The following is a 41667-nucleotide window of genomic DNA, read 5'->3' on the forward strand; positions in this document are numbered from 1 at the left end:
CCGAAATCCTCGCTATCTGGGACACCGTACTGCCAACTTTAAAACCAATTAAGTAAATTTGATAAGGAAGGCCGTCTGAAAATACCATGTTTTTTCAGACGGCCTTTTTATAATTTTGATGCTATCTAGAAAATATTTTTGGTGGCATTCAATGTTATGATGATGCATTATTGAATATGTCAGCGGCGATAAGGCCGTCTGAAATATAAGGACAACTGATGATAAAAATTGAAAATCTGTATTTTCATTACGATGAACGGCAAGTGCTGCATGATATTTCGGTACAGCTTCCTCAAGGCAGTATTACAGGGCTGATTGGACCGAATGGCGCGGGCAAATCGACGCTGATGCGATGTATGGCTGGTTTGGAGAATCCGAGTAGTGGGAAGGTTCTTTTAGATGGGCAACCTGTTTTAGAAAACCCTCGAGAGAGTTATGCCAAATTAGGCTATTTGCCTGATATTTTTGGATTACCTCAGGATCTTACTGTTTTGGAATGTTTGACTTATGCTGCCAGCTCGCGCGGGGTTTCAGAGAAAAATTTGCCTGAAATTCTGAGTGAAACTGTTCAACTTTTGGGTTTGGAAGATAAGCTCGGTAGTTTTATCAGTGAACTTTCGCGAGGGCAAAAGCAACGCGTAGGTATTGGGCAGGTCATTATTCACAAGCCGAAATTTTTATTGTTGGATGAACCCGCTAGCGGTCTGGATCCTGAAGCACGGCATGAGTTGTCGTTATTGCTGCTTAAATTGCAGAAGGAAGGTATGACGATATTGGTATCCAGCCACATTTTGTCTGAATTGGACGAATATTGCAGCCATATGCTTGTTATTAAGCAAGGGAAAATTCAGGTGTTCCAGGCACTGCAGGATGAAAATACTGATCGTCAAACTGTACGCCTGTGTTTTGCAACTGAGGAAATCAGTGTTGCGGCAGATGTATTGCAAGGATTGGATTACGTTTATGATGTAAAAGTAGATGATTCTGCATTGTTGGTATTAATTGATTCAGGCGATGAGGCACGTGTACGACTTATCCGTGATGTTGTGTTGAGGGATTTGGCATTGAGTGGGGCAGATATTGTGAAAACTACTTTGCTGCAAAGTTATCAAAACAGTTTGCAGGTCAAAAAACAGGGAGAGGCTGCATGAATCGTATCAAACCGCCAAAAATCATGGTAAATGCAGAGTTTCAAAGGTTGCTATGGTTGAATTTAAACTGGGGTATGGCTGCTGGTATATTTATTTTGTATGGACTGTTTGCTATAACCAAACGTGAAGGTACTGAATGGTCAGAGTATTTAATTATGACGAGTATGTTTGGTTTGGCTCTGTCAGCTTTGGCCGGTTATATTTTGATAGAAAGGAGTTTTAAACAAGATATATCTTCCAATACATTTGACCAGTTACGAATGTCTTCTTTATCGGCATGGCAAATGGCTTATTCACGAGTTTTGGCTGCTCCCATTTTGGCATGGGTGGGGTTTGCGATAGGATGGTTGGTATTGGGTTTGGGAGTACTACTCGATAATGGAGAAACTCCTCAATTACTGTATTCCTTTGCAACTATCCCATTTACTGCATGGACAGTTGCCTGTTTGATTGTTGTCAACGCGTTACAGTTTGGGCGTGGTCCACGGCAATATACAGGCTCAATACTGCAGTTAATCCTACTGTATATTGTCTGCATGGTTTTCTTCATTGATTTTTCAAGCGCAGTATCAGAGGCATTTTACTCTGAGGGGAGTCGTAGCGAATTTTACAGTGCTCGTATTAATTATGATATTACAAACATGCCTTTGGAACTTTTAATTTCAGCAGGCATAGGTGCAGTTTTCTCAGCGATAGCAGTATATGCTGCTATGGCATGGAAACTTTACTTGCAATCTCCAAGGCGCGTGTTCTTGATTTTGACAGTCTTATCGCCTATTTTATATTGGTGGGCTTTAGCAGATAAAAATGTATTTTGGTGGATGGCATCCGTCAATTATTCAGGTTTGGCTTTAGTTTCTTTGGTTGTACAGGATTTTCGGTTTCAATCGCTAAGCAAGAAAGCCCGATGGTATGATATCCCTGCCTGGTGGGTATTGTTGCCATTGGCGATCATATCCGCGTTTATGTTAGCAGGCAGTGTACTGTTGATACCGTTTATACAAATCGGTTGTTTGGTTTGTATACTATTAATTTGCTGCAATATGAGAGCAACTCGCTTTAATAATATTACACTGGGCTTATCTGTGTTTTTGTTAGCCCGTTCTCTGTGGGAACTTGCATTTTAGAAATACCGACAAGAGCTCTAAATATCTTGGTAGAAGTTTAGGGGATTTTAGAAAGATCTTAGGCCGTCCGAAAACCTGATTCAGGTTTTCAGACGGCCTTTTTACTTCCTTAGTATTTTATCTGCCTGACTGTTCCCATACATTTTGCAAGTAGGCATAGGTCAGCTCGGCGGTGCCGAACACCAGCGCGATGTCGCTGCCCAAGTCTTCGGCTTTGCCCACGCCGATAGGCAAGGCGCCGGCGGCTTTGATGGCGGCGACACCTGCGGCGGCGTCTTCAATGCCGATGCATTGGCGGATGTCTGCGCCCACACCCTCGGCTGCGGCGAGGAAGATGTCGGGGGCGGGTTTGGAATGCGCGACGGCGGCAGGGTCGGCAATGGCGTCGAAAAAGTGGGTCAGCTCCATGCGTTCCAGCAGGAACGGGCCGTTTTTACTGGCGGACGCGAGGGCGATTTTTTTGCCGTTTGCTTTCAATGCTTCCAGTAGCGGCAAAATACCGGGGTACACGTCTTCGGGTTTGACTGCCTGAATCATCTCGACGTAGTTGTCGTTTTTGCGGCGGGTCAGTTCGGCGAACTCGGCTTCGCTGACGGTTTTGCCGCCGTGCGCGAGGATGCGTTTGAGCGAATCGTCGCGCGACACGCCTTTGAGCTGCTCGTTAAACTTACGGTCTATGCTGATGCCCAGCCCTTCGGCGAGCTTTTTCCATGCGCGGTAGTGGTATTCGGCGGTGTCGGTGATGACGCCGTCGAGGTCAAAGAGGACTGCGGTAAAAGTCATTTTGCGCCCTCCTTATTTTTCCAACGCGACGGTGTGGCTGCCGTTGAGCGTAATGTCTTTGCCGTACACCTGCAAATCGAGCGGCTCGCCTTTGAGCAGGGTGAAGACCACGTTTTCTTTGCCGACGGCGACTTTAATCAGACGGCCGCGGTAGTTGATGTGGAAGGCATAGCCTGTCCACGCACTTGGCAGGAACGGGGCGAAGCTGAGTTTGCCGCCCCAGGTTTTCATTTGGGCGAAACCTTGGACGATGGCGAGCCACGAACCTGTCATGGAGGTGATGTGCAGGCCGTCTTCGGTGTCGTTGTTGTAGTTGTCCAAGTCCAGGCGGGCGGTGCGCTGGTACATTTCCACGGCTTTTTCTTCTTTGCCCAGTTCGGCGGCGAGAATAGAGTGGATACACGGCGACAGCGAGCTTTCATGCACGGTCATCGGTTCGTAGAAGTCGAAGTTGCGGCGTTTTTCGTCCATGTTGAAACGGTCGCCGAAGAAGTAGATGCCTTGCAAGACGTCTGCCTGTTTGATGAAGGGTGAACGCAGGATTTTGTCCCACGACCATTTTTGGTTGAGTGGCAAATCGTCGGGCGAAAGCGCGGACACGGGGCGGATGTCTTTGTCGAGGAAGCCGTCGTGTTGGACGAATACGCCGAGTTCTTCGTCATGCGGACGGTACATATTGGCGCTGATGTCCGCCCATTTTTCCAGCTCGGCGGCGCTCACGTTCAAATCCGGACGCGGATATTTCGCCAAGGCTTCGCGGGTGTAGTCCAGTACCCATGCGGCGAGGGTGTTGGTGTACCAGTTGTTGTTGATGTTGTTTTCGTATTCGTTCGGGCCGGTTACGCCGTGAATCATGTATTTGCCGTTGCGTTTGGAGAAGTGGACGCGGTCCGCCCAGAAGCGTGACACTTCGACCAAGACTTCCAAGCCTTCTTTGGCAAGATAGCTTTCGTCGCCGGTGTAGTTGGTGTAGTTGTAGATGGCGTAAGGAATCGCGCCGTTGCGGTGGATTTCCTCGAAGGTGATTTCCCATTCGTTGTGGCACTCGATGCCCGTAAACGTCACCATCGGATAGAGTGCGCCAGCCAAGCCCTGTTCGCGCGCGTTGTGTTGCGCCTGCGGCAGTTGGTTGCGGCGGTATTGCAGCAGGTTGCGGGTAACTTCGGGTTCAGCCAGTGCGAGGTAGAGCGGCACGGCGTAGGCTTCGGTGTCCCAATAGGTTGCGCCGCCGTATTTTTCGCCGGTAAACCCTTTGGGGCCGATGTTCAGGCGCGCGTCTTCGCCGTAGTAGGTGGAGAACAGTTGGAACAGGTTGAAGCGGATGCCCTGCTGCGCTTCGTCGCTGCCTTCGATGACCACGTCGGCAATTTCCCAGCGGTGCAGCCAGCCGGCTTTGTGTGCGTCCAGCAAGGTTTCAAACGCAACGCCTGCGATTTTTTCCGACAAGGCGCGGCCTGCGGCTTTCACCGCTTCCAAGCCTTGATAATCGCGACTGGTGGTAACAATCACGCGTTTTTCAAAGGTTTCGGGCGTGCCGCCGACTTCGACTTCGAAGGAATTGGAGACCTGCCAGTCGGTTTGGCTGCCGCCGAGGGCTTTGAAGCTGCCGGCGAAGGTTTGCTCGGCGTTGACGATGAATTGTTCCACGCCGAAGGGATTGGCGACGGTTTGGGTGGCAATGTAGGAGCGGTCGTCTGAAACGCCTTTGTCCAATACCTGCCAGAATTTTTCTTCGTAGTTGGAGTCTTCGTTTTTCACATCGGCGTCGATGATGGAATCGATGCGGACTTGGTGGGTTTTGCCGTCAACGGATACGGCTTCCCAGCGGATAACCGCCAGCTCTTTTTGCGCGACAGACAGAAATTTGCACACATCGAAACGCACGCCGAATACGGTGAACGAGCGGCGCAACACGCCGTGCTGCATATCGAGTTCGATGGAGAAGTCGGCAACGTCGTTTTTCGCCAAGTCCACTTCCTGATTGTCGACAAAGATTTTAACTTTGCTGAAATTGAGCGCATTGATGGCTTTGCCGAAATATTTAGGATAGCCGTTTTTCCACCAACCGACGCGGGTTTTGTCGGGGAACCAAACACCGGCGATGTAGGTGCCCAAGTGGCTGTCGGCGGAGTAGGTTTCTTCAAAGTTGCCGCGCATACCCATATAGCCGTTGCCCAAACTGGTCAGGCTCTCTTGCAGCCGTTTGTATTCTTTTTCCAGTTTTGCCGAACGCAATGTCCAAGGGCTGATTTCCATGATTCTTGTGTACATTTATGAAGCTCCTGTTATTAAAATCGTAAGTTCGGCAAAGGTTTCAGACGGCCTTTGCCGATGGTATGGATGGATTATTCGCCGTGGGTCTCTTTAATCAGACATACCGAGAAGGCTCCAAGCAGCAAGACTGCGCCTGCAACCAAGAACATGGTTGCCTGATGGCTGCCCAGCATAGGGAAGAGGATAAAGCTCAGCAGGGAGGCGACGATTTGAGGCATACAGATAGAGCCGTTGAACAGGCCCAAATAAGTACCCATGTGTTTGCCTGAGAGGGCATTGGTCACAATCGTCAAAGGATAGGTAATGATACCGGCCCACGCAATACCGATTAAGGTATAAGACAACACCAGTGCGTATTGATTACTGATGAAGAAAACGGAGAAGAAACCGAGTGCACCCAAAGCCAAGCAACCGAAATAACCGGCTTTATGGTATTTATTCGGTACTTTTGCCAGAATAAACGAGCAGATAACGGCAGCAATGGATTGTACTGCCGCCAAAACGCCGTACCAGTTGCCTGCTTCCTGATAGCCTACGGAAGAAGCATCGGTTGTCTGCCAAACGTTTTCTGCAATCGCGCCTGCCGAGTAAGTCCACATATATTGGAAAGCAAACCAACAGAAGAATTGTACCAAAGTAACCGTCCAAAACGCTTTAGGCGCGGTTTTTAAAAGTTCGAACCAGTTGGCTTTTTCCTGATTCGCGGCGACATCGATGCCGTGATAGCGGGCGTAGGTTTCCGGATCGTATTCTTTGACTTTGAAGATGGTGAACGCACTGGTAATAATCAGTAAGGCAGCGCCCACATAGAATGCTACGACCACGGTCTGCGGCACGACGCCTTTTTCGGCCGTGTTCGCCAAACCGATATACGCGAACACAAACGGCAGAATCGCCGCCACAACCGCGCCCGTATTCGCTAAGAAACTTTGAATGCCGTAGGCGTAGCTTTTCTGCTCCTCGTTGACCATGTCGCCGACCATCATCTTAAACGGCTGCATCGCCATATTGGAGGATACGTCCAACAGCGCAATCATCAGCGCGCCAAACGACAAAGCCGCCAAAGAAGCGTAGCCGAAACCGAAGCTGCCCGAGTTCGGCATCAGAATCATGACGATAACCGCAATTAGCGTGCCGTAAAGCAGATAGGGCAGGCGACGGCCACCCAGGCGCGGCATCCAAGTGCGGTCTGAGTAGTAACCCACAATCGGCTGAACCAACATACCGGCCAATGGGGGCAGAATGAAAAACCAGCCCAAACTGTGCGGGTCAGCGCCTAAAGTTTGAAAAATTCGGCTCATTTGTGAGCTTTGCAGGGTAAAGGCCGTCTGAACGCCGAGATAGCCGAAGCTCAGCATCCAAATCGTACTTTTTGCCAGTGACGGCAAACCTTGTTTTGCTGTTTTTTGCGTATGTTCTGACATGAGGTAAATCCTTATTTTAAAAGTATTTGTATTGGGAAATCTGAAATTGTTTTTAGCGCGGTGTTTCTTTGTCGTTATTATTTGTTTATGTACTTTCAAGGATATAGGCGCATTTTATGGAGCGTATCGAATATTGGCAACGTTTGTTCAAAGATAAACTGGCTTAAATCAAATTTTTTACGGTTTCGTGTTGAAAATTTTGGAGAATGAAAGCATTGGTTCGGCTTTGCTGCATATTGTGATGCTGATTTCTATTTTCAGACGGCATTTGAACAAGCAAGTATTTGAGCAATCGGTTAAAATGGGCCGTCTGAAATTTGTTTGACGGAAACGAGAAAACTATGTCCCAACAATACGTCTATTCTATGCTGCGCGTGAGTAAGGTTGTGCCGCCGCAAAAAACCATTATTAAAGACATTTCCCTTTCATTTTTCCCTGGTGCAAAAATCGGTTTGCTCGGTTTGAACGGTGCGGGTAAATCTACTGTACTGCGGATTATGGCTGGTGTGGATAAGGAATTTGAGGGCGAAGCCGTGCCGATGGGCGGCATTAAAATCGGCTACCTGCCGCAAGAGCCTGAGCTTGATCCTGAAAAAACCGTGCGCGAGGAAGTGGAAAGCGGTTTGGGCGAAGTAGCTGCGGCGCAGAAACGCTTGGAAGAAGTGTATGCCGAGTACGCCAATCCTGATGCGGATTTTGACGCGTTAGCGGAAGAACAGGGCCGCTTGGAAGCGATTATCGCGGCGGGTTCATCTACCGGCGGCGGTGCGGAACATGAATTGGAAATCGCCGCCGATGCGCTGCGCCTGCCGGAATGGGATGCCAAAATCGGCAATTTGTCCGGCGGTGAAAAACGCCGCGTTGCCTTGTGCAAACTCCTGTTGAGTAAACCCGATATGCTACTGCTGGACGAGCCGACCAACCACTTGGATGCTGAATCGGTCGAATGGCTGGAGCAATTCTTAGTGCGCTTCCCTGGCACAGTCGTTGCAGTAACGCACGACCGCTACTTCTTGGATAACGCTGCCGAATGGATTTTGGAACTCGACCGCGGCCACGGTATTCCGTGGAAAGGCAATTACTCGTCTTGGCTGGAGCAGAAAGAAAAACGCTTGGAAAACGAGGCGAAATCAGAAGCCGCGCGCGTGAAAGCGATGAAGCAGGAATTAGAATGGGTGCGCCAAAATGCCAAAGGCCGCCAAGCCAAGTCTAAAGCGCGTTTGGCGCGTTTTGAAGAAATGAGTAACTACGAATACCAAAAACGCAACGAAACTCAGGAAATCTTCATTCCCGTCGCCGAGCGTTTGGGTAACGAAGTGATTGAATTTGTGAACGTTTCCAAATCGTTTGGCGATAAAGTGCTGATTGACGATTTGAGCTTCAAAGTGCCTGCGGGCGCGATTGTCGGCATCATCGGCCCGAACGGCGCGGGTAAATCGACGCTGTTTAAAATGATTGCGGGCAAAGAGCAGCCCGATTCCGGCGAAGTGAAAATCGGCCAAACCGTGAAAATGAGCCTGATTGACCAAAGCCGCGAAGGTTTGCAAAACGACAAAACCGTGTTCGACAACATCGCCGAAGGCCGCGACATTTTGCAGGTCGGACAGTTTGAAATTCCCGCTCGCCAATATTTGGGTCGTTTCAACTTCAAAGGCAGCGACCAAAGCAAAATCGCAGGTCAATTGTCGGGCGGCGAACGCGGACGTTTGCACTTGGCAAAAACTTTGTTGAGCGGCGGCAATGTGTTGCTGCTGGACGAACCGTCTAACGACCTCGACGTGGAAACCCTGCGCGCGCTGGAAGATGCATTGCTGGAATTTGCCGGCAGCGTAATGGTGATTTCGCACGACCGCTGGTTCCTCGACCGTATCGCTACGCATATTTTGGCTTGTGAAGGCGACTCTAAATGGGTGTTCTTTGACGGCAACTATCAGGAATACGAAGCCGACAAGAAACGCCGTTTGGGCGAAGAGGGCGCGAAACCGAAACGTATCCGTTATAAACCGGTAACACGTTAAGCAGGTTTGAATGGAAAGGCCGTCTGAAACTTTTAATGTTTCAGACGGCCTTTTATTTTTGATGTTTATGATTGTTTTCTTAATTGCGGATGGTTTTCCAATGTATCAATGATGATTTCACTCATACGGGAGGCGGTTTGGGCCAAATCGAAGCCTTGACCTGAAGAAAGCCAGCGCCAAATCAAGCCGTCTAATGAAGACTTGATGAAGATGACCGCCATGTCGATGTCTAAGTTATCCGCCAGGGCTTTTTGTTGTACCGCATCGGTCAGGACGGCAACGATTTTTTCACGCCATAGTGATTGGTGTTTTTTAGCGATGGCAATGACCGCCTCATTTTGCTCGGTGTGTTCGCATTTTAGAAATAAAATGCTGTGGAATTTGTAGTGAAGATCGTTGTGTTGCAGGCGCTCGAAAAAACGGGTCAGGGTCAGGCGGAAGCTTGACCAAGCCTGTTCGTTATTGTTGTTCGAGTCTTCTTTTATGCAGCTTTCGATGTCGTCGCAAATCCGTTGGAACAGGGCGTCAAACAAATCTTCTTTGTTTTTGAAATGCCAATACAGCGCGCCGCGCGTTACGCCTGCGGCTTGGGCGATTTTGTTAAGCGAGGTGCGGGCAATGCCTTTCTGATAAAACGTATCCAATGCGGCAAGCATGAGATATTCTTTGGTTTTTAAGGCTTCGGTTTTGGTTCTTCTCATAGTTGTTTTGTAGGAAATGTAAATTTATGGTTCGGATTATAAAAAATTACTTCTGAACATGCAAGAATGTATGTATAATTTAATTCAATACTTGATAGTGTTTCTCAACACTATATAATCAGCCTGTTTTTCATAAAAGGAGGCAATTTCTGTTTGTGAAATATGAGATTAAAGTAATCAATTTTTAATTAGTCAAACCCTTATTTATCATAGAGATAGGAAAATTATGGCTCTTTATGCTTCTAAAATGATGCGTGTTGCGGCAATTGCAGCAGCTACTGCGTTGGCGCTTTCCGCTTGCGGCAAAGGCGATGAAAAAGCAGCCGGCCAACAGGCGCAAGGCAGTCAGCAACAGCAAAAACAACCTGCGCCTGAAGTCCGTGTGGTCACTGTGCATCCGGAAACCGTCGCATTGACAACCGAGTTGCCGGGCCGTCTGGAATCATTGCGTACTGCCGAAGTCCGCGCCCAAGTCGGCGGTATTTTGCAAAAACGCCTGTTCCAAGAGGGCAGCTATGTGCAAGCTGGTCAGCCTTTGTATCAAATCGACAGCTCGACTTATGAAGCAAATTTAGAAAGCGCACGCGCCCAGTTGGCGAGTGCGCAAGCGACTTTGGCCAAAGCGAATGCCGACTTGGCCCGCTACAAACCGTTGGTTGCCGCCGATGCCATCAGCCAACAAGAATATGATGCGGCCGTAACGGCCAAGCGCTCAGCCGAGGCAGGCGTCAAATCTGCACAAGCAGCCATCAAATCTGCCGGTATCAGCCTGAACCGCTCCCGCATTACTGCGCCGATTTCCGGCTTTATCGGTCAATCTAAAGTTTCTGAAGGTACGCTGTTGAATGCCGGCGATACCACCGTTTTGGCCACCATCCAACAAACCAATCCGATGTATGTCAACGTTACCCAATCTGCCAGTGAGGTTATGAAACTGCGTCAACAGGTTGCCGAAGGCAAATTGTTGGCGGCAAACGGCGCGATTGCAGTGGACATCAAATTTGACGACGGTACGGTTTACCCTGAAAAAGGCCGTCTGCTGTTTGCAGATCCGACTGTTAACGAAACGACCGGTCAAATTACCTTGCGCGCTGCCATTCCTAATGACAGAAATATCTTGATGCCGGGCTTGTATGTACGCGTATTGATGGAGCAAGTGGCTGTTGATAATGCATTTGTAGTGCCGCAACAAGCAGTTACCCGCGGTACAAAAGATACTGTGATGGTGGTGAATGACAAGAGCGAAATGGAAGCGCGTGTCGTGACCGTAGCCCAACAGCAAGGTACTAATTGGGTGATTACAGACGGCCTGAAAGACGGCGACAAAGTGGTTGTCGAAGGCATCAGCATTGCCGCTATGTCGGGTGCTAAAAAGGTAACGCCGAAAGAATGGACACCACCTGCAAGCGCTGCGGCAGCAACACCGGCAGTTCCAGACGGCCAGGCTGCATCCGAGGCCAAGCCTGAAGCTAAAGCTGCATCTGAAGCCAAATAAGGAACGCATGAATGTCTAAGTTTTTTATTGACCGCCCCATTTTTGCATGGGTTATTGCGATTTTTATTATCGCAGCGGGTATTTTCGGCATTCAAAAACTGCCGATTTCCCAATATCCGTCCGTTGCTGCACCGACCATTACTTTGCGCGCTACTTATCCGGGCGCTTCTGCTCAGGTAATGGAAGACAGCGTACTGGCCGTTATCGAACGTAATATGTACGGTGTGGAAGGTTTGGACTATATGACGACTTCTGCCAATTCCAGCGGCAGCGGCAGCGTCAGTCTGACGTTTACACCGGAAACCAATGAAGATTTGGCGCAGGTAGACGTGCAGAACAAATTGTCGGAAGTGTTGTCCACATTGCCGTCTACCGTACAGCAATATGGTGTAACCGTATCTAAAGCGCGTTCCAACTTCTTGCAAGTGGTCATGCTTTCTTCTGAAAAGCAATCCATTGAGGAAATGAACGATTACGCCCAGCGCAATATCATTCCTGAACTGCAGCGTATCGACGGCGTAGGGCAGGTACAATTGTTTGGTGCGCAACGCGCCATGCGTATTTGGGTTGACCCGAAAAAACTGCAAAACTACAACCTGTCTTTTGCAACGGTAACCAACGCACTGGCTACTCAAAATATCCAAATTTCTGCAGGCTCTATCGGCTCTTTGCCGGCGGCTGCAGGTCAGACCATTTCAGCAACTGTGACGGCTCAAGGTCAGCTGAGCACTGCTGAAGAGTTTGGCAACATCATTTTGGTATCCAATACCGATGGTTCTAATGTCTATCTGAAAGACGTTGCCAAAGTCAGCTTGGGTATGCAGGACTATTCTACTTCCACACGTTTGAACGGCGTGAATACCACCGGTATGGCAGTGATGCTGTCCAACAGCGGTAACGCTTTGGCAACGGCGACTGCCGTGAAAGAAAAAATGGCAGTTTTGCAGAAGTATTTTCCAGACGGCATGAGCTGGAAAGTTCCTTACGATACTTCCAAATTTGTGGAAATTTCGATTGAGAAAGTGATCCATACGCTTTTGGAAGCCATCGTATTGGTATTCTTAGTGATGTATCTCTTCCTGCAAAACATCCGCTATACGCTGATTCCGACCATTGTTGTACCGATTTCCCTGTTGGGCGGTTTTGCCTTTATCTCATACATGGGTATGTCGATTAACGTATTGACCATGTTTGCGATGGTATTGGTGATCGGTATTGTGGTCGATGACGCGATTGTGGTCGTTGAAAACGTTGAGCGTATTATGGCGAGTGAAGGTCTGTCGCCTAAGGCTGCAACCAAAAAAGCGATGAGTCAGATTTCCGGCGCGGTGATCGGTATTACTGCCGTGTTGATGTCCGTATTTGTGCCGCTGGCAATGTTTAGCGGTGCAACCGGTAACATTTACAAACAGTTTGCCCTGACCATGGTGGCATCGATCGGCTTCTCCGCATTCCTTGCTTTGACGCTGACTCCGGCATTGTGTGCCACCATGCTCAAGCCGATTCAGAATGGTCATCACGAAGAGAAAAAAGGTTTCTTCGGTTGGTTTAACAAGAAATTCGACAACTGGACACACGGCTACGAAGGCTGGGTAGCCAAAGTCTTGCGCAAGACTTTGCGCATGATGGTTGTCTATATCGGTTTGACTGTTGTGGGCGTATTCCTGTTTATGCGTCTGCCGACTTCCTTCTTGCCGACTGAAGACCAAGGTAACTTGATGTTGAGCGTACAGCTGCCTGCCGGCGCGACCAAAGAGCGTACCGATGCAACTTTGGCTCAAATCACTCAACTGGCGAAATCTGTACCTGAGATCGAGAACATTGTTACCGTTTCCGGCTTTAGTTTTAGCGGTTCCGGCCAAAACATGGCTTTGGGCTTTGTCATTCTGAAAGACTGGAGCGAACGTACTGCTCCGGGCAGCGATGCGACTTCTATTTCCGGTAAGTTGACCGGCATGATGATGGCTACGCTGAAAGACGGTTTCGGTTTGGCGATTGTGCCTCCTGCCATTATGGAATTGGGTACAGGCTCCGGCTTGACGATTTACCTGCAAGACCGTAACAACAGCGGCCATGCTGCATTGTTGGCCAAGCGCAATGAGCTGATTGACAAAATGCGCAAAAGCGGTTTGTTTAACCCAAGTACCGTTCGTGCGAGCGGTTTGGAAGATGCGCCGCAGTTGAAAATCGACATCAATCGCTCTGCCGCAGCTGCACAAGGTATTTCGTTCTCTGACATCCGTACTGCTTTGGCTTCTTCTTTGGGTTCGTTTTATGTAAACGACTTCCCGAATCAAGGCCGTCTGCAACGCGTGATGGTACAAGCTGATGCGAGTGCCCGTATGCAGCCTGCCGATATTCTGAACTTGACCGTGCCGAATAAATCCGGTGTTGCCGTACCGCTTTCTACCATTGCTACTGTTTCTTGGGAAAACGGTATGGAACAAAGCGTCCGCTTCAATGGTTATCCTGCAATGGAGCTTTCCGGCTCGCCTGTTAATGGCGTGTCTTCCGGTCAAGCCATGGCTGCGGTACAGCAAATGGTTGATGAAATGGGCGGCGGTTACAGTTTGGAATGGGGCGGTCAGTCTCGTGAAGAGGCCAAAGGCAGCTCGCAAACAGTCATGTTGTACGCATTGGCCGCTGCCGCTGTATTCTTGGTATTGGCTGCTTTGTACGAAAGCTGGTCTATCCCGTTGGCGGTTATCCTTGTGATTCCGTTGGGCTTGATTGGCGCGGCATTGGGCGTGACCGGCCGCAACATGTTTGAAGCGCTGCTGGGCAGTATTCCGGCATACGCCAACGATATCTACTTCCAAGTCGGTTTCGTTACGGTGATGGGTTTGAGTGCGAAAAACGCGATTTTGATTATCGAATTTGCCAAAGACCTGCAAGCGCAAGGCAAGAGCGCGCTTGAAGCTGCGCTTGCCGCCGCACACCTGCGTTTCCGTCCGATTATCATGACTTCGTTTGCCTTCATCTTGGGCGTGGTACCGCTTTATGTTGCCAGCGGTGCCAGCTCCGCCAGCCAACGTGCGATTGGTACGACCGTGGTCTGGGGTATGTTGATCGGTACGATTCTGTCTGTGTTCCTTGTGCCTTTGTTCTATGTGGTTGTGCGCAAATTCTTTAAAGAAACCGCACACGAGCATGAGATGGCCGCCAAACACGCCGCTGAAGCCGGCATGATTGAAGACGGTAAACAAGATTCAGACAAGCACTAAAGCAAAGGCCGTCTGAAAAATTTTCAGACGGCCTCAAAATGCTAAAGGATTCTAAAATGAAGAAGATTACATTCAAACCTGTACTGACCGCCGTTGCCGCCGCCGTGGCTTTGTCGGCCTGTACCATGATGCCGAAATATGAGCAGCCTCAAGTTGCCGTGGCCGATACGTTTAAATACGACACTGTTGACGACGGTATCCGTGCAGCCGAATTGGGTTGGCAAGATTACTTTGCCGATCCTCGCCTTCACCGCCTGATCGACATCGCATTGGAACGCAATACCGATTTGCGTACAGCCGCGCTGAATGCGGAAATCTACCGCAAGCAATATATGATTGCGCGTAATAATTTGTTACCAACCGTCAATGCCAGCGGTACAGGTTCGCGTCAAGGCAGTTTGAGCGGCGGCAGCGTCAGCAGCCAATACAGCGTGGGTTTGGGCGCAGCCTCTTATGAACTTGACCTCTTCGGCCGTGTCCGCAGTACCAGCGAAGCCGCGTTGCAAGGTTATTTCAATGTGGCCGCCAACCGCGATGCCGCGCATCTGACCTTGATTTCTACCGTTGCCAAAGCCTACTTTAACGAACGCTACGCCGAAGAAACCATGGCATTGGCACAACGCGTATTGCAAACCCGTGAAGCGACTTACAAGCTCTCGCAATTACGCCATAAGGCCGGTGTGATTTCCGCCGTTGATTTGCGCCAACAGGAAGCGTTGATTGAATCGGCCAAAGCCGATTACGCTTCCGCGGTGAAAAACCGCGAGCAAGCGCGCAATTTCTTGGCTATGCTGATTAATCAACCTTTGCCTGAAGACTTGCCTGCCGGTCTGCCTTTGAGCAAACAGTTCAAATTGACCAAACTGCCTGCCGGTTTGAGTTCGGACGTGCTGCTCAACCGTCCGGATATCCGCGCGGCCGAACACGCGCTCAAACAAGCCAATGCCAATATCGGCGCGGCACGTGCTGCCTTCTTCCCACGCATCAGCCTGACCGGTTCGGTCGGTACGGCTTCCGGCGAGTTGAGCGGCCTGTTTAAGAGCGGTACAGGTATTTGGGCTTTTGCACCATCCATCACTCTGCCTATCTTTGACTGGGGCACAAACAAAGCCAATCTTGACGTAGCCAAACTGCGCCAACAAGCACAAATCGTTGCTTATGAAGCCGCTGTTCAATCTGCATTCAAGGACGTTTCCAATGCGTTGGTAGCACGCGAACAGCTGGATAAAAGCTATGACGCTTTGAGCAAACAAAGCCGCGCCTACAACGACAGCCTGCGCCTCATCAGCCTGCGCTACAAACATGGTGTATCCAGTGCATTGGATTTGCTGGATGCCGAGCGCAGCAATTACAGCGCAGAAACTGCTCTTTTGGCCAATCAGCTGACCCGTTTGGAAAATCTTGCCGACTTGTATAAAGCACTTGGCGGCGGTTTGAAACGCGAAACCAAAGCTGCTGAATAAGTATTTGCCTGCTAAGATTAAAAGGCCGTCTGAAACATTTGGGTTTCAGACGGCCTTTTTGTTATGCGGCAATTCTAAGCTTTTAATTTCTCGCTTAAAGTGGCGACATAGGCTGCGCGTTCGTTACGGCTGGCTTCGGGCTGGTGTGTGTTGAGCGAAGACCATTTGCGGTTGCTGCGCGCTTTGTTGAGTTCGCTTGGCAATTTGGCCGCATTCCATGGCGCTTTGCGTTCTTTTAGTTCAATATGCGATTGAGCCGCATGGCCGCGCGTTTGCAAGACGTGCAACAAATCCAGTGCGCGTGCGGCGAGTAGGGTAAGGGTTTCCGGATCGATATGCAGGGTTTGTCGGCCGTTGATTTTGTCGGTGATGTCTTGGGCATTGGGCAAAATACCGCCCAATAGTCCGCCGATGGCGGTACCCAAACCAAGCGAGCCGCCAAGCGTGGCAATATCCAAACCTAAGCCGATGAGTGCGCCTGCGGTTGCGCCGGTACCGGTACGGATGCCGTAATGTTTGAGCAACTCGCTATCAAACGGATCTTGTTTGAAGGCTTTGGGCATCCATGTGCTGTCGCTGCCGACTTCGTCGTGATAGAAGCGGTAAAGTGTGAACAGGCGTTGTTGCATTTGCCGCTCAAGTTGGCGGATTTCCGATTGCATGACTTCCAAAGTCGGGGCTGGGTCGTCGTTTTCGGCAATTTCTTGGGTGAATGCGGCGGCATCCAGCAGAAAATCGGCAATTTCACGGCGTGCTTCCGTATCCAGCCGTTGCCACTCGCGACGGCGCATATTGATGAGGCGGTCGAGGATGTCGCGCTTAGGTAACATAGTGGCAAGGTTTTCCCACAATCGGATTTCGCCTTCAAAGTCGAACGCAACGGTATCGAAACCGGCGTAAACATGCAGGGTTCGACGGGCGAGCATATTGGTCCAAGCGGTCAGGTCTTGATTTTGGGTGAAGTTGAACACGGGCATGATGGGCTTGGCGCACCAAGACAAAATGGTCAGCTCGTCTTTGTATTTGTCGAGGACGGGTTCCCGCGCATCGATGACGTACATGGCCATATCGCTTTGCATGACTTGGCGCAGCACTTTGGCCTCTTGGTTGAACTCGTGATGCGCTTCATGATTGCTGAGGAATTGCTGGATGCGCTCAATGCCGTCATCGCGTGCGGATGTATGGGTTTCCAGCCAGTCCAACACGCCGCCGGCATCTTCAAGGCCGGGGGTGTCGTAGAGGTAAACCAAGCTGTCGTTGCCGTCGTTGATAAGGGCTTCTTCGACATGGCGCGTGGTGGATGGCGCGTTTTTCACTTCGCCGAAGGTGCTGTCGCGCAAAAGCGTACGTAAGAGCGAGGTTTTGCCTGTGTTGGTATGGCCGACAACGGCAAGGGAGAGTGGGGTGGTCATGGTCTTTGGGTTGGGTTGATATGGACGATGAATGTGTGAGTATGGAGCCGTTTATCTTTAGTGGCAATATATGTTTCAGACGGCCCTAAATTCTCTTTATATATGGGCGAAAATAGCAAGAAAAAGAGGGGAATAGCGGATTTGTTGTTTTTTAGCAAAATACTTGAAAATAGGCAGGAAAACAGTTGACAGGGGGGTAGAAGGCTAGGATAATTCGCGCCGTTGAGTTGCTTGATGCAGCTTGATTTTTCTCCTCTATTTCTCCTTTGTAGACTTGGCGCATATCGAGACGGTATGCGCATTTTTTTATCTATATTGAAACATGATTACATTTAAAATTTGTAAATTGAATAATTAAGAAACTTTACAAGAAAAATACTTGCGCGGTTGAATCTCTTGTTGCATAATTCGTTTCGTTAGCTGGTTCGAGTAGTCAGTTAATAGTTTCTCCTCTATTTCTCCTTTGTAGACTTGGCACACATTCTGTCGAATGTGTGCATTTTTTTTTGCCTATTTAAAATAAAGGCCGTCTGAATGTTGTAATCTTTCAGGAGGCCTTTATTGGTTGAATAGAATTAGATGTCTAATACTACTTCTTCTTTGACTTCTTCCATGACAACATAGCTGCGGCTTTCGGACGCAGCCGGCAGTTGCAGCAGGATATTGCCGAGCATATCGCGATAGGCGGACATATTGGGCAGGCGGACTTTGATAAGGTAGTCGTATTCGCCGGAGACCAAGTGGCATTCCAAAATTTGCGGAATTTTCAGCACTTCGCGTTTGAAGTCTTCAAAAATATTGCCGGATTTGGAGCGCAGTTTCAGCTCGACAAAGACCAAGAGGCTTTGACCTAAAGCATGAGGATTCAGATGGGCGTGATAGCCGGTAATAAGGTTGTCGCGTTCCAAGCGGCGGACGCGTTCGGTTACCGGCGTGGTGGAGAGGCCGACTTTTTCAGCCAATTCGGTCATGGGGATACGTGCGTTTTGTTGTAGGAGCTTGAGAATTTTTAAGTCGGTTTTGTCGAGTTCTTTCATGGCCTTGATGTCTGTCGTTTTCATTTGGATTGAATCATAACCTTAAAACAGGCTGAGAAGAAGCATAAATGCCTAAAGGCGCGCATGAGGTCTAAATTATGAATAGATTATTCTTGTGGATTTCATGGAATCCTGTGTAGTTTTTGACCTATAATATTTACTTCAAAGTAATGGGGCAGGCCGTCTGAAACGGAATGCCGATAAGAGGAATACATTATGCGTCCGCTCAATGCGCAAATCCGTTTGGATAATTTACGTCAAAATTATCGTTTTCTCAAAGAGTTGCACGGCAATAAATTGTTGGCTGTGATTAAGGCCGATGCTTACGGGCATGGCGCGGTCAGATGTGCACACGCGTTGGCAGATATTGCCGACGGCTTTGCGGTAGCAACGGTAGATGAAGGCGTGGAACTGCGTCAAAACGGCATTAAAAATCCGATTGTTTTGTTGGAAGGCGTATTTGAGGATGCGGAGTATGCGGATGTTGACCGTTATGATTTGTGGCCGGCAATCGGTAGCCAATGGCAGTTGGAGGCGTTTGTACATCATGAGTGGCAACATCCGACAACTGTATGGCTGAAAATGGACTCGGGTATGCACCGTGCCGGTTTCTTTCCACATAACTACGCTGCGGCCTATACTGCATTGAAACAATCCGAATCGGTTGAAAATATTGTGAAATTCAGCCATTTTGCCTGCGCGGACGAGCCTGAAAACGGCATGACCGAAATGCAGCTTGAAGCGTTTGATTTGGCGTGTGAGGGTTTGGAAGGCGAAGAGAGCTTGGCGAATTCCGCCGCGATTTTGAACGTGCCTGAAGCCCGTCGCGATTGGGGACGTGCCGGTCTGGCCTTGTATGGTATTTCGCCTTTCGGCGGCGTGGATGAGCGTTTGAAACCTGTTATGCGCCTGACTTCCCGTGTTTTCGGCGAGCGCGTGTTGCAACCGCATTCTCCGATTGGTTACGGCGCAACGTTCTACACCAGCAAATCTACCCGTGTCGGTTTGATTGCCTGCGGCTATGCCGACGGTTATCCGCGTCGCGCTTCTACTAATTCCCCTGTGGCCGTGGATGGCAAACGCAGCCGTATTATCGGCAGGGTATCTATGGATATGATTACGGTTGAACTGGAAGCCTCGAAAGAGGGCTTGGGCGCGGAAGTCGAGCTTTGGGGTGATGTGATTAATATTAATGAAGTTTCCGAAGTTGCCGGTATGATTCCGTACGAAATCCTCTGCAATATCAAACGTGCGAAGTTTACTTATATCGAATAAGCAGTAATAAAAGATCAGGCCGTCTGAAATGTGTGTTCAGACGGCCTTTTTGTTATCTGCAATTAAAACGATTCGTCAGCGCGTAAATAACGCCATTTTCCCGGCGGCAGTCTGCCGAGTTTGACTTTGCCCATACGGATGCGTTTCAAACCGACGACGCGCAGGCCGACCAGTTCGCACATACGGCGGATTTGGCGTTTTTTGCCTTGTCGCAAAATAAAGCGCAACTGGTCTTCGTTTTGCCATTCAACTTTGGCGGGGCGCAATTTTTCTCCGTCCAAACTCAAGCCGTGGTTGAGCAGGGCAAGGCCTTTGTCGTCCAGCTTGCCGCGGACGCGGACGAGGTATTCTTTTTCGCTGCTGCTGTTTTCGCCAATCAGCTGTTTGGCGATGCGGCCGTCTTGAGTGAGTACCAACAATCCGACGGAGTCGATATCCAGGCGGCCGGCAGGGGCTAAACCGAATTTGTGTTTTTCGCTGAAAGGGATACGGCTGTCGTCGCCTTCCCAATGGTTTTCGGCGGTAATGAGTTCGGCGGCGGATTTATAGCCTTTTTCTGCCTGCGCGCTGACGTAGCCGACGGGTTTATTCAGCAGGATGGTTACGCGCGCGGCTTGTTTTTCATGGGCTTGTTTGTTGAGGTCGATGCGGTCGCGCTCGGTGACTTTTTGACCGAGTACGGCGGTTTGTCCGTTGACTTTGACCCAGCCTTGCTCGATGTAGCTGTCTGCCTCGCGGCGCGAGCATAAGCCTAATTGCGCCATGCGTTTGGAGAGGCGCATGGTTTCGGAATCGTTGTTTTGCATGGTATGGCAATATAGAGAAATGGGAATGTCGGATTATAGCATTGCCCGTTTGTCAGGCCGTCTGAAAACTGAAGATTTGGGTTTTCAGACGGCCTTTCATTTGCAATATGCTAAGAAATTTTTAGTTTTAAAGTAAAAACTAAAGGGTGTATTGTCTGTTTGTGTTAACCTTACGAACGAACTAATCATTTTGTTTTCAGTCGAATTTGGGTTGAAATGACATTTTACTCATAAAATCATGAAGACTATAATGATTAGTCGTTCTGAAGCGCATTAAGGCAGTTTGCCGCTAAAGCAAGCCTTGGTGCATCACGTTTTAAGGATAAATTAATGAAATCGCTCAAATCATTTTTGATCTGGGGCATTGTGGTTTTGGTGGGCTTGGCCTCCTTTACCACTTTAGCTCTCAGCCGTGACGAGCATGTCAGTGCGATTTGGATGGTTACGGCCGCCATTTCGGTATACTGCATTGCCTACCGTTTTTACAGTCTTTACATTGCCAATCGTGTGATGCAGCTTGATCCTAACCGTCTGACTCCGGCAGAACGCCACAATGACGGCTTGGACTATGTGCCGACACATAAAGGCGTACTGTTCGGCCACCACTTTGCCGCTATTGCCGGCGCAGGCCCTTTGGTTGGTCCTGTATTGGCAGCGCAAATGGGTTATCTGCCCGGTACTTTGTGGATTATCTTCGGCGTGGTGTTTGCCGGTGCCGTACAGGATATGATGGTACTGTTTGTTTCTATGCGCCGCGACGGTAAGTCTTTGGGCGATATCGTGAAACAAGAACTCGGTACCGTTCCGGGCGTGATTGCATCCATCGGTATTTTGATGATTATGGTCATCATTATGGCGGTGTTGGCGCTGATTGTTGTGAAAGCGTTGGTTCACAGCCCTTGGGGTACGTTCACCATCGCAGCAACCATGCCGATTGCCCTGTTTATGGGTATCTACACCCGTTATATCCGTCCGGGCAAAATTGGTGAGATTTCCATAGTCGGTTTTATTTTGCTGATGTTGGCCGTGATTTATGGTGAAGATGTTGCCCATAGCTCCTTCGGTCACTGGTTCGACCTTGACGGCATTCAGCTGACTTGGGCGATTATGATTTACGGTTTCGTGGCTTCCGTATTGCCGGTTTGGCTCTTGCTGACTCCGCGCGACTATCTGTCTACCTTCCTGAAAATCGGTACGATTGCAGCTTTGGCTTTGGGTATCGTTATTGTTAACCCAACCCTGCAAATGCCTGCGGTTACCCACTTTATCGATGGTTCAGGCCCGGTATTCTCAGGTGCATTGTTCCCATTCTTGTTCATTACCATTGCTTGTGGTGCGGTTTCAGGCTTCCATGCGCTGATTTCTTCAGGTACCACGCCAAAAATGGTGGAAAACGAAACCCACGTCCGCATGATCGGTTACGGCGGCATGATTATGGAAAGCTTTGTGGCCATTATGGCTCTGGCTGCCGCCGCTTCGCTTGATCCAGGCGTGTACTTCGCGATGAACAGCCCGGCCGCGCTGATTGGTACGGATGCCAACACTGCTGCCGAAGTCATCACCACTAAACTGAACTTCTCTGTTGATGCCGCAACCTTGTTACACACTGCTAAAGAAGTGGGCGAAAACACCATTCTGTCTCGTGCAGGTGGCGCACCAACCCTCGCAGTCGGTATGGCACACATCATGAGCCGTCTGATTCCGGGCGAAGCCATGATGGCGTTCTGGTATCACTTTGCCTTGCTGTTTGAAGCCTTGTTCATTTTGACTGCGGTTGACGCGGGTACACGCGTTGCCCGTTTCATGATTCAAGACTTGGGCAGTATCTTCTACAAACCATTCGGTAACACCGACTCTATCCCTGCCAACTTGGTTGCAACATTCTTGGCCGTGGCATTGTGGGGTTACTTCCTCTATACCGGCGTAACCGACCCTCTGGGTGGTATCAACTCGCTCTGGCCGTTGTTCGGTATTGCCAACCAAATGCTGGCAGGCGTAGCGTTGATTATGTGTACCGTCGTATTGGTGAAAATGAAACGCGACCGCTATGTTTGGGTAACCTTGGTTCCTGCTGTCGGCGTATTGTTTGTCACCTGCTATGCCGGTTTGCAAAAACTGTTCCACAGCGATCCGCGCGTCAGCTTCTTGGCTCACGCAGGCAAATACCGCGATGCCTTGGCTTCAGGCGAAGTTCTTGCTCCAGCTAAAGACATTGGCGAAATGTCACAAATCATCTTCAACGACCAAATCAATGCCGGTTTGACCGCTTTGTTCCTGGCAGTTGTCGTGATTGTCGCCGTGTACGGTTTCCGTACCGCCATGAAAGCCCGCAAAGTCGGCTGGCCAACTGCTAAAGAAATTCCAGCAGTGTACCGCGACGGTAAACAGCCGGAGGCTCAGAATGAAGCATAAGCTTGCATCTTGGTGGAAAACCATCAAGCTGACAGCAAACTTGATGGCCGGTGTCCCAGATTATGAAAACTACGTTGCCCGTCAACGCAGACATAATCCCAACGCGCCGGTCATGACCGAGCTGCAATTCCAAGACTACTGCCGCAAACGCCGTTGCGGCAGCAACGGCGGACGCTGTTGCTGATAGCTTAAATGGTTGGAAAAAGGTCGTCTGAAAAATTTCAGACGACCTTTTTGTATTATAATGTTGGCATTTTAAAAATCGGCATAAGCAAATATAGTCAGTTACTTCAGTTTTCGTTAAATCTCGACTCGGCATACGCCGTAGCCGTAATTTAAGTTCTACGGAAAGACACTTTTTATACTGAGCTTTGTCACACAAGCTGATTCGAATCAGCACTATTTCAATCTATCCATTATATTTTTACCATCTGCTTGAGGATAAAACATGAAAAAAAGCATCATCGCGACAGTAGTCGGCATTGCCGCATTGGGAGGAGCAACTGTCGGTGGGGGCATTTATGCCGACAATAAATTGAAACAAGAATACTATCTCCAAAATAATCCCGACGCAGATAAGCGCGTGAAAATTACTTTGGATAAATTTGACATGGGACTCACTTCTGGCAAAGTTTCATGGAAAGGCGATATCATTCCCGATCTGTGCAATCAGAGCGAAAAATTCTCGTTGCGCGGTGAAGACACCATTACCCGTGTTTTGAGCGGCTACACTATCCAAACCAAACTCTATGTGATTGGAATGGATAATAAAGAAATATTTCAGTTGGACGGCAATACCGAGCTTTCATGGGGCGGTGAATTAGCCAGTAAACTGACCGTCCCTGCAGGTTCACGAACTATCGACTCTATTGAAACCAAATGGGAAACGGCAACTTTAGCTGTCAAGGGACACAAATCGGACCATCAATACCATCTCGATAATTTCAATTTCGAATGGCCTAACATCACTATCTCGGCCTCTGATAAACCTGACAACCCAGGATTTAAATTTAATTTAAAAAACGTTAAATATCAGACTGATATGGAAAAAGGTGAAACCACTGCCATGCGCAATGGCACTTCTATCTTCAGTCTAGACTCTGTCACATTCAAAATGGACAACTCAAATTTTGATTTCTCAGTTGACAAAATCAAAGCAGAGGGCAAACAGACTGCCAAAGACAATAAATACTCCATGGGAGGGAAGAGTGCCATCGAAAATCTCCGTATAAACGACATTAACTTCGACCGCATCAATTACAACGTCAATCTCCATGATGTCAATGGTGAAAGTATCGACCGTCTCAACAGCTTCTTCAAGCGACAAGGTCAAGAATGTGTTGATATGAACAGCCCCGAAACACAAAAAGAACTGATGGAAGTCGCAAAAACCGTTTTCAAAAGCGGTATCAAATTCGACTCAAAAGGCAATCAAATTTACTTGAACAACAGTGCCGTCAAAGCTGATGTAGACGCCACACTTCCGCCTATCGAATATAAGAATGACGAACAGTTAGGACAAGATATCATCAATAAGCTGAAGTACAACGTCAATGCGGAAGTCGATAAAACCTTCATCAGTGAAGTGCTAAAACTGGCTTCTCAATACGACGCCACTATCAAAGAAAGTGATTTGGAGAGTACAGTTAAGGAAATAGCAACTGCGCTCAATGCCGAAATTACCCAAGACAAGCTGATCATCAAACGTAGTCAATAATCTGTTACGAACCTGTTGAAAATACCGATAGGTTTTGAGTTTGTCCATAATAAAAGGCCGTCTGAAAATACTTTCAGACGGCCTTTTATTATAGAATATCAATAAACATCAAAAACTTTTTCTTGTCATCAATATTTAATCGAACAACTTGTCGATATTTACTCTTCTTCGAGTAGTACCAGCGGACGCTGTATTTTTCTGAGTTCTTCCACCTCGTCTAACAGCCGCATAATCAGCCCCAATGCGGGAATGCCGGCCTCAAAATCACGGCTTAAGCGTTGTGCGCGACGGATGCGGGCAAGATGAAAACCACTGAAGGTGCTTTTTTCGGGCGCGCCATCGATGCTGATGATGTCTTCTGCTATAAGTTCCAACAGCCAATCGCGACGGCAGCGGCTGGCGGCAACGATTTCTTCAAAAGTAAGGGTAATATCGGAGGACTGAATCATAATTTATCCTTTCTCTTATGCTTGTTTTGCAGCAAAGTGTTCGGTTAATTTTTCCCATGCGGCACGGTCGGCCTCGCTCTCTACTGGCGGAACATTAATGCGGATATTAAGATAAAGGTCTCCGGCTTCTTTTGCAGGAATACCTTTGCCTTTGAGGCGGATGCTTTTACCGCTTTGGCTGTTGGCAGGCAGATTGACCTGTAAGCGGCCTGAAGCGGTAGGGACGATGATTTTGCCGCCCAATACGGCTTCCCAAGGTTTGACATCTATTGTTTGATATACGTCTTTCCTGTTTTTAACATATAAATCAGGTTGGTCGTGGAACTTGATTTTTAAGTACAAGTCACCGTTTTCCCCGCCGTTGTATCCCGGTAAACCTTGACCGGCCAAACGGATTTGTTGGCCTTCTGCAATACCTTTGGGAATTTTGACGTTGAGGGTTTTATTTTGATAAACCGCACGTCCGTGTTCGTCTAGAGTCGGCACATTCAAAGTCATGCTACGTTCTGCGCCAACATACGCTGCGTAAATATCAATACTCAATTCAGCATGTTGATCCTCGCCTTTTATTGGGCCGTAGGGTTGCTCGGAACGAGTGTGGGATTGGCGGAATGATGAAAATAGATCTTCAAAATTGAAGTCTCCCGCTCCGAACGGCTCGCCTTCATGACGTTCATAGCGGAAGCCACCACCATTGAATCCATTGCCAAAAGGATTGCTTCCTTGACCAAACGGATTGCCTCTGGTGCTGCGTCCATAAGGATTAGCCAACATTTCATCGTATTCGGCCCGCTTTTCTTTGTCGGAAAGCGTTTCGTAGGCACGGTTGATTTCTACCGTACGTTCGGCTGCGTCAGGTTCTTTGCTGACATCGGGGTGGTATTTGCGCACCAGTTTTCGGTAGGCTTTTTTGATTTCGGCCTCATCCGCATCTTTGGCAACGCCCAGTATTTCATAATAGTTTTTTTCTGCCATGTTATTCCTTTGACTGCTAATATACAAAATTCTTATGGTGTTAATAATTGAGGGTAGGTATTCTAAAATCAAGGGCGTTAGAAATAAAATTCTCTATTTCTGATAATGATTAATGGATAATTTATTTCTTTGTTTCTAGAGAAATAGAGAATATAAAGGCCGTCTGAAATACGGTTTTCAGACGGCCTTTATCAAATTGGGGTTTTATTTGTCTTGAGCGTTTTTTTGTTCGCTAACAATCCATTGGGCAATATCTGAACCTAAGACTTTAGAAGTGCGATTTAAGACTGCACAAGAGCTTTTATAAACACCGAGCATGCCACCGGAAGAATTGCGGGTGAAGGTTTTTTTATTGACTTCTTCGCCATCAACATACAAAGTGGCAACGGCTGTAATACTTTTGGCATGGCCGACAAAGGCTACGCCTGCGCTCATGGCGGAAGTGATGGAGATATCTGCGTATGTTCCTTGTTTTTTACCGTCACGGACAACAGTTACATCACTTTTGGCTGCAGTTTCTTGCAAAGATTTGGACATAATGCTGCCCACTTCTAAACATTCAGAAACGATACGGGTATCGATTTCTTCTTTGTCGCGGTAAGGAATGCTTTCATCAATATGGACATCTGCGCTGGCAAATGCAGAAGCAAACAAGAATGCGGTTGCAAGGATGCGGTTAGGAGACATAGTAGGGTACCTAAAATAGAATGTTAAAAAGAGTTGTCATTGTATAACGGCGTTTTCACTCAATCAACATAAGTTAATTTGGTAAATACTTTTTTGAAATGGGTGTTATGGTAAGACAAATCAAAAGGCCGTCTGAAATAATTTTGTTTCAGACGGCCTTTTGATTGAGGTATTAATTTGTTCTGGTCAAATAAGGCAGAGGATCAACTGCTTTGCCGTTTAGACGAACTTCAAAATGCAGCTTGACACTGTCTGAATCGCTGCTGCCCATGGTGGCGATAACTTGGCCTGCTTGGACTTTTTGATCTTTTTGTACCAAAAGCGTGTCGTTGTGGGCGTAGGCGGTAATGGTGTAGTCATTGTGGCTGATCAAAATCAGCTTGCCATAGCCGCGGACTTCTTCGCCAGCGTAGATGACGGTACCGGCTGCGGCGGAGCGGATTTGTTGGCCTTGTGTGCCTGCAATATCTATGCCTTTGCTGGTGGTGCCGTTGTAGCTTTGGATAATGGAGGATGAAGCGTTATCGGTCGGCCATTGCAGGTTCAATTGGTTGATCGGGGTAACGGCAGTGGTTTGACGTTGCTGCGTTGCAGTGCTGCGTGGGGCGACATGACGGTGGACGCGCAATACTTGGCCGACTTCGATTTGTGAGGCGTTGGGAAGGTTATTCCATGCAACCAGTGTGTTGACATTTTGTCCGTAGCGTTTGGCGATTTGGGTCAGGGTATCGCCAGGGCGGACTTTGTAGTAGCCGTCAGGTACGGCACGGTTGGAAGAGGTATTGTTGCCGGCGCAGGCTGCCAAGATGGCAATGACGCTGATGAGTGCCAGACGTTTCAAGGCCGTCTGAAAGGTAGAAATAAAGTTTGTATTCATGGGATATTTCAAAATGTATCGTTATGCTGTGTATGATAGATAGGAAGAGTGAAAAAAGGTTCACTCAAAAGGCATGGGGTAAAATACAGAAAGGCAGTATATTAACATTGAAAATTTGTGGATATGGCTGCATATTTTTTTATCATTTTGATGATAAAGGATTTTTTCGATAAGGTAAAAGAAAGTGAAAGTTTTTTCAGACGGCATTGAATAAGGCAATAAAAATCCCCTGCCGGGATAAACGGGCAGGGGATTTTTGTCTCATCGAACTTATTTGTTCAATTCGTTAGCCAGATACAGCCAGGTTTCAATGACGGTATCAGGGTTGAGAGATACGCTCTCGATACCTTCTTCAACCAGCCATTTGGCAAAGTCCGGATGGTCTGATGGGCCTTGACCACAAATGCCGACGTATTTGTTTTGTTTGCGGCAGGCAGAGATTGCCAAGTGCAACATCACTTTAACGGCAGGGTTGCGCTCGTCGAAGGAGTCAGATACCAAGCCACTGTCACGGTCGAGGCCGAGGGTCAGCTGGGTCATGTCGTTAGAGCCGATGGAGAAGCCGTCGAAGTATTGCAGGAATTGTTCTGCCAATACGGCGTTGCTTGGCAACTCGCACATCATGATTAGGCGCAGGCCGTTTTTGCCGCGTTCCAAACCGTTTTCTTTCAGGGCTTTAACAACAGCTTCTGCTTCACCCAAAGTACGAACGAATGGAATCATGATTTCGACGTTGGTCAAACCCATTTCATCGCGAACGCGTTTCAAGGCTTTACACTCGAGTGCGAAGCAGTCTTTGAAGTTATCGGCTACATAACGCGCTGCACCGCGGAAACCCAACATTGGGTTTTCTTCGTGCGGTTCGTAGATACTGCCACCCACCAAGTTAGCGTACTCGTTGGATTTGAAGTCAGACATACGGACGATGGTTTTGCGTGGATAAACCGAAGCAGCCAAAGTTGCCACACCTTCCGCAATTTTATCGACATAAAAGTCGACAGGAGAAGCGTAGCCGGCGATGCGGCGGGTAATTTCCGCTTTCAACTCGTCGTCTTGTTTGTCAAATTCCAACAAGGCTTTAGGGTGGATACCGATTTGACGGTTGATGATGAATTCCATACGCGCCAAGCCGATACCTTCGCTAGGCAGATTGGCGAAGCTGAATGCCAATTCAGGGTTACCAACGTTCATCATTACTTTTACAGGCGCTTTAGGCATGTTGTCCAAAGCAACATCGGTAATTTGTACGTCCAGCAAGCCGGAGTAGATGAAGCCGGTATCGCCTTCGGCACAAGATACGGTAACTTCTTGACCTTCGGACAGCAGATCGGTAGCGTCGCCACAACCTACAACAGCCGGAATACCCAATTCACGCGCGATAATCGCTGCGTGGCAGGTACGGCCGCCACGGTTGGTAACGATGGCAGAAGCACGTTTCATTACCGGTTCCCAATCCGGGTCGGTCATGTCGGTAACGAGTACGTCGCCTGCTTCAACGGAATCCATCTCGGAAGCATCTTTCACCAGGCGTACTTTGCCTTGGCCGACTTTTTGACCGATGGCTCGGCCTTCGCACAAGACCACTTTTTCGCCGTTGATAGAGAAGCGGCGCAGGTTGCGGCTGCCGTCTTCTTGAGATTTCACGGTTTCAGGGCGCGCTTGCAGGATGTAGAGTTTACCATCCAAGCCGTCGCGGCCCCATTCGATGTCCATTGGGCGGCCGTAGTGTTTTTCGATGGTCAGCGCGTAATGAGCCAACTCGGTTACTTCGGCGTCGGTAATGGAGAAGCGTTGACGGTCTTCTGCAGGCACATCAACGTTGGTTACAGATTTACCGGCTTCGGCTTTGTCGGTAAAGATCATTTTAATTTGTTTCGAACCCATGGTTTTGCGCAGGATAGCCGGTTTTCCTGCTTTCAAAGTAGGTTTGAATACATAGAATTCGTCAGGGTTTACCGCACCTTGTACGACGTTTTCGCCCAGGCCGTAAGAAGAGGTAACGAAAACGACTTGGTCATAACCGGATTCGGTATCGATGGTAAACATCACACCGGAAGCACCACTGTCAGAGCGCACCATGCGTTGTACGCCGGCAGAAAGGGCAACGATGTCGTGTTCGAAGCCTTTGTGGACACGGTAAGAAATGGCACGGTCGTTGTACAGGGAAGCGAATACATGGCGCATTGCTTCTTTAACGTTATCCAAGCCGTTGATGTTCAGGAAGGTTTCTTGTTGGCCGGCGAAAGAAGCGTCCGGCAAGTCTTCTGCTGTTGCGGAAGAACGTACGGCAACGGAAATGTCCGCACCGCCGGCATCGGCAACCATTTTGTTCCAAGCTGTTTCGATTTCAGCATCCAGCTGCTCAGGGAACGGAGTATCCAAAATCCATTGACGGATTTCTTTACCCACGCGTGCCAATTCGGCAACGTCTTCAACATCCAGTTGTTTCAGGGCTTCGGAAATACGCTCGCTCAGACCATTGTGAGCCAGGAAAGCACGATAAGCTTCGGCTGTGGTTGCAAAACCGCCGGGAACGCGCACGCCTTTTTCAGTCAGTTGGCTGATCATTTCGCCCAAAGAGGCATTTTTACCGCCCACTCGCTCAACGTCAGTCATACGCAGGTTTTCAAACCAAATAACGTAGTTTTCGGCCATTTGTGTGTCCAATCCAATCCAAAAATGTTAAAAAAGAAACAAATCCGCCTGCTTATTGTAGCCATTCGTTTGATGGCTGTCATGTGTTTTATCTTTTTAAAAATCACAAATTCGTCTGCGATATTGTACTTTTCAGGCGTGTAACCTTCTGAAATATGAATATCAGATTCATGTTTTTACGTGTTATCTTCTTGTTAAATATGGGAAACAAAATAAGTTAATAAATTTAAGAATCGAAATTTACTTTACAAATTTAGAATAAAATTCCAATAAATCTGGAAAAATAAAATTTTATTCTAATTTAAAATTTGTTTAAATTTGTTGTAATCCTGTGTAATCTACCGGGAATCGCTTTATTGCAAAGGCTGTAACTGCTATGATTGCCGTCTGAAACGTTACCCTCTGAAGGATTCATTATGACTGCTCCACGCCAAGTCTTCTATATTTCCGACCGCACTGGTCTGACCGCTGAAAATATCGGTGAAGCCCTGTTGAACCAATTCGGCAATGTCGAGTTCAAGCGCCATGTTTATCCATTTATCGATACGTCTGAAAAAGCGTTGGCTGTAGTGGATGAGGTCAATAAGACAGCCGAACAGTTTGGCGATCGTCCGATTGCTTTTGTCAGCGTGGTAAATGATGCAATCCGTGAAATCATCAAAAAATCCAATGCATTCCATATTGATTTCTTTGAAACGTTCTTGGGTTTGCTGGAAAAAGAATTGAATGTTGAAGCAACGATTGCCGAGCGAGGCCATCATAGTATCGGTAATACCAAGCGTTATGATGCGCGTATGGAAGCAGTGAACTTCTCGCTCAGCCATGATGACGGTGTCAGCGATAAAAACCTACAAGAAGCGGATGTGATTTTGATGGGCGTGTCCCGTTCGGGCAAAACGCCGACTTGTCTCTATCTGGCTCTGCAATACGGTATCCGCGCCGCAAACTATCCATTGATTCCCGATGATTTGGAATCGACCGATTTGCCGCGTATGGTCAAACCTTATAAAGACAAGCTGTTCGGCTTAACCATTCAGCCTGAGCGTCTGCAGGCTATCCGTCAGGAACGCCGTCCTAATTCGACCTATGCCAAAATCGATACTTGCCGCAGTGAGATTGCCGATGCGCAAAATATGTTCAAGCGCCACGGAGTGCCGTTTACCAATACAACGGATAAATCTGTGGAAGAACTCGCCGTTCATATCTTGCAGGCTTGTAAGCTGAAACGCCGTTTCTAAATGAAATGATAAAAGGCCGTCTGAAACTTCAGACGGCCTTTTTTTATTTTATACATTAGGTCTTAGGCAGGGTAACACCGGTTTGTCCCATGTATTTGCCGTTGCGGTCTTTGTATGAAGTTTCGCAGATTTCATCGCTCTCAAAGAACAAGACTTGGGCCACGCCTTCGCCGGCGTAGATTTTGGCAGGCAGGGGGGTGGTGTTGGAAAACTCAAGCGTAACGTAGCCTTCCCACTCGGGCTCGAACGGGGTAACGTTGACGATAATACCGCAGCGTGCGTAAGTGGATTTGCCCAGGCAGACGGTCAGGACGTTGCGCGGGATGCGGAAATATTCGACTGTGCGCGCCAGTGCAAAGGAGTTGGGCGGAATGATGCAACAGTCGTCTTCGACTGTAACGAAGTTTTTCGGGTCGAAGTTTTTCGGGTCGACGATGGTGCTGTTGATATTGGTAAAGATTTTAAATTCATTGGCACAACGGATGTCGTAGCCGTAGCTGGATGTGCCGTAGGAAATGATGCGTTGGCCGTTGGCCTCTTTGATTTGGTTGGGCTCGAACGGCTCAATCATGCCGTGTTCTTCGGCCATGCGGCGTATCCATTTGTCGGATTTAATGCTCATGGTGGTTGTCCTGGGGTAAGGGTTGTTTGGAAATTCTTTAAAATCAACACAACAGCCTTTAGGCAGGCTTGTTAATTGATGTTTCAGACGGCCTGAAATATGGATGAGGCCGTCTGAAAGGCTGTTTATTTGGTTTTGGAAGTAGATTTCTTAGGCAGTTTGACTTCTTTAATCATACCGTCTTCGCATTTCATGATGAAGACGGGTGTGCCGTTTTGAGAGGCGGTAAAGTTTCCGTGTGCCTTGCCTTTTTTGAACATGCCTTCCAGCGTCATATTGCGTAATTTGGCGCTATTGGAGGAGAAAGGTTCGATAAAGGTTTCGCCGTTGCCGGAAACGGTATATGCGCCTTTGCCGTCAAATTTGCCGTTTTTAAATGTGCCGACATAGCTGCGGCCGTCTTGGCATTTCCATGTACCTTTACCGGACGGTTTGCCGTCTTTGCCGACATCGCCATCATAAGCGCAACCTTTTTCCTGATAAGGATTGATGGTTTCGGCAATGGCAGGCGTACCCAGCATGAAGGCGATGGGGAGTAGGGCGAGGTATTTCATCATTATTATTCCTTTTTGCAGGCGGTTTCAGACGGCCTGATATTGGGATTCAAAAGTCAGCAGGGTTTCAGCAATACGGCGTGGCAATATGGCTAAAGCGTGTTCGCGCATGGCCGTAGGGATACCGTAGTAGGCTTCGGCAATACTGCCGGTAATGGCCGCCAAGGTATCGCTGTCTCCCCCCAGGGAAACTGCCAGTTGGATGGCGTGTTCAAAATCATCACTTTCAAGAAAGGCGGTAATCGCTTGAGGTACGGTTTCCTGACAGCTTTCGTTGAAATGATAATGCGGGCGGATTTGGTCGCAACTTTGGCTCAAGTCGTAGCCGAATTGTCGTGTAATGTTTTCTTTGATTTGCGCTTTGCCCATGCCGGTACGCGCCCAAAAGATGGTGGCGGCTACGGCTTGCGCGCCTTTAATGCCTTCCGGGTGGTTGTGCGTTACGGTGGCGGATTGTTTGGCAAAATGCAGGGTTTCTTCCAATGTGGCAAATGCCCAACCAACGGCCGAAACACGCATGGCCGATCCGTTGCCCCAGCTATTATAAGGTTCTGGATCTTTCCATTCTATCCATTGTGAGAAGCGGCCGCCATATGCGCCTTTCGGACAGGGATATGTCCTACACCAGCCTTGCAAAATAGAGGACAAATTATCGTTGCAGCCTTGTAAAACCCAATCGGCAATGGCAACAGTGCAAATCGTGTCATCGGTAAAGTCGCTGTCGGGGCTGAAAATATCAAAATCAGTGTGACGGTAGTTGTCAAACTCGAATCGTGATCCGGCAATATCGCCAATGACTGCGCCCAACATCATGACATCCTTTCTGATACTTCTATTTATATTTCAGACGGCCTTTGATATTTCCCAATCAAAAGGCCGTCTGAAAAATTATTCTTGCCAGCCGCCCAAATAAGAAACCAGTTCTTCCAACATGGTGCTGATGGCTTCGGTCATCAGGATTTGCGAGGCAAAGGCGAGGCCGGCGGCATCGTCGCCGTTGCTTTCGGCTTCTTCTTGCAAAACGTCCAGATACTGGATGCGTTTGAGCGTAAAGTCTTGGGTGAGGATGAACGCGATTTGTTCGCGCCATACCAAGCCCAGCTGGGTAACGGTTTTGCCGTTTTTGACGTGTTGTACCACTTCATCGGCGGTCAGGTCTTGTTTGGAAACTTTGACGACCGGAACAACATCGCCTACGCCTTTGAGTTCGCAATCGCTGTCCAATTCAAAACCGCCTGCGCAATGGCCTTGCAGCAGCCAGCTGGTCATCAGGGAAGAGGGCGATTGTTTGGTGTTGGGCAGGGCTGCCTCAAGACCGCCCAAGGCTTCGCGCAGCTTGGTCAGGATATTTTCCGCTTTGGCAGATGCGGCATTGTTGACCAAAAGATAACCATGGCGCGTGTCGAAAATCGCCTGTGTGCGGCTGCTGCGCGTAAAAGCGCGGGGCAGCAGGTCGTCAGTAATCTGTTCTTTCAGCTCTTGTTTTTCCTTACGGCCGACATTGCGCGCTTCGTTGTTTTGGATTTCCAAAACCTTTTCATCCAAAATATCGCGGATCACGCCGGCAGGCAGGACTTTTTCTTCTTTTTTCAAAGCAATGCGCCAAGTGTAATCGGCAGGGAAAACCAGCTCGGGCGAAAAGGAAACCGGCGTGGCAAAGCCTTCGCTAAACCAGTCCAAACCCTGACAATGGGCAAATTCGGATTGCGCCAATTTGTCGGCAAGGACTTCCAATTCGGGCAACTTGTCTTTGTTGAGCGGATAAAAACTGATTTGCTTAAACCACATGGCGAGTTTTCCTTTTTATTAAAACCGGCATTATACAGGGAAAATAACATACGGAAATCGGCAGCATCTTTAAAAATGCAGTAAAGGCGTTGACAGAAGAAAAGGGTTTCTGTATAGTTCGCGCTTCGGTTACGCGCCCATCGTCTAGAGGCCTAGGACACTGCCCTTTCACGGCGGCAACCGGGGTTCGAATCCCCGTGGGCGTGCCAAAATTCTAAAAATCCCTTACTGTACATAGCAAACAGTAAGGGATTTTTATTTTGTCTGTTTAATCAAGAGATTTATCTATTTCTAGTCATTATTTCAATAAAATATATCTAAATAATCTATTTCTATCAAGCTAATTTATTTGATTGTAATTTTCTATTTCATTTAAATTTTATAATTTAATCATATTGGATAACTAATAAATTCCTTTGTAATTAAACTATTCAGCTGCATACTCAAGTAAAGTCTTAGCAAGAGTAGATAAAATCAAGTGCCAGTAGTTCGCCGGTTTCTTGGTGGCTTTACTATTATTTCTTTTTTTATCAAAAATCACTTCGGTTTTTAAAATAAGTATTGGGTAGTTCGAGAATTTTTGCGTCTAAAGAAAATAGACAATCTATTCAATTTATTAGATAAAAGTTTTTAGTATTTAGAGAGGTAATTTATATTTACAAATTTGTGTATGATGCAAAGTTTAATTATTTCTGATATAAAAGTAACTTGCTGATTGAATAACAAAGGATAAGAAAATGGCTTTACTAATACCTGATTTTGCACCAACGGAAAAATTGCCTGAAAGCAAGGAAAAATGGCAGGAAATTCACTGTGAGTTGGTTACACCTTTGCATGGTGGTGGTGTGGTGGCGCGTGAAAGTGATGATAAATTGCCCGTGCGAGTAACCGCAATTCGCGGGCAACTGCGTTTTTGGTGGCGATTGTTGGCTCAACAAAAATGGAACTTGAGCGGGAAAAGATTACGTGAAGCAGAGTTTCGTTTATGGGGGGGTATTGGTGAAGAAGCTGCGGCAAGTTTAGTATTTTTACGTGTACAGATACAAAACAAACTGAAAGAAGCTTCACTTTCTGATTATGCAAAAGGTTTAAACGATCCTTTAGGCTATGCGTTGTTTACGGCACGCAAGACGAAGACAGGACTACCTGAAATGAAATTGGGCAAAGAAGGCTTGCAATGGATTGTGCAATGGCGTTTGAGTGAAAAGGTAAACGAAACAGATAAGCAGCAGGTTTTGGAAACTTTACGCTGGTGGGTAACTTTAGGAGGGCTAGGTGGGCGCACTCGGCGTGGCTGCGGTGCTTTTAAGGCTGAAGGTATAAAACTGGTTCCAACTGAAGAAATGCGTGAATTGGGTTGCAAAATTTTGTTTTTAGGTAGCGATAAAAAAGTCAAAGATGCTTGGATCGATGCAATCAATGAATGGAAAGAAACACGACGTAAATATAAAACAGAGTTTCGCCGACTGCTTGGACGCAATGATGAATATTCACGACATTTGGCAACCATATTCAGCCGCCCCGTTTATGAGAGTGGTCAATGGCATGGCATGGTGATTATGTTGCCGAACAGTAGTCCAGAAGTAAAACAGATTTTGGAGAAAACGAAATGACTCAATATGTTTTAACCCTATCCATCGGTCCTGTACAGGGATTTATTGCTTCGGCTCGACGGAGTCGGGATTTATGGAGCGGTTCTTGGTTACTGTCAGAAATGGCAAAGGCAGCTGCAAAGAGTTTGTTTGAAGCCGGAGCGCAGATGGTGTTTCCGTTTGTGGACGAGGCGACCAAAGACCGTTTAGAACCTTGTGACAGGATGGACGATAATTTTTCAGTCGGCAACAAAATTCAAGTGCAGGTTGATGCAGTTGATGATGCCGCAGTACGCGGCTTGGTTGTGCAGGCAAAAGCAGCGGCGCAGTCACGGTTTGAAACCATCGCGCGTCAGGCGCGACAAGATTTGAACGCAGCTTTACGCGATGAAATTTGGCAGATGCAGCTTAATGATTATTTAGAAATTCAGGCTGCGTGGGCAAAGATAACCGAAAAAGGTTATTCGGATGCAAGCCAACGTGCAGCATCAGCTTTGGCTACGAGAAAAGCAACACGCGATTTTATGCCTGTACATGCGGCTGATGCTTGGGATAAGCGGTTTATGTTGCCTAAATCCTCACTGGATGGCGCACGTGAAACCGTATTGCTGGAAAAAGCAAACGGCGATGCCGACTTGTCTGATGTGGCAAGACGCAAGCTTGGCTTGAGCCTATCCGAGCAGTTGGATTGTGTAGGGATTATGAAGCGTTTGGGAGGAAATAGCGAGCAGTTTACGCCTGTTACACGCGTGGCAGCAGATGCTTGGCTGCAAGATTTGCCTGAAAATGAGTTAAGCCAACTTCGTGATGCATATGAGCCGTTGATTGCGCTGAATTTAGCAACACGCGTAAAAGGCAATCAAGGTGTTTATGCAGATTTTCCGTTTGACGCACAACTGCTGTACCGAAACCGTTTGGATGCGGTTTTGTCGGACAATAAAAACAGCGCGGATGCATCGGAAAAATTATCAGATTTGAAAAATGTCCTAAAACCGATTTGGCACAAATATGGTGAACCATGCAGCTACTGGGCGATGTTGCTGGCAGACGGCGACCGCATGGGCGAGTTGCTGGATAGGGCAAAGACGATTGAAGAACATCAAATGATTACCGAAGCGTTGTCTTCATTTGCTGAAAGTGTACCTGCAAAAATGCGTGACTTTCAGGCGCAATGCGTATACGCAGGCGGCGACGATGTATTGGGCTTTGTTGCGCTGGATAAGGCGGTTGATTGCGCGGATGCGTTACGGCAAGCATTTTCAGGCAGTCTGAAAAAAGTGTCAGATGTTTTGAAAGCAGAAAAAACGCCCACCTTGTCCGTTGGACTGGCCATTTGTCACATCAGTACCCCCCTTGGCAATGTACGCCGTTTGGCAAAACGCGCAGAAAAAGTGGCAAAAGGTGACAGTTATCCTTCCAATCAGCAGCGTAATGCACTGGGCATTACCCTGTCTGTGCGTTCAGGTTCGGACAGCGATTGGCGTGTGCAATGGAGTGATGAAGCAGGTTTGGCAACATTTAAGAAATGGCAAAACCGGTATCAGAAGAAAGAAATCAGCAGCCGTATCGCCTACGACAGTCGCGATATCTTTATGCGTACGGATTTTCCGAAATCTGCTGATTTAACCTCCGAACTGCACCAAAATATCCGACAAGCCGAGTTTACCCGAATGCTGGATAGGGCGCGGAATATGTCGGGTGGTGAATTGAAAGACGATGTAAAGAAAGAGTTGAAAGCCCGACTGGATGAGTTGCAACGACAACTTGGCAGTGAACACGCCGGCGCACTCAATATCTTCGCCACCGAGTTAATTATTGCCCGCTGGCTTGCAGCTAAAACACAAAACGATTTAGGACAGGAGGCGCAATCATGAACAGCTATTTTTTAGACGCACTTGCGCCGTTGGTATTCCGCAGCGGCAAACCGTTTGGAGCGCAGTCGGATACCGATGACATTCAGTTTCCATTACCCTCCGCGGCAGCAGGTTTGGTACGCACGCAAATCATGCGGCAAAACGGTTGCGATTGGGACGGCAAAGCACAAGGCAATCGAGCCAAGTTGTCAGACGTACAAGTCGATGAATTACGTCAAATTGCCGTACAGGGCGCCTTTTTAGCAAAACAGGACATTTCAGACGGCCTGAAAATCCTATTGCCCAAACCTGCCGACGCCTTGTATTTGAAAAACAAAGAGACAGACAAAACCGAACTCGTCCGTCTTGCGCCGCAAGCCTTTGGCAGCGATACAGCGGCGGATTTCCCTCATGCCGATTTATTGCCCGTACAAATCCAATCGCCGATTAAAGGCAAACCTCAAAGTGGGGCAATATATTGGGATTTGGCAGACATACTGGCTTGGCATAAGGGAGAAAAGTTGGGCTTTGACGATGTAAACAAACGCGGCGCACAATCTCTGCCGATTGAAACGCGTACTCATGTCGGCATAGACCGAAAAACGCTTGCAGCCGAAGACGGACGTTTGTTTCAAACAGCCGCTTACGACTTTGCCGAATCGGCTCAGAAGCATCATCAGGGTTGGGAAAGCTACCGCTATGGTTTTATGATCCGTACCGCAGCCGATTTACAAGACAACAGCGTAGTGCGTTTTGGCGGAGAAGGAAGACTGTCGCGACTGAATAAAATTTCAGACGACGTGTTCAAACAGCCCGAATACGCATATACAAACGGATTAATGCTCACCTTGCTGACTCCTGCCTTGTTTGAAAAAGGCTGGCTGCCTGGCTGGTTGGACAGCCAAACCTTAACAGGCACACTCCCGCATACCAACCTGCAAGTTAAGCTCCGTTCAGCCGCCATAGACCGTTGGCTGCCCGTTTCAGGTTGGGATTTACAGCAGCATGCCCCGAAAGCCATGAGAAAAGCCGTTTCGGCAGGTGCAGTGTATTGGTTTGAAATACAAAGCGGCAATCCGGACGAACTCTCCCAAGCCCAATGGCAATCATTTAGCGACAATGAGCAAGACCGACGCGACGGCTTCGGTATTGGATTGATCGGTCCGTGGCAGAGCATTTGATTTTCAGACGGCCTGATTCCCTATTTCATATTTAAAACACAAGGAAAACAAAATGAATACCCGAATTTTTCACCTACATGCCTTATCCGCATTACACGTTGGCACAGGCCAAGGCGTCGGCGCTGTTGACTTGCCCATTGCACGCAGCCGCGCCACCAATCTGCCGCTTGTACCCGGCAGCGCGCTCAAAGGCGTACTGCGTGATGAAGCCAAAGAAAAATGGCATGTAAGCGAAAACGACATCCAAGCCCTGTTTGGCGCAGACAGCCAGGCCGACAAAGACAACATTCACGCCAGCGCAGCCGCCTTTGGCGATGCACATCTATTGCTGCTTCCGATCCGCTCGTTTGCAGGAACAGTCGCCTTTGCCACTTGTCCCTTTATCTTGCAACGTTATGCTCGCGATGTACGCGGGATGTTGCCGGGAATCCCAAAAGTACCCGCTTTAAAAGATAGCGCATCTGTGCCGGAAAACACCGTATTGCGCGTTTCAGGCAGTCAAATTGCGTTGGAAGATTTGGACATCGGCAGCGAAACCAGTACCGAAGCCAAACAATGGGCAGAACACATTGCCGCTGCCGTTTACCCCGAAAACACCGCTGACTACGAAGCATGGCGCGAACAGCTCTGCCAACGCTTCATTATCCTGCCCGACAGCACATTCTCCTTCTTAGCCGATACCGCGACCGAAATCCGTATGCGTATCAGGATTGACCGCGAAACGCGCATCGTCAAAGAGGGCGCGCTCTGGTCGGAAGAAAACCTGCCGGCCGAAAGCGTACTGTACGGCATTTTAGCGATTGACAAATCGCGCCACAGCCGCAATGCCAAAAGTGCGGACGAGCTTTCCGCATTGATTCCGGCAGGCGAAACCCAAATCCAGATTGGCGGCAAGCATACAGTCGGACGCGGCCTGTGTCGTCTCGTACTTTCAGACGGCCTGACAAAAGGGGAATAACATGCAACACATCCGCTCGCAAAAATACGCCCAACGCGCATTTGGATTGATTCAAAAAGTCAAAGATGACAACAAGCAAGTTAAAGAATACCGTACACTTGTATTGAATTTTCCCACCATGATCCTGCAATCCGGGCTTGCCCAAGCCATCGGCTTTTTACGAGCCAAAGCCAAAGAAGAACACCTGCTCCTATTGGCACATATTGCCGAATTGTTGGGCGAAAACAAAGACAGTCTGCACATGAAAATCTTAGAAGCAGACTTATCGCACTATCAACTTCTTTCTCGCCAAGCCTTGGAAGCGGCTTCCAGCCTGAAACGCTACACCCAAGCCCTGCTGCCCAAACCCAAAGACGAACAAGGGGAATAATCATGACCATATCACTCATGCGGGAAAGCCTGAAAAAACTTATTCCGGACGACCCGAAAGATGCGCACGCCGGTTTACTCATGCAACGCGGTTTGACCGAATGGGATAAAGACGACAAAAAAGCCAAAGCAGAGCTGATTGAAAAAATCGTCAAAATCCCCGCGCCCAAAAAAGACAGCCTGTACGCGCTCGCCTTTACGCGCTGGGTGCAGGCCACTTCCGATACCGGCCGTTTTGCCACGCTTGCCGCCAGCATTTCAGGCAGGCTCTATACAGGCCTCAACAGCGCAGGCGTACTGGAAACAGGCATCAGCACCAGCCATACCTACGGCATGCCGCTCCTTGCAGGCTCGTCCGTCAAAGGCATCGCCCGCAGTCATGCCGAAAGCATCGGATTGGATAAATCCCATCTGACCGTATTGTTCGGCGACGACAGCGACTCAGGCAGCCTGAAGTCAGGCGCACTCGTTTGGCACGACGCATGGTTCATCCCTGCCAACACCCCGCCCTTTGCCGCAGAAATCATTACCACCCACCACCAAGACTACTACAACGGCAAACAACTTGAAGCCGACGAAATGGAATCCCCCATTCCCAACCAGCAAATCGCCACACAAGGCAGCTTTTATTTCGTCATCGAAAGCGCACCGGGCGCGCAGGCATGGGCTGTATACGCCCAAAACCTACTGATTCAAGCCTTGCGGACACAAGGCGCAGGCAGTAAAACCGCATCCGGCTACGGCTATTTCACAGAAGCAGCCGAAGAAGCACAACGAAGCATCCGCAACATTCAAGAAGCACAAAACCAAGCCCTGGCCGCGCAACAAAAAGCCGCCGAGCTTGCCGCCATGCCCGCGCATCAGCAGTTTATCCAAACATGGCAAGAAAGAATGGAGGAGCAACCAAACAAGATCATAGGCAACCAAGCACACGACAAACTCTATCAAGAATGGAAGGCAGCCTTGCAAACCGCCGCAGAAAGTCCCGATTTGAGCGCAGAGCAGAAAGCCGAAATCGCCGTTGCGTTTGCCGTCAAAAAGATGATGACAAAATACGCAAAATGGCTGACCGACAAGCGCGGAAAAGATCTGAAACCTATCTTGGCGAAGCTGCGCGGCGAATAGATTTTCGTCTTTGTCTGAACCCGAATTTTTCAGACGGCCTAAAGCCGTAAAACGGTTAAAAAGCGTTGTCGAATACGGAGTACACGGCTATAATCTGCATCACAAGTTTTCCGACGGATAGCGAAAAGTCTGTCTTTCGGCTGCTCTTTTCAGTTAACATTTCGTTAATTAATGTCTTTGTTTGTTAAGAGAAAATGCTAACGTTTCTTAACTATGCAGAGCTTTGAAAATAATGAGATTTTTTAATTGAGTGCAGTCGGAAGACTTGCCCCACTAATCGGGGATTAAGACGCAATTTCAGGCGTGATGTCGCTGTCGTTTTGGGTCGGAAGACTTGCCCCACTAATCGGGGATTAAGACTTGGTGTATGGTGTTTGTAATCGGTCGTAGATGTCGGAAGACTTGCCCCACTAATCGGGGATTAA

The 41667-nt window shown here is 48.3% G+C and carries 34 protein-coding genes and 1 tRNA gene; 19 read left to right on the top strand and 16 right to left on the bottom strand.

Annotated elements, in window-relative coordinates; genetic code table 11:
• Positions 1–218: 218 nt before the first annotated feature.
• The gene (locus tag HMPREF2700_RS06830; RefSeq protein ID WP_070591139.1) at positions 219–1151 is read left to right on the top strand and encodes an ABC transporter ATP-binding protein; all 933 of its coding nucleotides are present in this window, start codon (positions 219–221) and stop codon (positions 1149–1151) included.
• A complete protein-coding gene (locus HMPREF2700_RS06835) occupies positions 1148–2278 on the top strand; it encodes a hypothetical protein (protein ID WP_070591141.1) in 1131 nt (376 codons plus the stop codon). Before HMPREF2700_RS06830 ends, HMPREF2700_RS06835 begins: the two co-directional genes overlap by 4 nt.
• 117 nt (positions 2279–2395) lie before the next feature.
• Here the strand turns inward: HMPREF2700_RS06835 and pgmB are convergent, their stop codons facing one another.
• The 3 genes from pgmB to HMPREF2700_RS06850 all read right to left on the bottom strand — a co-directional run bounded on the left by pgmB (position 2396) and on the right by HMPREF2700_RS06850 (position 6759).
• Positions 2396–3061 (bottom strand): beta-phosphoglucomutase, encoded by a 666-nt coding sequence (gene pgmB / locus HMPREF2700_RS06840; RefSeq protein ID WP_070591142.1) that lies wholly within the window; start codon positions 3059–3061, stop codon positions 2396–2398.
• A gap of 12 nt (positions 3062–3073) precedes the next feature.
• A complete protein-coding gene (locus HMPREF2700_RS06845; RefSeq protein WP_070591144.1) occupies positions 3074–5332 on the bottom strand; it encodes a glycoside hydrolase family 65 protein in 2259 nt (752 codons plus the stop codon).
• Between the two features lie 74 nt (positions 5333–5406).
• The gene (locus HMPREF2700_RS06850) at positions 5407–6759 is read right to left on the bottom strand and encodes an SLC45 family MFS transporter (protein WP_070591146.1); all 1353 of its coding nucleotides are present in this window, start codon (positions 6757–6759) and stop codon (positions 5407–5409) included.
• A gap of 187 nt (positions 6760–6946) precedes the next feature.
• Between HMPREF2700_RS06850 and HMPREF2700_RS11910 the strand changes: the two genes are divergently transcribed.
• Together HMPREF2700_RS11910 and ettA are read left to right on the top strand one after the other, a co-directional pair.
• A complete protein-coding gene (locus HMPREF2700_RS11910) occupies positions 6947–7084 on the top strand; it encodes a hypothetical protein (RefSeq protein WP_210389879.1) in 138 nt (45 codons plus the stop codon).
• Positions 7085–7100: 16 nt separating this feature from the next.
• Positions 7101–8777 (top strand): energy-dependent translational throttle protein EttA, encoded by a 1677-nt coding sequence (gene ettA / locus HMPREF2700_RS06855; protein ID WP_036493894.1) that lies wholly within the window; start codon positions 7101–7103, stop codon positions 8775–8777.
• 65 nt (positions 8778–8842) lie between these two features.
• Here the strand turns inward: ettA and HMPREF2700_RS06860 are convergent, their stop codons facing one another.
• Positions 8843–9478, bottom strand: a complete 636-nt coding sequence (locus HMPREF2700_RS06860; protein WP_070591148.1) for a multidrug efflux system transcriptional repressor MtrR — start codon at positions 9476–9478, stop codon at positions 8843–8845.
• 226 nt (positions 9479–9704) lie between these two features.
• Between HMPREF2700_RS06860 and HMPREF2700_RS06865 the strand changes: the two genes are divergently transcribed.
• From HMPREF2700_RS06865 to HMPREF2700_RS06875, 3 genes are read left to right on the top strand one after another with little or no spacing between them, the layout of a single operon-like run.
• Complete coding sequence (locus tag HMPREF2700_RS06865) at positions 9705–10973, top strand: efflux RND transporter periplasmic adaptor subunit (RefSeq protein WP_070591150.1); 1269 nt, start codon at positions 9705–9707, stop codon at positions 10971–10973.
• Positions 10974–10984: 11 nt separating this feature from the next.
• Positions 10985–14197 carry an efflux RND transporter permease subunit gene (locus HMPREF2700_RS06870; RefSeq protein ID WP_070591152.1) on the top strand — a complete coding sequence of 1071 codons (3213 nt, stop codon included), beginning with the start codon at positions 10985–10987 and terminating at the stop codon, positions 14195–14197.
• 56 nt (positions 14198–14253) lie between these two features.
• Positions 14254–15660, top strand: a complete 1407-nt coding sequence (locus HMPREF2700_RS06875) for an efflux transporter outer membrane subunit (protein ID WP_141745832.1) — start codon at positions 14254–14256, stop codon at positions 15658–15660.
• A 74-nt stretch (positions 15661–15734) separates the two neighbouring features.
• On the opposite strand, the gene HMPREF2700_RS06880 is transcribed toward HMPREF2700_RS06875, so the two are convergent.
• Together HMPREF2700_RS06880 and HMPREF2700_RS06885 are read right to left on the bottom strand one after the other, a co-directional pair.
• A complete protein-coding gene (locus HMPREF2700_RS06880) occupies positions 15735–17072 on the bottom strand; it encodes a GTPase/DUF3482 domain-containing protein (protein ID WP_070591156.1) in 1338 nt (445 codons plus the stop codon).
• 575 nt (positions 17073–17647) lie between these two features.
• Positions 17648–18109, bottom strand: coding sequence for a winged helix-turn-helix transcriptional regulator (locus HMPREF2700_RS06885; protein WP_079453694.1), 462 nt, complete (start codon positions 18107–18109; stop codon positions 17648–17650).
• Between the two features lie 216 nt (positions 18110–18325).
• Between HMPREF2700_RS06885 and alr the strand changes: the two genes are divergently transcribed.
• Entirely contained in the window at positions 18326–19384 is a 1059-nt protein-coding gene (gene alr, locus HMPREF2700_RS06890) for an alanine racemase (RefSeq protein ID WP_070591158.1), read from the top strand.
• A 62-nt stretch (positions 19385–19446) separates the two neighbouring features.
• On the opposite strand, the gene HMPREF2700_RS06895 is transcribed toward alr, so the two are convergent.
• Complete coding sequence (locus HMPREF2700_RS06895; RefSeq protein ID WP_004520512.1) at positions 19447–20190, bottom strand: pseudouridine synthase; 744 nt, start codon at positions 20188–20190, stop codon at positions 19447–19449.
• Positions 20191–20520: 330 nt separating this feature from the next.
• Here HMPREF2700_RS06895 and HMPREF2700_RS06900 point away from each other — a divergent pair, with 330 nt between their 5' ends.
• The 3 genes from HMPREF2700_RS06900 to HMPREF2700_RS06910 all read left to right on the top strand — a co-directional run bounded on the left by HMPREF2700_RS06900 (position 20521) and on the right by HMPREF2700_RS06910 (position 24319).
• On the top strand, positions 20521–22602 hold the full coding sequence (locus HMPREF2700_RS06900; RefSeq protein ID WP_070591159.1) for a carbon starvation CstA family protein: 2082 nt from the start codon (positions 20521–20523) through the stop codon (positions 22600–22602).
• On the top strand, positions 22592–22786 hold the full coding sequence (locus HMPREF2700_RS06905; protein ID WP_070591161.1) for a YbdD/YjiX family protein: 195 nt from the start codon (positions 22592–22594) through the stop codon (positions 22784–22786). The genes HMPREF2700_RS06900 and HMPREF2700_RS06905 overlap by 11 nt, the downstream gene beginning before the upstream one ends.
• A 264-nt stretch (positions 22787–23050) precedes the next feature.
• Positions 23051–24319, top strand: coding sequence for a DUF945 family protein (locus tag HMPREF2700_RS06910; protein ID WP_070591162.1), 1269 nt, complete (start codon positions 23051–23053; stop codon positions 24317–24319).
• A gap of 158 nt (positions 24320–24477) precedes the next feature.
• Here HMPREF2700_RS06910 and HMPREF2700_RS06915 read toward each other — a convergent pair whose 3' ends face one another.
• From HMPREF2700_RS06915 to ppsA, 5 genes are all read right to left on the bottom strand, one after another.
• Positions 24478–24768 (bottom strand): chaperone modulator CbpM, encoded by a 291-nt coding sequence (locus HMPREF2700_RS06915; protein ID WP_003685006.1) that lies wholly within the window; start codon positions 24766–24768, stop codon positions 24478–24480.
• A gap of 15 nt (positions 24769–24783) precedes the next feature.
• Entirely contained in the window at positions 24784–25743 is a 960-nt protein-coding gene (locus HMPREF2700_RS06920) for a DnaJ C-terminal domain-containing protein (protein ID WP_070591164.1), read from the bottom strand.
• 204 nt (positions 25744–25947) lie between these two features.
• A complete protein-coding gene (locus HMPREF2700_RS06925; RefSeq protein WP_070591165.1) occupies positions 25948–26430 on the bottom strand; it encodes a hypothetical protein in 483 nt (160 codons plus the stop codon).
• A gap of 172 nt (positions 26431–26602) precedes the next feature.
• Positions 26603–27307, bottom strand: coding sequence for a peptidoglycan DD-metalloendopeptidase family protein (locus tag HMPREF2700_RS06930; protein ID WP_070591167.1), 705 nt, complete (start codon positions 27305–27307; stop codon positions 26603–26605).
• A 270-nt stretch (positions 27308–27577) separates the two neighbouring features.
• Entirely contained in the window at positions 27578–29962 is a 2385-nt protein-coding gene (gene ppsA, locus HMPREF2700_RS06935; protein WP_070591168.1) for a phosphoenolpyruvate synthase, read from the bottom strand.
• A gap of 416 nt (positions 29963–30378) precedes the next feature.
• On the opposite strand from ppsA, the gene HMPREF2700_RS06940 reads away from it, so the two are divergent.
• Positions 30379–31200, top strand: a complete 822-nt coding sequence (locus tag HMPREF2700_RS06940) for a posphoenolpyruvate synthetase regulatory kinase/phosphorylase PpsR (RefSeq protein ID WP_070591170.1) — start codon at positions 30379–30381, stop codon at positions 31198–31200.
• Positions 31201–31255: 55 nt separating this feature from the next.
• Here the strand turns inward: HMPREF2700_RS06940 and dcd are convergent, their stop codons facing one another.
• From dcd to rdgC, 4 genes are all read right to left on the bottom strand, one after another.
• Positions 31256–31822 carry a dCTP deaminase gene (gene dcd / locus HMPREF2700_RS06945; RefSeq protein WP_070591172.1) on the bottom strand — a complete coding sequence of 189 codons (567 nt, stop codon included), beginning with the start codon at positions 31820–31822 and terminating at the stop codon, positions 31256–31258.
• Between the two features lie 125 nt (positions 31823–31947).
• Positions 31948–32379 (bottom strand): MORN repeat-containing protein, encoded by a 432-nt coding sequence (locus HMPREF2700_RS06950; protein WP_070591174.1) that lies wholly within the window; start codon positions 32377–32379, stop codon positions 31948–31950.
• A 24-nt stretch (positions 32380–32403) separates the two neighbouring features.
• Positions 32404–33186 carry an ADP-ribosylglycohydrolase family protein gene (locus HMPREF2700_RS06955; RefSeq protein ID WP_070591175.1) on the bottom strand — a complete coding sequence of 261 codons (783 nt, stop codon included), beginning with the start codon at positions 33184–33186 and terminating at the stop codon, positions 32404–32406.
• Positions 33187–33264: 78 nt separating this feature from the next.
• On the bottom strand, positions 33265–34164 hold the full coding sequence (gene rdgC, locus HMPREF2700_RS06960) for a recombination-associated protein RdgC (protein ID WP_070591177.1): 900 nt from the start codon (positions 34162–34164) through the stop codon (positions 33265–33267).
• Between the two features lie 133 nt (positions 34165–34297).
• Between rdgC and HMPREF2700_RS06965 the strand changes: the two genes are divergently transcribed.
• From HMPREF2700_RS06965 to cmr6, 7 genes are all read left to right on the top strand, one after another.
• A tRNA-Glu gene (locus HMPREF2700_RS06965) sits at positions 34298–34373 on the top strand.
• A gap of 528 nt (positions 34374–34901) precedes the next feature.
• On the top strand, positions 34902–35777 hold the full coding sequence (cmr1, locus tag HMPREF2700_RS06970) for a type III-B CRISPR module RAMP protein Cmr1 (protein ID WP_223168671.1): 876 nt from the start codon (positions 34902–34904) through the stop codon (positions 35775–35777).
• Positions 35774–37630, top strand: coding sequence for a type III-B CRISPR-associated protein Cas10/Cmr2 (gene cas10, locus HMPREF2700_RS06975; protein WP_070591178.1), 1857 nt, complete (start codon positions 35774–35776; stop codon positions 37628–37630). The genes cmr1 and cas10 overlap by 4 nt, the downstream gene beginning before the upstream one ends.
• A complete protein-coding gene (locus HMPREF2700_RS06980) occupies positions 37627–38790 on the top strand; it encodes a type III-B CRISPR module-associated Cmr3 family protein (RefSeq protein ID WP_070591180.1) in 1164 nt (387 codons plus the stop codon). Before cas10 ends, HMPREF2700_RS06980 begins: the two co-directional genes overlap by 4 nt.
• Positions 38791–38842: 52 nt before the next feature.
• Positions 38843–39748, top strand: coding sequence for a type III-B CRISPR module RAMP protein Cmr4 (gene cmr4, locus HMPREF2700_RS06985; RefSeq protein ID WP_070591181.1), 906 nt, complete (start codon positions 38843–38845; stop codon positions 39746–39748).
• 1 nt (position 39749) lies between these two features.
• Positions 39750–40118 carry a type III-B CRISPR module-associated protein Cmr5 gene (gene cmr5, locus HMPREF2700_RS06990; protein ID WP_070591183.1) on the top strand — a complete coding sequence of 123 codons (369 nt, stop codon included), beginning with the start codon at positions 39750–39752 and terminating at the stop codon, positions 40116–40118.
• 2 nt (positions 40119–40120) lie between these two features.
• A complete protein-coding gene (gene cmr6 / locus HMPREF2700_RS06995) occupies positions 40121–41242 on the top strand; it encodes a type III-B CRISPR module RAMP protein Cmr6 (protein ID WP_070591184.1) in 1122 nt (373 codons plus the stop codon).
• Positions 41243–41667: the final 425 nt, after the last annotated feature.

The sequence above is a fragment of the Neisseria sp. HMSC068C04 genome, from assembly GCF_001810105.1.
In the GTDB taxonomy this organism is placed as follows: domain Bacteria; phylum Pseudomonadota; class Gammaproteobacteria; order Burkholderiales; family Neisseriaceae; genus Neisseria; species Neisseria flavescens_B.

What these genes read in the sequence shown, in the direction of transcription:
- HMPREF2700_RS06930 (WP_070591167.1), bottom strand. Translation starts at nt 27,307, where the DNA reads ATGAATACAAACTTTATTTCTACCTTTCAGACGGCCTTGAAACGTCTG.
- HMPREF2700_RS06850 (WP_070591146.1), bottom strand. Translation starts at nt 6,759, where the DNA reads ATGTCAGAACATACGCAAAAAACAGCAAAACAAGGTTTGCCGTCACTG.
- HMPREF2700_RS06950 (WP_070591174.1), bottom strand. Translation starts at nt 32,379, where the DNA reads ATGATGAAATACCTCGCCCTACTCCCCATCGCCTTCATGCTGGGTACG.
- HMPREF2700_RS06910 (WP_070591162.1), top strand. Translation starts at nt 23,051, where the DNA reads ATGAAAAAAAGCATCATCGCGACAGTAGTCGGCATTGCCGCATTGGGA.
- HMPREF2700_RS06905 (WP_070591161.1), top strand. Translation starts at nt 22,592, where the DNA reads ATGAAGCATAAGCTTGCATCTTGGTGGAAAACCATCAAGCTGACAGCA.
- HMPREF2700_RS06900 (WP_070591159.1), top strand. Translation starts at nt 20,521, where the DNA reads ATGAAATCGCTCAAATCATTTTTGATCTGGGGCATTGTGGTTTTGGTG.
- cmr1 (WP_223168671.1), top strand. Translation starts at nt 34,902, where the DNA reads ATGGCTTTACTAATACCTGATTTTGCACCAACGGAAAAATTGCCTGAA.
- ppsA (WP_070591168.1), bottom strand. Translation starts at nt 29,962, where the DNA reads ATGGCCGAAAACTACGTTATTTGGTTTGAAAACCTGCGTATGACTGAC.
- dcd (WP_070591172.1), bottom strand. Translation starts at nt 31,822, where the DNA reads ATGAGCATTAAATCCGACAAATGGATACGCCGCATGGCCGAAGAACAC.
- HMPREF2700_RS06880 (WP_070591156.1), bottom strand. Translation starts at nt 17,072, where the DNA reads ATGACCACCCCACTCTCCCTTGCCGTTGTCGGCCATACCAACACAGGC.
- HMPREF2700_RS06870 (WP_070591152.1), top strand. Translation starts at nt 10,985, where the DNA reads ATGTCTAAGTTTTTTATTGACCGCCCCATTTTTGCATGGGTTATTGCG.
- HMPREF2700_RS06920 (WP_070591164.1), bottom strand. Translation starts at nt 25,743, where the DNA reads ATGGCAGAAAAAAACTATTATGAAATACTGGGCGTTGCCAAAGATGCG.
- cmr5 (WP_070591183.1), top strand. Translation starts at nt 39,750, where the DNA reads ATGCAACACATCCGCTCGCAAAAATACGCCCAACGCGCATTTGGATTG.
- HMPREF2700_RS06895 (WP_004520512.1), bottom strand. Translation starts at nt 20,190, where the DNA reads ATGCAAAACAACGATTCCGAAACCATGCGCCTCTCCAAACGCATGGCG.
- HMPREF2700_RS06980 (WP_070591180.1), top strand. Translation starts at nt 37,627, where the DNA reads ATGAACAGCTATTTTTTAGACGCACTTGCGCCGTTGGTATTCCGCAGC.
- HMPREF2700_RS06860 (WP_070591148.1), bottom strand. Translation starts at nt 9,478, where the DNA reads ATGAGAAGAACCAAAACCGAAGCCTTAAAAACCAAAGAATATCTCATG.
- HMPREF2700_RS06885 (WP_079453694.1), bottom strand. Translation starts at nt 18,109, where the DNA reads ATGAAAGAACTCGACAAAACCGACTTAAAAATTCTCAAGCTCCTACAA.
- HMPREF2700_RS06915 (WP_003685006.1), bottom strand. Translation starts at nt 24,768, where the DNA reads ATGATTCAGTCCTCCGATATTACCCTTACTTTTGAAGAAATCGTTGCC.
- HMPREF2700_RS06835 (WP_070591141.1), top strand. Translation starts at nt 1,148, where the DNA reads ATGAATCGTATCAAACCGCCAAAAATCATGGTAAATGCAGAGTTTCAA.
- cas10 (WP_070591178.1), top strand. Translation starts at nt 35,774, where the DNA reads ATGACTCAATATGTTTTAACCCTATCCATCGGTCCTGTACAGGGATTT.
- HMPREF2700_RS06830 (WP_070591139.1), top strand. Translation starts at nt 219, where the DNA reads ATGATAAAAATTGAAAATCTGTATTTTCATTACGATGAACGGCAAGTG.
- HMPREF2700_RS06955 (WP_070591175.1), bottom strand. Translation starts at nt 33,186, where the DNA reads ATGTTGGGCGCAGTCATTGGCGATATTGCCGGATCACGATTCGAGTTT.
- HMPREF2700_RS06875 (WP_141745832.1), top strand. Translation starts at nt 14,254, where the DNA reads ATGAAGAAGATTACATTCAAACCTGTACTGACCGCCGTTGCCGCCGCC.
- HMPREF2700_RS06865 (WP_070591150.1), top strand. Translation starts at nt 9,705, where the DNA reads ATGGCTCTTTATGCTTCTAAAATGATGCGTGTTGCGGCAATTGCAGCA.
- rdgC (WP_070591177.1), bottom strand. Translation starts at nt 34,164, where the DNA reads ATGTGGTTTAAGCAAATCAGTTTTTATCCGCTCAACAAAGACAAGTTG.
- HMPREF2700_RS06845 (WP_070591144.1), bottom strand. Translation starts at nt 5,332, where the DNA reads ATGTACACAAGAATCATGGAAATCAGCCCTTGGACATTGCGTTCGGCA.
- alr (WP_070591158.1), top strand. Translation starts at nt 18,326, where the DNA reads ATGCGTCCGCTCAATGCGCAAATCCGTTTGGATAATTTACGTCAAAAT.
- HMPREF2700_RS06940 (WP_070591170.1), top strand. Translation starts at nt 30,379, where the DNA reads ATGACTGCTCCACGCCAAGTCTTCTATATTTCCGACCGCACTGGTCTG.
- cmr6 (WP_070591184.1), top strand. Translation starts at nt 40,121, where the DNA reads ATGACCATATCACTCATGCGGGAAAGCCTGAAAAAACTTATTCCGGAC.
- cmr4 (WP_070591181.1), top strand. Translation starts at nt 38,843, where the DNA reads ATGAATACCCGAATTTTTCACCTACATGCCTTATCCGCATTACACGTT.
- pgmB (WP_070591142.1), bottom strand. Translation starts at nt 3,061, where the DNA reads ATGACTTTTACCGCAGTCCTCTTTGACCTCGACGGCGTCATCACCGAC.
- HMPREF2700_RS06925 (WP_070591165.1), bottom strand. Translation starts at nt 26,430, where the DNA reads ATGTCTCCTAACCGCATCCTTGCAACCGCATTCTTGTTTGCTTCTGCA.
- ettA (WP_036493894.1), top strand. Translation starts at nt 7,101, where the DNA reads ATGTCCCAACAATACGTCTATTCTATGCTGCGCGTGAGTAAGGTTGTG.